General features: G+C 52.3%; 57 protein-coding genes and 1 pseudogene (1 of these 58 running past the window's edge). 23 read left to right on the top strand and 35 right to left on the bottom strand.

What is annotated here, in order from left to right:
* Positions 1–395: 395 nt before the first annotated feature.
* From dnaI to PAECUDRAFT_RS22780, 3 genes are all read right to left on the bottom strand, one after another.
* Complete coding sequence (dnaI, locus tag PAECUDRAFT_RS22790; protein WP_006040527.1) at positions 396–1,352, bottom strand: primosomal protein DnaI; 957 nt, start codon at positions 1,350–1,352, stop codon at positions 396–398.
* Positions 1,353–1,388: 36 nt separating this feature from the next.
* Positions 1,389–2,894: a replication initiation and membrane attachment family protein gene (locus PAECUDRAFT_RS22785; RefSeq protein WP_006040526.1), complete on the bottom strand. Its 1,506-nt coding sequence runs from the start codon at positions 2,892–2,894 to the stop codon at positions 1,389–1,391.
* A gap of 124 nt (positions 2,895–3,018) precedes the next feature.
* Positions 3,019–3,306, bottom strand: coding sequence for a YuiB family protein (locus tag PAECUDRAFT_RS22780; RefSeq protein WP_006040525.1), 288 nt, complete (start codon positions 3,304–3,306; stop codon positions 3,019–3,021).
* 186 nt (positions 3,307–3,492) lie between these two features.
* Here PAECUDRAFT_RS22780 and hemQ point away from each other — a divergent pair, with 186 nt between their 5' ends.
* A complete protein-coding gene (gene hemQ, locus PAECUDRAFT_RS22775) occupies positions 3,493–4,239 on the top strand; it encodes a hydrogen peroxide-dependent heme synthase (RefSeq protein ID WP_006040524.1) in 747 nt (248 codons plus the stop codon).
* Between the two features lie 293 nt (positions 4,240–4,532).
* Here hemQ and PAECUDRAFT_RS22770 read toward each other — a convergent pair whose 3' ends face one another.
* From PAECUDRAFT_RS22770 to PAECUDRAFT_RS22760, 3 genes are all read right to left on the bottom strand, one after another.
* A complete protein-coding gene (locus PAECUDRAFT_RS22770) occupies positions 4,533–6,257 on the bottom strand; it encodes a methyl-accepting chemotaxis protein (protein ID WP_006040523.1) in 1,725 nt (574 codons plus the stop codon).
* A 149-nt stretch (positions 6,258–6,406) separates the two neighbouring features.
* A complete protein-coding gene (locus PAECUDRAFT_RS22765) occupies positions 6,407–6,682 on the bottom strand; it encodes a hypothetical protein (RefSeq protein ID WP_006040522.1) in 276 nt (91 codons plus the stop codon).
* Positions 6,682–7,887 carry an NAD(P)/FAD-dependent oxidoreductase gene (locus PAECUDRAFT_RS22760; protein ID WP_006040521.1) on the bottom strand — a complete coding sequence of 402 codons (1,206 nt, stop codon included), beginning with the start codon at positions 7,885–7,887 and terminating at the stop codon, positions 6,682–6,684. The genes PAECUDRAFT_RS22765 and PAECUDRAFT_RS22760 overlap by 1 nt, the downstream gene beginning before the upstream one ends.
* A 357-nt stretch (positions 7,888–8,244) precedes the next feature.
* On the opposite strand from PAECUDRAFT_RS22760, the gene PAECUDRAFT_RS22755 reads away from it, so the two are divergent.
* Positions 8,245–9,240, top strand: coding sequence for an NAD(P)/FAD-dependent oxidoreductase (locus tag PAECUDRAFT_RS22755; RefSeq protein WP_006040520.1), 996 nt, complete (start codon positions 8,245–8,247; stop codon positions 9,238–9,240).
* Between the two features lie 327 nt (positions 9,241–9,567).
* Here the strand turns inward: PAECUDRAFT_RS22755 and sda are convergent, their stop codons facing one another.
* The 7 genes from sda to erpA all read right to left on the bottom strand — a co-directional run bounded on the left by sda (position 9,568) and on the right by erpA (position 15,354).
* Entirely contained in the window at positions 9,568–9,711 is a 144-nt protein-coding gene (gene sda / locus PAECUDRAFT_RS22745) for a sporulation histidine kinase inhibitor Sda (RefSeq protein ID WP_006040518.1), read from the bottom strand.
* Between the two features lie 292 nt (positions 9,712–10,003).
* Positions 10,004–10,675 carry a YheC/YheD family protein gene (locus PAECUDRAFT_RS22740; protein ID WP_006040517.1) on the bottom strand — a complete coding sequence of 224 codons (672 nt, stop codon included), beginning with the start codon at positions 10,673–10,675 and terminating at the stop codon, positions 10,004–10,006.
* A 214-nt stretch (positions 10,676–10,889) separates the two neighbouring features.
* Positions 10,890–11,978 (bottom strand): FAD-dependent monooxygenase, encoded by a 1,089-nt coding sequence (locus PAECUDRAFT_RS22735; RefSeq protein ID WP_006040516.1) that lies wholly within the window; start codon positions 11,976–11,978, stop codon positions 10,890–10,892.
* Between the two features lie 181 nt (positions 11,979–12,159).
* The gene (locus PAECUDRAFT_RS22730) at positions 12,160–12,687 is read right to left on the bottom strand and encodes a YecA family protein (protein ID WP_006040515.1); all 528 of its coding nucleotides are present in this window, start codon (positions 12,685–12,687) and stop codon (positions 12,160–12,162) included.
* Positions 12,688–13,601: 914 nt separating this feature from the next.
* Positions 13,602–14,162, bottom strand: coding sequence for an NADPH-dependent FMN reductase (locus tag PAECUDRAFT_RS22725; protein WP_006040514.1), 561 nt, complete (start codon positions 14,160–14,162; stop codon positions 13,602–13,604).
* A gap of 75 nt (positions 14,163–14,237) precedes the next feature.
* Positions 14,238–14,675: a nuclear transport factor 2 family protein gene (locus PAECUDRAFT_RS22720; protein WP_006040513.1), complete on the bottom strand. Its 438-nt coding sequence runs from the start codon at positions 14,673–14,675 to the stop codon at positions 14,238–14,240.
* A 319-nt stretch (positions 14,676–14,994) separates the two neighbouring features.
* Positions 14,995–15,354, bottom strand: a complete 360-nt coding sequence (gene erpA, locus PAECUDRAFT_RS22715; RefSeq protein ID WP_006040512.1) for an iron-sulfur cluster insertion protein ErpA — start codon at positions 15,352–15,354, stop codon at positions 14,995–14,997.
* A gap of 407 nt (positions 15,355–15,761) precedes the next feature.
* On the opposite strand from erpA, the gene mqnE reads away from it, so the two are divergent.
* Positions 15,762–16,865: an aminofutalosine synthase MqnE gene (gene mqnE, locus PAECUDRAFT_RS22710; RefSeq protein ID WP_006040511.1), complete on the top strand. Its 1,104-nt coding sequence runs from the start codon at positions 15,762–15,764 to the stop codon at positions 16,863–16,865.
* 98 nt (positions 16,866–16,963) lie between these two features.
* Positions 16,964–18,034 carry an NAD(P)/FAD-dependent oxidoreductase gene (locus PAECUDRAFT_RS22705; RefSeq protein ID WP_040713993.1) on the top strand — a complete coding sequence of 357 codons (1,071 nt, stop codon included), beginning with the start codon at positions 16,964–16,966 and terminating at the stop codon, positions 18,032–18,034.
* A gap of 8 nt (positions 18,035–18,042) precedes the next feature.
* On the opposite strand, the gene PAECUDRAFT_RS22700 is transcribed toward PAECUDRAFT_RS22705, so the two are convergent.
* Positions 18,043–18,312 carry a YuzB family protein gene (locus tag PAECUDRAFT_RS22700; RefSeq protein ID WP_040714043.1) on the bottom strand — a complete coding sequence of 90 codons (270 nt, stop codon included), beginning with the start codon at positions 18,310–18,312 and terminating at the stop codon, positions 18,043–18,045.
* A gap of 121 nt (positions 18,313–18,433) precedes the next feature.
* On the opposite strand from PAECUDRAFT_RS22700, the gene PAECUDRAFT_RS22695 reads away from it, so the two are divergent.
* Complete coding sequence (locus tag PAECUDRAFT_RS22695) at positions 18,434–18,679, top strand: NifU family protein (RefSeq protein ID WP_006040508.1); 246 nt, start codon at positions 18,434–18,436, stop codon at positions 18,677–18,679.
* A 103-nt stretch (positions 18,680–18,782) separates the two neighbouring features.
* Here the strand turns inward: PAECUDRAFT_RS22695 and PAECUDRAFT_RS22690 are convergent, their stop codons facing one another.
* From PAECUDRAFT_RS22690 to PAECUDRAFT_RS22640, 11 genes are all read right to left on the bottom strand, one after another.
* Positions 18,783–19,481 (bottom strand): Cthe_2314 family HEPN domain-containing protein, encoded by a 699-nt coding sequence (locus PAECUDRAFT_RS22690; protein WP_233516809.1) that lies wholly within the window; start codon positions 19,479–19,481, stop codon positions 18,783–18,785.
* A 42-nt stretch (positions 19,482–19,523) separates the two neighbouring features.
* Positions 19,524–20,447 carry a COX15/CtaA family protein gene (locus PAECUDRAFT_RS22685; protein ID WP_050794417.1) on the bottom strand — a complete coding sequence of 308 codons (924 nt, stop codon included), beginning with the start codon at positions 20,445–20,447 and terminating at the stop codon, positions 19,524–19,526.
* 244 nt (positions 20,448–20,691) lie between these two features.
* Entirely contained in the window at positions 20,692–21,042 is a 351-nt protein-coding gene (locus PAECUDRAFT_RS22680) for a thioredoxin family protein (RefSeq protein ID WP_324603695.1), read from the bottom strand.
* 31 nt (positions 21,043–21,073) lie between these two features.
* A complete protein-coding gene (locus PAECUDRAFT_RS22675; RefSeq protein ID WP_006040504.1) occupies positions 21,074–22,660 on the bottom strand; it encodes a copper amine oxidase N-terminal domain-containing protein in 1,587 nt (528 codons plus the stop codon).
* 114 nt (positions 22,661–22,774) lie between these two features.
* On the bottom strand, positions 22,775–24,409 hold the full coding sequence (locus tag PAECUDRAFT_RS22670; RefSeq protein ID WP_006040503.1) for a putative polysaccharide biosynthesis protein: 1,635 nt from the start codon (positions 24,407–24,409) through the stop codon (positions 22,775–22,777).
* 133 nt (positions 24,410–24,542) lie between these two features.
* Positions 24,543–25,268: a ThuA domain-containing protein gene (locus PAECUDRAFT_RS22665; RefSeq protein ID WP_006040502.1), complete on the bottom strand. Its 726-nt coding sequence runs from the start codon at positions 25,266–25,268 to the stop codon at positions 24,543–24,545.
* Between the two features lie 21 nt (positions 25,269–25,289).
* Positions 25,290–25,769, bottom strand: a complete 480-nt coding sequence (locus tag PAECUDRAFT_RS22660) for a DUF456 domain-containing protein (RefSeq protein ID WP_085979488.1) — start codon at positions 25,767–25,769, stop codon at positions 25,290–25,292.
* A 2-nt stretch (positions 25,770–25,771) separates the two neighbouring features.
* Positions 25,772–26,539, bottom strand: a complete 768-nt coding sequence (locus PAECUDRAFT_RS22655; protein ID WP_006040500.1) for a Cof-type HAD-IIB family hydrolase — start codon at positions 26,537–26,539, stop codon at positions 25,772–25,774.
* Positions 26,540–27,102: 563 nt separating this feature from the next.
* Positions 27,103–29,289, bottom strand: a complete 2,187-nt coding sequence (locus tag PAECUDRAFT_RS22650) for a peptidoglycan D,D-transpeptidase FtsI family protein (RefSeq protein WP_006040498.1) — start codon at positions 29,287–29,289, stop codon at positions 27,103–27,105.
* 130 nt (positions 29,290–29,419) lie between these two features.
* Complete coding sequence (locus PAECUDRAFT_RS22645; protein WP_006040497.1) at positions 29,420–30,610, bottom strand: transglutaminase domain-containing protein; 1,191 nt, start codon at positions 30,608–30,610, stop codon at positions 29,420–29,422.
* 41 nt (positions 30,611–30,651) lie between these two features.
* On the bottom strand, positions 30,652–31,089 hold the full coding sequence (locus PAECUDRAFT_RS22640) for a hypothetical protein (RefSeq protein ID WP_006040496.1): 438 nt from the start codon (positions 31,087–31,089) through the stop codon (positions 30,652–30,654).
* A gap of 173 nt (positions 31,090–31,262) precedes the next feature.
* Between PAECUDRAFT_RS22640 and PAECUDRAFT_RS22635 the strand changes: the two genes are divergently transcribed.
* The 3 genes from PAECUDRAFT_RS22635 (at position 31,263) to PAECUDRAFT_RS22630 (ending at position 33,203) form a co-directional block, all read left to right on the top strand.
* Positions 31,263–32,471 (top strand): MFS transporter, encoded by a 1,209-nt coding sequence (locus tag PAECUDRAFT_RS22635; protein ID WP_006040495.1) that lies wholly within the window; start codon positions 31,263–31,265, stop codon positions 32,469–32,471.
* 120 nt (positions 32,472–32,591) lie between these two features.
* On the top strand, positions 32,592–32,720 hold the full coding sequence (locus tag PAECUDRAFT_RS26225; RefSeq protein WP_199558786.1) for a sporulation protein YjcZ: 129 nt from the start codon (positions 32,592–32,594) through the stop codon (positions 32,718–32,720).
* Between the two features lie 111 nt (positions 32,721–32,831).
* Positions 32,832–33,203, top strand: coding sequence for a toprim domain-containing protein (locus PAECUDRAFT_RS22630; RefSeq protein ID WP_040714037.1), 372 nt, complete (start codon positions 32,832–32,834; stop codon positions 33,201–33,203).
* Between the two features lie 26 nt (positions 33,204–33,229).
* Here PAECUDRAFT_RS22630 and PAECUDRAFT_RS22625 read toward each other — a convergent pair whose 3' ends face one another.
* From PAECUDRAFT_RS22625 to cyoE, 3 genes and pseudogenes are all read right to left on the bottom strand, one after another.
* Positions 33,230–34,171 (bottom strand): AEC family transporter, encoded by a 942-nt coding sequence (locus tag PAECUDRAFT_RS22625; RefSeq protein ID WP_006040493.1) that lies wholly within the window; start codon positions 34,169–34,171, stop codon positions 33,230–33,232.
* 9 nt (positions 34,172–34,180) lie between these two features.
* Entirely contained in the window at positions 34,181–34,801 is a 621-nt protein-coding gene (locus tag PAECUDRAFT_RS22620) for an SCO family protein (RefSeq protein ID WP_006040492.1), read from the bottom strand.
* A 27-nt stretch (positions 34,802–34,828) separates the two neighbouring features.
* Positions 34,829–35,692, bottom strand: a pseudogene (cyoE, locus tag PAECUDRAFT_RS22615) (heme o synthase); the annotation flags it as partial.
* A gap of 249 nt (positions 35,693–35,941) precedes the next feature.
* Between cyoE and PAECUDRAFT_RS22610 the strand changes: the two are divergent.
* Together PAECUDRAFT_RS22610 and gerQ are read left to right on the top strand one after the other, a co-directional pair.
* Entirely contained in the window at positions 35,942–36,364 is a 423-nt protein-coding gene (locus PAECUDRAFT_RS22610; RefSeq protein WP_006040490.1) for a cell wall hydrolase, read from the top strand.
* A 52-nt stretch (positions 36,365–36,416) separates the two neighbouring features.
* Positions 36,417–36,980: a spore coat protein GerQ gene (gene gerQ / locus PAECUDRAFT_RS22605; RefSeq protein ID WP_006040489.1), complete on the top strand. Its 564-nt coding sequence runs from the start codon at positions 36,417–36,419 to the stop codon at positions 36,978–36,980.
* Between the two features lie 16 nt (positions 36,981–36,996).
* Here gerQ and PAECUDRAFT_RS22600 read toward each other — a convergent pair whose 3' ends face one another.
* The gene (locus PAECUDRAFT_RS22600) at positions 36,997–37,296 is read right to left on the bottom strand and encodes a hypothetical protein (RefSeq protein WP_006040488.1); all 300 of its coding nucleotides are present in this window, start codon (positions 37,294–37,296) and stop codon (positions 36,997–36,999) included.
* Between the two features lie 111 nt (positions 37,297–37,407).
* On the opposite strand from PAECUDRAFT_RS22600, the gene PAECUDRAFT_RS22595 reads away from it, so the two are divergent.
* Positions 37,408–38,394: a metal-dependent hydrolase gene (locus tag PAECUDRAFT_RS22595; RefSeq protein WP_006040487.1), complete on the top strand. Its 987-nt coding sequence runs from the start codon at positions 37,408–37,410 to the stop codon at positions 38,392–38,394.
* 100 nt (positions 38,395–38,494) lie between these two features.
* Here the strand turns inward: PAECUDRAFT_RS22595 and PAECUDRAFT_RS22590 are convergent, their stop codons facing one another.
* Entirely contained in the window at positions 38,495–38,719 is a 225-nt protein-coding gene (locus PAECUDRAFT_RS22590; protein WP_006040486.1) for an alpha/beta-type small acid-soluble spore protein, read from the bottom strand.
* A 132-nt stretch (positions 38,720–38,851) separates the two neighbouring features.
* Here PAECUDRAFT_RS22590 and PAECUDRAFT_RS22585 point away from each other — a divergent pair, with 132 nt between their 5' ends.
* The gene (locus tag PAECUDRAFT_RS22585) at positions 38,852–39,046 is read left to right on the top strand and encodes a DUF5325 family protein (RefSeq protein WP_006040485.1); all 195 of its coding nucleotides are present in this window, start codon (positions 38,852–38,854) and stop codon (positions 39,044–39,046) included.
* A gap of 408 nt (positions 39,047–39,454) precedes the next feature.
* On the opposite strand, the gene trpS is transcribed toward PAECUDRAFT_RS22585, so the two are convergent.
* Complete coding sequence (gene trpS, locus PAECUDRAFT_RS22580; RefSeq protein WP_006040484.1) at positions 39,455–40,444, bottom strand: tryptophan--tRNA ligase; 990 nt, start codon at positions 40,442–40,444, stop codon at positions 39,455–39,457.
* A gap of 764 nt (positions 40,445–41,208) precedes the next feature.
* Between trpS and PAECUDRAFT_RS22575 the strand changes: the two genes are divergently transcribed.
* The 4 genes from PAECUDRAFT_RS22575 (at position 41,209) to PAECUDRAFT_RS22560 (ending at position 43,798) form a co-directional block, all read left to right on the top strand.
* A complete protein-coding gene (locus PAECUDRAFT_RS22575) occupies positions 41,209–42,330 on the top strand; it encodes a permease (RefSeq protein ID WP_006040483.1) in 1,122 nt (373 codons plus the stop codon).
* A gap of 31 nt (positions 42,331–42,361) precedes the next feature.
* Positions 42,362–43,258, top strand: a complete 897-nt coding sequence (locus PAECUDRAFT_RS22570; protein WP_006040482.1) for a TIGR03943 family putative permease subunit — start codon at positions 42,362–42,364, stop codon at positions 43,256–43,258.
* Between the two features lie 100 nt (positions 43,259–43,358).
* Positions 43,359–43,571 (top strand): hypothetical protein, encoded by a 213-nt coding sequence (locus PAECUDRAFT_RS22565; RefSeq protein ID WP_006040481.1) that lies wholly within the window; start codon positions 43,359–43,361, stop codon positions 43,569–43,571.
* 5 nt (positions 43,572–43,576) lie between these two features.
* The gene (locus tag PAECUDRAFT_RS22560) at positions 43,577–43,798 is read left to right on the top strand and encodes an alpha/beta-type small acid-soluble spore protein (protein WP_006040480.1); all 222 of its coding nucleotides are present in this window, start codon (positions 43,577–43,579) and stop codon (positions 43,796–43,798) included.
* 514 nt (positions 43,799–44,312) lie between these two features.
* On the opposite strand, the gene PAECUDRAFT_RS22555 is transcribed toward PAECUDRAFT_RS22560, so the two are convergent.
* Positions 44,313–44,711: an O-methyltransferase gene (locus PAECUDRAFT_RS22555; RefSeq protein WP_324603694.1), complete on the bottom strand. Its 399-nt coding sequence runs from the start codon at positions 44,709–44,711 to the stop codon at positions 44,313–44,315.
* Between the two features lie 269 nt (positions 44,712–44,980).
* Between PAECUDRAFT_RS22555 and PAECUDRAFT_RS22550 the strand changes: the two genes are divergently transcribed.
* Together PAECUDRAFT_RS22550 and PAECUDRAFT_RS22545 are read left to right on the top strand one after the other, a co-directional pair.
* Positions 44,981–46,237 (top strand): methyl-accepting chemotaxis protein, encoded by a 1,257-nt coding sequence (locus tag PAECUDRAFT_RS22550; protein WP_006040478.1) that lies wholly within the window; start codon positions 44,981–44,983, stop codon positions 46,235–46,237.
* A 226-nt stretch (positions 46,238–46,463) separates the two neighbouring features.
* Complete coding sequence (locus PAECUDRAFT_RS22545) at positions 46,464–47,579, top strand: IS4 family transposase (RefSeq protein ID WP_006040477.1); 1,116 nt, start codon at positions 46,464–46,466, stop codon at positions 47,577–47,579.
* A gap of 302 nt (positions 47,580–47,881) precedes the next feature.
* Here the strand turns inward: PAECUDRAFT_RS22545 and PAECUDRAFT_RS22540 are convergent, their stop codons facing one another.
* Positions 47,882–48,541: an SGNH/GDSL hydrolase family protein gene (locus tag PAECUDRAFT_RS22540; protein WP_006040475.1), complete on the bottom strand. Its 660-nt coding sequence runs from the start codon at positions 48,539–48,541 to the stop codon at positions 47,882–47,884.
* Positions 48,542–48,580: 39 nt separating this feature from the next.
* Positions 48,581–49,330: an IclR family transcriptional regulator gene (locus tag PAECUDRAFT_RS22535; protein WP_006040474.1), complete on the bottom strand. Its 750-nt coding sequence runs from the start codon at positions 49,328–49,330 to the stop codon at positions 48,581–48,583.
* 310 nt (positions 49,331–49,640) lie between these two features.
* Here PAECUDRAFT_RS22535 and PAECUDRAFT_RS22530 point away from each other — a divergent pair, with 310 nt between their 5' ends.
* The 5 genes from PAECUDRAFT_RS22530 to PAECUDRAFT_RS22510 all read left to right on the top strand — a co-directional run bounded on the left by PAECUDRAFT_RS22530 (position 49,641) and on the right by PAECUDRAFT_RS22510 (position 54,745).
* Positions 49,641–50,528, top strand: a complete 888-nt coding sequence (locus PAECUDRAFT_RS22530) for a sugar phosphate isomerase/epimerase family protein (RefSeq protein ID WP_006040473.1) — start codon at positions 49,641–49,643, stop codon at positions 50,526–50,528.
* A complete protein-coding gene (locus tag PAECUDRAFT_RS22525; protein WP_006040472.1) occupies positions 50,529–51,695 on the top strand; it encodes a Gfo/Idh/MocA family protein in 1,167 nt (388 codons plus the stop codon). It abuts the gene before it with no gap.
* Positions 51,696–51,713: 18 nt separating this feature from the next.
* Positions 51,714–52,838: a Gfo/Idh/MocA family protein gene (locus PAECUDRAFT_RS22520; protein ID WP_006040471.1), complete on the top strand. Its 1,125-nt coding sequence runs from the start codon at positions 51,714–51,716 to the stop codon at positions 52,836–52,838.
* Positions 52,831–53,667: an AraC family transcriptional regulator gene (locus PAECUDRAFT_RS22515; RefSeq protein ID WP_006040470.1), complete on the top strand. Its 837-nt coding sequence runs from the start codon at positions 52,831–52,833 to the stop codon at positions 53,665–53,667. Before PAECUDRAFT_RS22520 ends, PAECUDRAFT_RS22515 begins: the two co-directional genes overlap by 8 nt.
* A 145-nt stretch (positions 53,668–53,812) precedes the next feature.
* Positions 53,813–54,745, top strand: a complete 933-nt coding sequence (locus PAECUDRAFT_RS22510; RefSeq protein WP_006040469.1) for a polysaccharide deacetylase family protein — start codon at positions 53,813–53,815, stop codon at positions 54,743–54,745.
* 80 nt (positions 54,746–54,825) lie between these two features.
* Here PAECUDRAFT_RS22510 and PAECUDRAFT_RS22505 read toward each other — a convergent pair whose 3' ends face one another.
* Positions 54,826–54,976 carry the 3' end of a 3D domain-containing protein gene (locus PAECUDRAFT_RS22505; protein WP_006040468.1) on the bottom strand. It continues 512 nt past the right edge of the window, so 151 of the gene's 663 nt are visible here — the last part of the coding sequence; its start codon lies beyond the right edge, outside the window — the gene reads right to left on this strand; its stop codon occupies positions 54,826–54,828.

Genomic DNA, 54,976 nt, shown 5'->3' with positions numbered 1-54,976 from the left:
TGAGCGCTTCTGCGCAGCTGGCTTGCGAATAGGGAAGTTTTTATTCCCTATGAGCGCTTCTGCGCAGCTGGCGNGCGAATAGGGAAGTTTTTTATTCCCTATGAGCGCTTCTGCGCAGCTGGCGTGCGAATAGGGAAGGTTTTTATTCCCTATGAGCGCTTCTGCGCAGCTGGCGTGCGAATAGGGAAGGTTTTTATTCCCTATGAGCGCTTCTGCGCTGCTGGCTTCGCGTCGGCAGCCGTGTTTGTGAGCTAAGCCACAACAAAAAAACAGCCGAATCAGGCCGACAATCAGCATGCGCATCCCGCGCCCGCTGTCTGCCACCTGACCGACTGCTGTCTGCTTACCTTCCACTCTTTTGCATGCCTTTGCCTGCCTGAGCATACTCTTACCTGTCAACGCCTGCGCTTATTCGCGCCTGTCACGTGAATGACGTCGACATAAGAACGGATTCGCTCCATAATCCGCTCACCCTTATGGCGCTCATCGCCATCCTTGCTTGTGAAGCTAAAATGCTGCTCTAATGCATCGAGTTCATAGTTCGACGTATAGAAGGTCGGCTTGCGCTCCATCCGATAGTTCAATATGCCGCCCATCACGTGGTCGCGCACCCATGGGCTCAAATTTTCCGCGCCAATATCGTCGAAAATGAGCAAGTCGGTCTCTTTCATCATATCGACCGTTTCCTTCAGCTTGCCCGGCTCGTGCATCATCGCCTTCAGATCTTCAACAAAGTCCGGCATATAGACAATGACGCCCGAATGGCCGATTTTCGCCAGCTCATGAAGCAAATAACACATCAAAAAGGTCTTGCCCGTGCCGAATCGGCCAGCGAGATAGAGTCCCGTCGTCTGCAGTCCATGCTCCTTGGTCCGATCGATATATTCCATTAACTGGCCAACCGCTTCAATGCGGTTCAGGTCGTTCGTCAAAATCTCATCCGCGGAATACCCGCCGTTGTTCAACGCTTTCTCATCAATATAGAAGCTGCGGATTCGGCTGCGAATCTGCTCTTCATTTTGCCGGGCGATGAACTTCTTGCAGGATACTTTACGGTCATACATCTGTACCCCGCCGCCGTTGGTTTCGCACTGGAGAAGCGTATAATGCCCTTCAAAATCGTTCGGGCACCGGTCGAGCCCCGGACATTGCTCGCAGTTGCGGTATTCCTTCACGAATTGGTAGAACCGGTTCAAATTGATACGGATCGTACCCTCATCAAGCTCCGGATGCTTCGCCCGGAACCGCTGAATAAGCGGGTCGGCGAGCAGTTCGTCCATCAATTGGGCGGAACGGCGTATCGCTTCGCCTCCGATGGGCGTCCGTTTCAATAAATCGCCAAGCGATTCCATGCCGGCTCTCCTCCTGTCTCCGATTGCCTGTCTCTATTATTTGCCGTCCAGCTTGCGCGCCAACCGCCGCAGCTCCTCCAGCTTCTCGGCCGATGGCGCGCCTCCCGCTTGCTCCTGCTCCTGTACGATTGGAATCGCCGGCTTACGCGATGCCGAGCCGCTCGGCCTGCCTCTTCCGCGCCCGCTGCCGGAAACTGCGCCTCCAGCTGTGCCGCGTGCGGATTCGATGACCTGCTGCTCGCGAACGTAGCGCACTGCCTTCTCAAACGTATCCACCTGCTTGAGCAGCATGTTGGATGCGACAGCCTCAATAAACGTTTTGGTAACGCGCTGTGAATCATTCGTACCGATTACATAATGGATAAGAACATTGATTACCGCCGCAGGCAGCTTATAATTCAGATCGATCCGTTCAAAGGTGCGATCGATCATATCCGGCACTGCGCCAGGGAAATAACGCTGCAAGAAACGCGTATGCGGCTCATTGCGCATGAGCATATTGTATTGATGAATGTCGCAGCGCCCTTCCAGACGCTTCGGCACTTCCATATACAGCTCCTCGGGAACGCCGTACTCTTCCTCGTCTTCGGTGTCGCTCGTTTCGCGGGCAGCGGCCTGCGATTTGGCCATGACGCGCTGACGGTCGGACTCCCGTTTCTTATCTTGGCGATACAGCTGGTTTGCGCGCAGCTGCAGCTCCTCTACGAGCAGCTCGCCTTGCGCAGTAAAGACGCCGTCTTCATCCAGCAACCGGCACACATCCGCTGCTCCGATGTTGTATTTATAAGCAACGTAATTAATTTGCGCCATTCCATCGGCATCACTGCGAAGACGTTCCACGTACTTGCGGTTGCCTGCTCCGCGCGGGAAGCGCATCAGCAGCTCGCCCGCTGTCAGGCCCGCCGTCTCTGACGAAAGCGGCTTCTGCGGCGCCGGCTGGCGTGCCGGTGCAACCTCCGTAAGCGCCTGCTCCAGCTCGTCATCGACATTCGATGTATTCAAGCGGAACAGCTCATAGAATGGCACCGAAATGTTTTCCTTATGCCATCTCGCTTCTGCCAGCTCATCTGGCTCCTTCGAGCTAAACGACTCGCGCAAGGCGATAACCGAATATTTGCCAATCTGATCACGAAGCAGCAGCGTAAGATGCTGATTGCGGAAAAACTCATCCGGCGCAAGCGGTGCAGACAGCTCATATTCATATACGACATCATCATTATCCGGCATCGCCAAACGCGAGGTTTGCAGCATGCCTACCGCTTCCAGCCGGGACGTATCGTCCAGCAGCTTCTTCCGTCCCCGTTCGTTCATCTCCAGGCCTAGCGCCAGAAACAGCATCCGATGCGATTCGACAGCCGAATATCCTGTTCTGCCCTCCATCACCTGATGGTACAGCAGCTGATAGAGGCTTATTGCTGAAGTGCCGATCATCGGCTGATAAATTAACGAAAGCATCCGCATATCGAGCGGGCTTAACGAAAAACCGCGAAACGTGTAATACCGGTGGTGTTCGGTAAACTGCAGCACATGTGTAATGCGCATTGCATCTACTCCATCCCGTAACTGACTTTCCTATCATTCTATCATAAAGCAGACTCGCAAGGCAGACGTCGAAAAATAGAAAATTCCCCCGAACCAATCGAGGGAATTTGTCACAACATTGCGATTAAAACATTTTGTAGCCGCCCTTGCGCAGCGCCTGAATCGTCCAACCGCTCACATAAGCGCCGATAAACGCAGTGATGGCCGGCAGTATATCAATAATCGTAAACTCGGTAAAGTTGTCGGCAAACGAAATAGTTTTATCCCATGTGCCCCAGATCATCAACGGCACGAGCACGATAATGAACAGGTACATCGGGAACCACGTCGTCTTCATTAGCATATTCAGAATGAACCCGATGCCGAACATCATTATAAAGAACAGCACCATTGCCACAATTACTTGAATCATCGACCTTATGCCCCTTTTATCTCTGAGATCAATATCCGATAAGATTTGCTATTTTCAGTTTAATGAAAGCCTGTTCGGAAGTCAATTTGCTATAAACAAATGTCACAAGTCCGCCATTTGCTCTTCGATCGTTCGTTACGCTACAATGGTAACAATTGCGAAAATGAACGATACGGAGGAATTACGATGAGTGAAGCAGCACAAACCTTAGAAGGCTGGTACGCCTTGCACGATTTTCGCACGATTGATTGGCAGGCTTGGAAAGCCGCAAGCGAAGAGGAGCGTACGCAAGCGACGGACGAGCTTCATGTTTACTTAAAGCTGTGGGACCATGTGAACGAGATGAAGCAAGGCAGCACGGCCGTCTACACGATTATCGGACAAAAAGCGGATCTGGTGTTCATGCATTTGCGTGAAACACTGGAAGAGCTCAACGCACTCGAAAATGCGTTTAACAAAACGTCATTCGCGAAGTTTACAAAGCCTACGTACTCGTACGTTAGCATCGTCGAACTGAGCAACTACATGGGACAGCCGGGCGTTGACCCGCTCCAAGTGCCTGAGGTTGTCGCTCGCCTGAAGCCTACGCTGCCGAAAGCGAATCATATTTGCTTCTATCCGATGAACAAGCGCCGCGAAGGCAACGACAACTGGTACATGCTCAGCATGGATGACCGCAAAGCAATGATGCGCAGCCACGGCTTGATCGGCCGCCAATACGCAGGCAAAGTAAAGCAGATCATTACCGGCTCCGTTGGATTCGACAACTGGGAGTGGGGCGTTACGCTGTTCGCGGACGACGCGCTTCAATTCAAAAAGCTCGTATATGAAATGCGCTTCGACGAAGTAAGCGCACGCTTCGGCGAGTTCGGCGAGTTCTATGTCGGCAATCTGCTGACGGAAGCAAAGCTGAGCGAGCTGCTGTCGGTTTAATTTCCTAACGGACCTCAGAGCCGCTATTCTCCTCTAAACGTGCCCGTTGCAAATGTAACGGACTCCACAGCCGTTATTTAGCCATTTTTCTGCCCCGTGAGGACGATATTGGCCAAATAGCGGCTATCGAGTCCGTTAAAACACAAATGTGCCGGATTATGACCAGATAAGGGCTGCTCGGTCCGTTATAACAATTCAACCGACACACGGTTGCTTTCTGCTATAAAAATAGAAGAAGGGTGTCCCATGCTTACGCACTGGGACACCCTTCTTTTCGTAACCAGGACTTCGCCTTAAGACTTGAACTTCGCGATCATTTCAGTCAACTGATTCGCCATGCCGCCCAATGACTCGGAGGAAACGAAAATCTGCCGCATCGACGCAGATTGCTCCTCTGCTGCCGACGCAACCTTCGCAAAGCGCTCCGCAGACTGCTGCACGCTGGCCGCCAGCTCCGTGCTGGCTTCATTCGCCGCCTTGGAGCCCGCCGCCATTCGACTCGACACATCGGACAGTTCATCCATCTGGTTCGACACTTTACTGATTTCCTCCATGATGGAAGCGAATGAAGCCTCCGCCTGCCTGACGATCAGCAGCCCTTCCTCTACCTCACGGCTGCCGCCATGAACAGCATCCACGATTCGCTCAATGCGCACGAGCATGTCCATGATGAGCTCCGAAACGATACGCGATGAAGACTCCGATTGAACCGCCAGCTTCCGAACCTGCTCTGCAACAACTGCGAAGCCTCGGCCTTCTTCCCCCGCACGCGCAGCCTCGATTGCTGCATTTAGCGATAATAAATTCGTCTGCGATGCGATGGATCCGATCATCTCCATGATGGAACGGATCTGGTCCGACCGCTCTGACAGTTGCTCCACATCATCCTTCATGGATGCTGTATTGCGATGAATCGCTTCCATCTGGCCCATAGCTTGCTGAACGGAGCGGCCGCCTGCCGCCGCCTCTGACGCCGTCCCGTGCGAAGCCATCGCAACGACCGTCGCAGCACTCGCAATACGCTGAACGGATTGATCCGTCTCCCCGATGGCGGACAGCACATTCTCCGATCGTTTCGACTGGCGAATGCCTTCTTCCTCCGTCGTCTTAATAAGCGTCGTAATTTGCTCCGCATTATACTGCGTATGCTCCGCGCTCGCCGATAGCTCCTGGGATGCCGAGTGAAGCTGTACCGCATTGTCATTAAGCCGAACAATCATCCCGCGCAGATCATCCACCATCGACTGGAACGCGCCTGCTAGCCTGCCCGTCTCGTCTTTGCCCTGAGTCGTCACGCGTACCGTCAAATCGCCCTGCTGAACGCGAGCCATTTCAACAGTAAGCCGTTTAAGCGGCATAACGAGCCTTTTTGCAAATAGCAAAGTAGCCAGCAATGAGATCACCAGAACGCCAATGCCGATCGATAACGCCGTCGTCTTGTTGCGCTTCATAAGCGCGTAAACCTCTGTCGCATCAAAATCTGCGCCGACGACGCCAATCATCTTGCCATCCGAATTGCGAATTGGAACATAAGCCGTTACTGTCGCGCCATAGACGTCATCGCTCGTTAATTCGCCTACCGTCACTTCCTGCTTCTGGAACGAGCGAACGAGTCCGTCATACTGCTCCTCCTCGACTTCACCTAGCGCGGATACATCCTCCGTCTGGTCGAGCGGAGCTCCATCCACGACATAGTAATACTGCGTTTGTCCTTCTGCCTCTTTACTGCTCATCGTATACAAATATTTGAGACCATAAGCAGCTTTCATCTCATTAAGCTGCGTCCGAAGCGCCTTGTAATAAGCATCCGAGTCCGACGCCCCCGCTGCAGCAAGCTTGGCAAACTCGCCGCTGTCAATCGCTTGCGCCGCATGGGCAGCAATCGATTCTGCTTGCGTGCCCATCGAGCGAACGACGAGCCGCTGCGCATCATTAACGATCGTAAAGCCAAGCACCGCAGCAGAAATCGTAATAATAATAGAGAATACAAGCACGATACGCGTTTGCAAACTATTCATCTTGAGGGAACCCCTTCCAATTGTCGCGAATAGAAAAAGCCTCCGACAGCAACATAACGTTGTCATGCTGCAGTCGGAGGCTCGTGGTGATAGGTAGTTGTTGTAGTCATGTAGGTTCGTATCTTCTATGATTCAAACGTTTGCGTTCGTTAATCTTCGTCTTCGTCTTCCTCGTCCTCAAGCTCCATTGCGAGACGACGCTTCTCATCCAAATATTCAGCTGTGGCGCGGTCTCTTTCACGCCCTTTATCCTTCAACCGCTCAATTGCTGGCATAATGAGAATATCGATTTCCTTCTGCACCGTATAAGCAAGATCATACCTGCCCTGCGACTCAAGGAACGAGCCGACTTCCATTAAGGCATTGTATCGGTCGAGCTCCTCTCTCGTCAACAGACCGCGTACTTGTACGCTGCAATGACGCATTACAGGAACTTGCCTTTACGGAACACGAGCGGCAAGCCGCCGATAATGAACAGGTAACGAATATCGATTACTTTTTTCAGCCATGCTGCAACGCGGCCTTTATATTTCTTGCCGAATGCAATGCCGACAGCTTCGCCTTTGCCGAGCGATGCAACGGTGCCTTTGTTGCTGAACACAAACTTCTTCAGCGGCTGGTTGCGAATCGAAGCGACCAGATTATGCGCGCATACAACGCCCTGCTGCATAGCGATCTGAGCAGTTGGCGGGTATGGACGGCCATCTTCGTTGAACATCAGCGAGTTGTCGCCCACGATGTAAACATGGTCGCTGCCTGGCGCACGCAGATTGTCGTCGATTTTCACGCGGCCGCGCATCGTCTCGAAGCCCGCTTCCTCGATCAGTCGGTTGCCGCGAACGCCGCCAGACCAGATGACGGTCTGCGAACGGATTTCCTCCGCTGGCTCTTCGCCTTTTTGAACAACAACGCCGTCTTGGGAGCACGATTTGATCGCTGTGCCGATCTTGAACGTAACGCCCTTCTTGGTCAATACATTCATCGCGTATTCGACAAGCTCTGGATCGAAGCCCGGGAGTGCCGAAGGCCCCGCTTCTACGTTGTAGATTTTGACCATGTTAGGATCAACGTCGAACTCTCTGCACAGCTCTGGGATACGGTCCGCCAGCTCGCCGATGAACTCAATGCCCGTGAAGCCCGCGCCTCCGACAACAAATGTCAGGTAGTCCGTACGATGCGGCTCGCGTTTGAACCGGGCGAATTGATATTCGATGTGCTCGCGGATGAGGCGAACCGAGTTGATGCTGCGAATGTTCATTGCATTCTCCAACAAGCCTGGGATTCCGAATGTCTCTGGCTCGCCGCCAAGACCGATAACCAGGTAGTCGTAAGAAAGCGTTCCGTCCTCAAGAATAACCTTCTTGTCTTGCGGGCGAATTTGAACAACCGTCGATTTTACGAAATCGATTTTGAACTCGTCAATAAGTTTGGAAATGCTCACGCGGGCATTCTCTGGATTATCCGTACCTGCCGCAGGCATATGAAGATGAGTCGTTATATAGTGGTAGTCATGCTTGTTCACGAGCGTCACGTCGGCTTCGTTGTAATTCAACTGCTTTTGCAGACGAAGCGCCGTCAGTACGCCGCCGTAGCCAGCGCCCAAGATGACGATTTTCGGTATGTTACTCATGGTAGAATCCCTTCCTATCCGTTTGTTTTTATATGTCTGTAAGATTTATAATTAGACCGAATACACTTTGTGAAAAATTACACAAACCAAGCCTAAAAAATAAGGATCAATCTCCCGTTTGTCCGGTCAAAGTGCCTCTCCGAGGCTTGTCGACACGGCTTGTCGAACAAAACATTCATGAAGAATGATACATAGTTTTCACCAAAAGTTCAATAGTTATTTATACGAAAATGTTCGTCAGAAGTTCCAATTGGGCCGTTCCCCAACGCCCTAAAAACCGTCTATAATGAAAGAGGATCACGCACTTTGACGATGTAAGCGTAAGACAAAGTTCAGCTCCCGAAGGAGGTTCTCAATTTGTCTGATCTCGAGCTTCAACCTGTTGACATTGCAGTTATCGGCGGCGGGCCTGCGGGCATGTTCGCAGCATTCTATTGCGGCATGCGCCAAGCCTCAGTGACCATTATTGAAAGCATGCCTCAGCTTGGCGGCCAGTTGGCAGCCTTGTACCCAGAGAAGCACATCTATGATGTAGCAGGCTTCCCTTCCATTACGGCAGGCGAGCTTGTGAATCAGCTGCACAAGCAAATGGCCCATTTTGCTCCTAACATCCGCCTTGAGGAGAAGGTTGTCCAGGTCATTAAGCGCGATGAGCGATTATTCGAAATTCAGACGGACAAAACCGTCCACTATGCGAGAGCCGTTATCATAACCGCAGGCGTCGGCGCCTTCGAGCCGCGCAGGCTGGAGCTTCCCGAAGCTGCGCAATATGAGAAGCGTAATTTGCACTACTTCATTAATGATCTTCAGCAGTTTAAAGACAAACACGTTGTCATTAGCGGCGGCGGCGATTCCGCGGTCGATTGGGCGCTTATGCTGGAGCCGATCGCAAGCAGCGTTACGCTGGTTCATCGCCGCGACAAGTTCAGGGCGCATGAGCATAGCGTCGAGAACCTGTATCGATCTCAGGTACAGATTTCAACCCCCTATGAGATCGCTGCCCTGCAAGGGAGCGGCTCCATCGATCGCGTGGTGCTAGAGCATGTGAAGACGAAGGAACGAACCGAATTGGCGGCTGATGCCGTGATCGTGAACTTCGGGTTCATTTCCTCTCTTGGCCCGATTTCGGATTGGGGGATCGAGATTGAAGGCGGTTCGATCGTGGTCGACTCGCGGATGGAAACGAGCATTCCCGGCATTTTTGCAGCGGGGGATATTACGACTTATCCAGGCAAGCTGAAGCTGATTGCAGTCGGGTTCGGGGAAGCCCCAACTGCTGTGAACAACGCGAAGGTTTATTTGGATCCAAGCGCCAAGCTCTCTCCCGGGCACAGCAGTAATATGAAGCTATAAATGATGGAATAGAAAATAGGGTATCCTACCTTAGGAAAGGCGATATGAGCCGCCAAGGAGGATACCCTTATGCATGTGTGCGCAGTTTGCAACGGTCTACGTTTACTTGATGCACGCTGTCTGACATGTTCCGCCATAGCGGAGGATAACGGCAAAGCAAGTGACTGGATGGGACCTTATGCGCCTTATGAACCGATAGAAGTCGAGTATGCCGCTAATCAACAAGAAGCTGTGGCGTCATGCCGTCATGTCGCCTATTGTCCGTATTGCGTCAATACCTTCGAGGTAGCTGTTACGGAAGAAATGGATTAGAGGCCAGGTCATTCGTTACGCTCCTAAACGGTAGCTCTCTGGGTTGATCTGTCTGCGCATGATCTCTTCGCTGATCAGGCGAATAAATTCCTGGTCAAGATGCAATTGGATAGCCGCAAAATAGGTGTCCACAAGCAAGTCATCAGACAGCAACTCCATCTCCCACACTCCCTTCACGCGAGTTTCCTTTATTTCCTAACTCATATTAGCATGGGGCTAGGAACGGAACAAGCGTTCCGATTATCCACAACATGGTGTGTACAGCATGTGTACAGTGTGTGGGTATATGGAGAATCGCAAGGCATTGCAATGGGGAACATGTGGATAGTCTTATACACAGCCTATGGATAGCTTTTTTCCATAAAAAACTTTAATCGATCCGATTGGTTATAATTAGCATCTTATATCATAAAATGAGTAGTTTCGAGTAAAAACGGAGCAGGAATCCAGTTTATTGTGGTCGAGTATTGACTTCGAATATCCAGATTTTCCCGTTCCTGTCGATCCCATAATCGAAGCCCAGCTGTCCGATCCCCGGGAACTTTGATTCCAGCACTTGCGTTGCCGCAACAGTCAGCTGCCGCATCTCGCGCTTCTTGGAAGCTACGTGCCCGGAAGAAAGCGAGCGGCTGATGCCTTGCGCAGCCGTCATCAATGTTCCCCCACGGCATAAATTCGTTACGAACAGGCCTGGCTTAGCCAGCCTGCCCACCATTGAGCGATAGACCCAGCCCGTCTCTGTCTTCACATATTTCACGCGATAGTCGATCGGACGCCCTCCGATGGTTGCCAATCGAATGCCTTTCTGAATCAAATAGGGGCGCTTCTTCTTCACAGACGCCAGCGAAGCGAACAGTCCCTCAAAGCTGGAAAAACGGCTCGTTCTGGAATAGTAGCTGTGCGAGTAGCCGCTTCCATCCTTCTGTACCTTAATCACGCCGTGCCCGCCCGCTCCGCGCACCGGCTTGATGACCACCATGTCGTGGGCGTTAAGCATTGCACGCAAGTTGTCCGCCGAGTACATCCTGGTTGGCGGGATATGTGCAGCCAGCATGGAATGACCCAGCAGCGCGGCAGTTTTGGCCCATTTGCTGGCCAGCTGCCTTCCCTGCGATTCAACCATATCTATCGACTCCTTCTCCTATTCGTCATACGATAACATATGACCGAAAGACAGGTATCTCTTGGATGAATGACAGAAGGGGAATCGCCTGTTTTGGTAGCTGATAGAGTCGATTGCAAGACAAAGACATAGCGAACCCACTGCAAGGAGCGGCACGCAAATCAAAAGATCCCCTCGGCTGCGAGCAGCAAGGGGATCTAAACGCGCTGAATGCCTATATGCTAAAATTGCCTGCAAACGTTCGCTCCATCTCCATTTGGCGGTCCTGAAGCGCTTCAGTTGGCACGCGATTCGAGCGCTCGAAGGCGCTTAAGCGCTTCGCGCTCGTATCGCCTTCGGCTATTGCCTCAATAAGGACGCCTGCCAGCGTATCCGCATCGTTCAATGCGCAGTTCAAGCCGAAAGCGCCCGTTGGGCTCATCGTATGCGCCGCATCGCCCATTATGACGAGACCGTCCTTCACCCACGAATCCGCACGACTGCTGTGCACCTTCAACAGCACCATGTCGCGCCAGGATTGCAGATGAGCTCTAGCCGATGGCTCGAGATCCGGATAAGCTTTCACTAGCGTATCGACCAATCCGTCGATTGGCCCCGATTTCATGGCGGAGTAGGCGCCTTCCGGAATGCTCCAGCCAATTTGGACAAAGCCGCCTTGCTGCGTGAACAACGCCAGCTGAGCGCCTTCCGCAAGCGTCATCCGAATAACAGGCTCCCATCCAGCAGGAACTGGGATGCGTGCCCACAACAGATCATAGCCATGGCTCAGCACATCGGTCGGGATATTCGCCAGTTTGCGCACGGTCGAGTATCGTCCATCCGCGCCAACGACTACGCGGCTGCGCACGCTGAACGCGTCATCCCCCTTTTTGCCGCTTACGCCGCTAACAGCGCCTTGCTCGTCATACAAAAGCTGGTTAACGACTGCTCCTGTAAGCAGCTGTGCTTTGGGGTAGGCTTCTAGACGATCAAACAGCGCCTGCAGCAAATGCTTCTGCGGAACATGGATGCCCACATGCGCATGGCCCTCCTCTGGCGTAATGCTGCGGATAAGCTGGCCATGCTCCATATATTCGATGCGCTTCATAAGCAGAAGCCCTAATTTGGACACTGCCTCATATACGCCATGTTTACGTAAAATCCGTTCGCCATCCTCGTTCAGATGCTCGCCGCGAAATTCCTTGAATACGCTGGCGTGCCGTTCAAGCAGCGTCACCGAAAGACCCGCCTCCGCCAGCAAAATGGCTAACAGCGCCCCGCCTGGACCTGCCCCAACAATACATACATCCGATTGTAGTTCCATCTGTTATCGCCACCCGTTTTCATGATGTCCAAGGTCTTGCTTGTCCATTCGACCCTTAGTTACTAATAGTAAGTATAGGGTTGTACAAATCCATCGTCAATCGGCGGGTGGCTCGAAAGGAAAACAAACAGGCGGCTGCACGTATGCAATCCGCCTGTCCATTTGACCAATCTGAACGCCATTATGCCATTACCGGCACTCGCTCATCGTTCGGCTGTACGCCATTAGCAGCGCGCTCGCTGAAAAATTCGGTCAGTTCCTTATTGCGCTTCGACAGCGTCGTCGGTGATACGCCGTATTTGGCAGCAACCGCTTTTTGCGTTACTGGCACGTCATGCGCTTCGCTCATTAAGTATTCAACAGCTGCGCAATACGACTCCGGTTTGATCGCCGCTGAAATGTTGGTCTCGTCTGCGTAGCAATGCCATACCCACACCGCTCGTACGATGACATTCGGTTCGTATTCGCCATCCATTCGAGTAACCAGCAGCTCTGCCGCTTCCTGATCCTCTGGGCGTTTCCAGGAAAGCTCCGAGATCCATTTGTTCATGCCTTCAACCGTTACTGGAACAGCTGCAGCTGCTTTGGCCGCTTGATTCGCCTTCGCCGCTTGCTCCCTCGCTTGCGTTTGATCCTTCTCCATACAACAGCGTTTATATTTCAGGTTGCTTCCACATGGACAAGGCTCGTTTCTTCCTAACTTGTTCAAAACCAATCAACTCCTGAATATCGTTCATTACAAAATTCTATTATAGCGCAAAACTTCGGATCGCGCTTCCCAATTGGTAAAAATAGACGTTTTCTAAGTTTTTGTAAATGCCATGCATATCTCGAAGCGCACCTGAGCATCATACTAAGGACGGCGCGAAGAGAGGTGTAGCTCCATTGGACCATTTGGTGCAAGGACTGCAGGAGACTGAAGAAAAGTCACGAAGCTAAGGAAGCGAGGGGTTGTGTCGCAGAGTATCTCTGATTCACATGCGCTTGAAAAAGCGGTGCCCAAGTTAAGCTAACAAACGCGATGTGTTCCATTCGAAGACTCAAACAATCAACCGCCGTCAAAAGGAAGCCCTTAAAAAAGGCTTCCTTTTTCATACGCCGTTACTCTCTAACGGACCTCAGAGCCGCTATCCCCCTCCAAAAGTGCCTGTTGCAAATGTAACGGACTCCACAGCCATTATTTCGCCATTTTACTGCCACATAGTGACGATACTGGGCAAATAGCGTCAGTTCGGTCCGTTAAAACACAAATCGTTCTGGTTTAGGCCAAATAAGGGCTGCTCAGTCCGTTAAAGCTCCCAAGAATCAAGCTTCAAAATAAAATTTCGAGAACGATGTATAAAGGTATTGTAAACGGAGCATCATACTAAGGACGGTGCGAATGAGAGGTGTGGCTCCATTGGACTCACTTAAGGGTACAGGGAACACGGGAAGCATTTAATTGTCACGAAGCCAAGGAAGCGAGGGGTTGTGTCGCAGAGTATTCCTCTAGTCACACACGCTAACGCGTGCCCAAGAAAGCTAACAACGCAAAGTGTTTAATTTGATGAAACCAGTCAATCAAACCACCGTCAAGGAGGCCCGCGAGGGCCTCTTTATTTGTGTGCTTGTTTACTTGCTTGTTTACTTGCTTCCTTCCTCGCCGCCGCTGCCCGCATGCAGAAGTGCATCCAATACAGCATCGATCTGCTGCTGCAGCTCTTCGCTGACGATCTCTCCCTGCTGATTCAGCTTAAGCGAGATCTGCGGAATCATGATGGAGGCCTCCTCCACGATAATCGCATTAATCATGCGAAGCGTCAGCAGCAGCGAGGCATGCGCCTTATCTCCGCCCATGGGCGTTGGCGAGGCTGTGATCACCGCCGTTGGCTTGTTGACAAACTCCCCGGAAGATACGATCCAGTCGAGCGCATTTTTCAACGATCCAGGTACGCCATTCCCATACTCGGGCGAGCAAATGAGCACCGCATCCGTTTGCTTCAGCTGTGACCGTAAATCCTGAACAGACACAGGCCCCTCATCAAGGTCAATGTCCGGATTAAAATGCGGCAAATCCCCTACGCCACGGTAGACGCTAAACGTCATATTTTCCGGAGCTCTCTCCATAATGGCTTGCATAAGCGCTGAATTCGATGACTTCTGCCGAAGGCTTCCCGAAATCGCTAACACTTGAATGGGTTTCATGTTGCCACACCTCCACTTTTCTGTAACTAAAATGATAACAGATCAGAGGTGTCGCAGCAAGTAAATGGAAATTCGTTAACCCTTCAATCGTTCAGGAACCGGCTTCAGATCGTCTCCCCATACATTCCAGAAAAATTGATCCGCCACATGCTGGTCTGCTGCGAAGTTCTGCGCTGACTTAATCCGGCCATTCTCAATCGTGTAGACAAGCACCCAGTTCATATCCACTTTGTATTCGCCGTACTCGCCCCAGCCGCGATGCACATCCACGACATTATGCTCGCTCGCAGACAGCGATATAACCTCGGCCTTGAAGTTCGCCTTGGCAATCGTCGCAAAATATTGGATGATTTCGTCCGCACCCTTCTTCACACCAGCTAAAGGATGATGGCCAGGGATGATCCAAGTGACATCTTCAGCCAAAATATCTCGTTTCATCGTTTCCAAATCTCCGCTTCCATAACATTCGAAAAATCTGCTGATCAGCTCTAGATTCTTGTTTGCCTCTCCCATAAACACTCGTCCTCTCTGCGCTTCCTCTTATTTTTCTGCTCACATAAAAAAACTCCTAAGCTTGTGATGAGATTTCGTCACATTCTTAGGAGTGATTAGATCGTAATCTAAACCGCATTTTGAAGCAAGACCTACTTCTACGCATCAGTAAAATGATGCATACTAGGAAAATCCGTTTGATTTGCATACTTTGAAAATGCGTCTAACATAAATACCATATTCTCTCAATAGGACCGTCTTTTTGCAGCAAAAAAGCCCCTGGCAGTATGACGTCATCGTCATGCCTCCAGAGGCTTTACAAATACTTATCTCAATTCACTTAGCAAGGCTCTGCCGCAGGATTCCCCGCTTCTGTCGCCGTACGGAAGCTTGAACCGCAGCCGCATGTAGCAGTCGCGTTAGGATTGTGGATGGTGAAGCCGCCGCCCATCGCTGCGTCCTTCCAGTCGATCTCCAGACCGTTGAGGTACTTCACGCTGTCGCCGTCAACGACGACTTTCAAACCGTTCGCACTCAGCTCCTGATCGCCTTCATGCTGCTCATCGTCGAAGCCCATACCGTAGGAGAAGCCGCTGCAGCCGCCTTCCTTCACGCCTACGCGCAGGAACATGTTTGGCGTTTCCTCTGCTGCGAGCATTTCTTTGATTTTATCGACAGCCGTATCGCTAACTTTAATCACGGCAAACCCTCCTTCAAGTTCAAACATGTGTTTCATTTGCCCTTAGTATACTCCCTTTATTCCGTCCCCTCAAGGGGTCGATTGCCCATAACCGGACAAGAATGCCGTGTCCAGCAATCCCTTGGCTGCCATCTTGCACCTTGCTTACTTTTGTGGTTGCCGCTCCTTCCCGACAGGTTTATAATGAATAGAGTTGTTTTTTTGGGATGACCAAGTTCTTTTTTTCACAAACTTTGGCCAAGCCTGACTTGCTGCGGCGTCGCCAACATACAATAAGGCATACGGCACAGCATCGGCAGGCATTCCGTTGGAATGCCTTTATCGCGTGGTTTTCTTTTCTCGCTGCTGGTCAGCCGGGTCGCCTGCCGAACATAGACTTTAAGCAAGGGAAAGCGAGGGAAACGGTAATGAACATTGCGCTGCCAAACGATTTGAAGCGGATGCAAGAAATCACGGAAAAAGTACGCAACGGAGAGCGTCTGACGCTCGAGGATGGCGTTTTTTTGTACAATTCCGATGATCTGCTGACAATTGGCCAACTTGCAAACGAAGTCAATATGCGCAAGAATGGCCGCAAAGTGTACTTCATCGAGAACATGAGCCTTTACTTTACGAATGTATGCGAGGCGCACTGCGCTTTCTGCAACTTCCGCAAGGACGAGGGACAAGAAGGCTCCTACACGCTGTCCGGTCAGCAAATGATTGATTATGTGGATCAGCATTTCCACCCAGGCGTACGCGAGTTCCATATTGTTGGCGGACATAATCCGAATGTGCCGTTCCAATATTATGTCGATTCGCTTAAAGCGCTGAAGGAACGTTATCCGGAGGTTACATTAAAAGCTTATACAGCGGCGGAGATCGATTTCTTCTCGCGGATTAGCGGACTCACTTACACCGAGGTGCTGCAAGAGCTCATCAAGGCTGGCCTCGCTTCGCTTACGGGCGGCGGCGCCGAGATTTTGTCCGACCAGTACCGAAAGAAAATGAAGGTTACGAAAGCAGATGTCAGCCAGTACCTTCAAGTGCACCGCGCCGCTCACGAGCTTGGCCTCAAAACGCACACGACGATGCTGTACGGCTCAGTCGAGAGCAAGGAAGATCGCATCAACCATATGATCCAAATTCGCGAGCTGCAGGACGAGACGAACGGGTTCCTCGTATTCATCCCGCTGTCGATGCAGCCGATCAGCCCGAAAGCGAGCATTAAGCGCCGCAATTCGGCATTCGAGGATCTGAAGACGATTGCGATCAGCCGTCTGATGTTGGATAACTTCCAGCATATTAAAGCTTATTTCATTAACATCGGCCTCCAGTTGACGCAAGTAGCGCTCGCGATGGGCGCGAACGACGTGCATGGCACGATGGTGAAGGAGCGCATTAGCCATGCCGCCGGCGCCTTAACGCCGGAAGGCATCACGCGCGACGAGCTCGTCTGGCTCGTGAAGGGCGCAGGGCGCATTGCGATCGAGCGCGATACGCTGTATAACGAAATCCGCGTATACGACTAATCGCCGTACCGCGTTTTCTATTATTTTGGATTCATGAGCAAGGATACAGCAGGACAGACTAAAGGGTACAACACGGGATATGGGAATGGGTGCATATTATGAAACGAGTTGTGATTTTGGGTGGCGGCTATGGTGGTCAGGCCGTTGCGAATCAGTTAATTGAACACGGAGTTCCGAGCGATACCATTATTACGCTGATCGACCGGATGCCGTTTCAAGGTTTAAAAACAGAGTATTACGCGCTAGCGGCGGGAACGGTCAGCGACCTTGAGGTTCGTGTAGCGTTTCCTCGCGATCCGCGGCTTCTGCTCACTTATGGCGAAGTGCTCGACGTTGATCTGCAGCGTCAAGTCGTCATTATGGATGGCGACGGTGGAGAGATTGCGTACGATAACCTGGTCATCGCATTAGGCTGTACCGATAAGTTCCATGGCATTGTAGGCGCTGAGGAGTACGCATGCAGCATTCAAACGTTCTCTGCTACGCGGAAAACATACCAATTGCTGAATGACGTAAAGCCTAACGGTCAAGTGACGATTGTCGGGGGCGGTCTTAGCGGAGTAGAGGTTGCGGCGGAGCTGCGCGAGAGCCGGGGAGATTTGAACATCCGCATTTTGGACCGCGGGCCGAGCATTCTGTCTGCGTTCCCAGCTAAGCTGCAAGGCTATGTATCAGACTGGTTCCGCGAGCATGATGTTGAAATGCGCGGCAATGTCTCGCTAACACGCGTAGAGCCGGGCATGCTGTATGACGGCAATTGCACAGATCCGATCTACACGGACGAGACGGTTTGGACAGCAGGCATTCAGCCTGTCGAGCTCGTACAGCGAATGGATTTGCCTAAAGACCCGTCGGGAAGATTGATCATCAATGAATACCACCAGCTGCCGCAGCATACGAATGTGTACATCGTAGGCGACTGCGCTTCGCTCCCTTATGCCCCAAGCGGTCAAGCCGCAGGCGCACAAGGCAAGCAGGTTGCAGATGTTATCCATGCAATCTGGGAAGGCAAAACGCCAAAGCTTGGCAAGATCAAGCTAAAAGGCATGCTCGGATCGCTTGGCAAAAAAGCCGGCTTTGGCCTTATGGGTAAAACCGCGCTTATGGGCCGCGTGCCGCGCATGCTCAAAACAGGCGTGTTGTGGAAGTCCAAGCATCATATTGGCTAATGCACTTATTATAAATCATCGATGAGCTTGTCCAGCGCCTCGCGATGAGCGCGCTGCTCGCCCGTCATTCGTACGATCTCATCATAGAGTCGGTCCGCCGATTCAGCGGCTACAATCTCCCCGTCTACGAGCGCGAACGGAAACAGGTAGCATTCGCCACAGTTGCCAAGACAGCCGTACTCGATCACCTCGTAATCGGGATCTGCCTCTAGCCGCTTCATGATCCGATCGGTGCCGTGATGCATGTTGCTCGCACAAAATTCAATGATCGGTTTCAGCATTGCGGTACACCTCCATGTTTACTAAAAAAAATAAAGTGAATTTGGCCTTGCGAACGTTCAGGTCCATTTTCATTTGAATCGCTTTGTACTATAATAGGGGAGAAAGGAGTTGATTGCAATGAGCGAAACCAACCAATCGACGATGTACGACGAAGTATTGGACGTACTCGATAAACTGCGCCCGTTCCTTCAGCGCGATGGCGGCGACGTTGAACTGGTAGACGTAGAGGAAGGCATCGTAAAGCTCCGCCTGGTAGGCGCTTGCGGTAGCTGCCCAAGCTCGACTATCACGTTGAAAGCCGGTATTGAACGCGCACTGCTCGAAGAAGTAGAAGGCGTACAAGAGGTTGTACAGGTATTCTAATCGTCCTTCGCAGCATTAGATACGCACAATGCAAAGAGTCTTGTCCCCAGTCGGCTTAGCCGCTGATGTGACAAGACTCTTTTTTAAAAGCAATTTAATTGTTCTATTCGCAGCCCCATTGCTCACAGCAATACCGGTAGGATAGCTGGAGCGCCTCCAGCACAAGCTCCAGACCTAGCCTCAAATCGTCTGTCTGCAGTCTTATATTTTCTAACCTATGCGTTTCCTTGCCTTGATTATAGCTTTGAATCAAATCATCCTGCAGCTCGGAATTCATGTAATGAATCTCAACGTTACGGCGTTTGCGAAGCCGGTTCATCGGGTCTTTATACCGTTCCTTAATCTCATCGAGCGCCGCGCCTAATGCAGGATGCTTCTTATTTAGCCGCATATTCCGGAGTACGGTGAAGTAGGAGAACTGCGCCTTCATCCGTTCCGTCTCCAGCCCAAGCACATTGTTAAGCAGCGTCCCCAATTTGTCGAGCAAGGCGAACATGCGAATAAAGCCATTTTTATCAAAGAAGACGTAACGATGATAATCCAACTGCTCCTCTTCGGTCATCTCATGAACGGGCGCCCCCGTCAGCCTCTCTGCGAATCGGTTAGCTGCATAACAGCTCTGCTCCATCTCATCGATGGAACCGATTAAGCCGCGCGTCCATATTTCATACTTCCGAAGCTTATGCTCCGGATCGCCATCGGATTGAATATGGCGCTGCATGAGCTCAGCAAACGACCACATCTGATCAATCGCATCAGCCAACTGGCCTTCCGGTATGCGAGGCGGTTCCCCAAACATCATACGCAGCACACATTCATCCCCCTGTCGTCTAGCTCGCTTCGGTTAAAATTGCCTTCTGGCGCTCCAGCTGCGAATCACCATATCCAATATCATCGTAAATAAGCCCGAAATAATCAAATTGTGCAGCAAGCTCGTGAACACGAACCAATCCTCGTTCGTTAGCGTAAGCGTCAGCCAAGCGCCGCTGGCGATTTGCGCGACTACGAGTCCGAGCGTCCAAGCGCTCGATACGCGAAGCGCTTGCCCGCCTGCGCCGATTCGACGAATCGTAACGTATAGGTACAAGATTATAATAAACAAAATAACAGCAGCGATACGGTGCAAGAAGACCGGCAGCGTGGCGCCTTCGAGCTTCGGAACGAGTTGATCGTTGCATAACGGCCAGCCAATACAGCCGCCCGATGAATCGGTATGGCGGATATAAGCGCCCAGATAGACGACGCAGTAGCTGTAAATCGCCGTAAACAGCAGCAGCCCATGCAGCCGCTTCGGAACAGCGGAGGCGGATCCGAGCATCTCCCTGCCCTTGTTGAACCGATGAATCCATACGACCAGCAGCAGTGTAGCAGCGAAGGCCAGCAGCGATATGCCGAAGTGAATTGCCATTACGGCATCGGATTGCGGCCACATGACTGCAGCAGCCCCCATCAGCGCTTGTACGACTGTAAGAGCTAGTGCAGCGCTAGCATAAAACAAAGGTTCTTTATACTGTTTATGAATCAAAGCGTATAAGAACGTGACCAACGTCAGTATGCCGGCCAATCCGCTAATCAAGCGGTGTGAATACTCAATCAGCGATTCCAGCGTGTAGGCTGGAACGAATTGGCCATTGCAGAGCGGCCAATCATCTCCGCACCCTCGGCCGGAATTCGTATTCGTAACGAGTGCACCAGCGAGCAGGACGAGCAGCATGACAATACAGGAAGCGGTAGCTACCGCACGATAACGACTCGATATCACAATCATCACCCAGTTTCTAAATAGTTGTAAGCCATCATGACTTGAAATAATTACATTCATTATAGCCCTACGATTAATTGAAAGCTATGTCGAAAATGGGACACTTCCGCTCGCTCGTATCCGATAGCATGCGCGTTTCCTGCTCTTTTCATCGCCAACTACGAACGCATTAACACAATAAAGAAGCCCAGGCAACGGATCGGATTGCTCCGATGCCCGCCTAGGCTTCTTAAATCATGCTATACGCCGCTTATTCCTGCGGTAACGCCGCTGCGACTTCCACTGCGCGATCGAGGAATTGCTCGATCTCCTCGCGCGTTTTGCGCAGCTTATTCACGTACCGAATGACTTCTTTGCCGTCCTTGAATGCAATGAAGCTTGGAATGCCAAGAATGTTCAGCTCGCTGCACAGATCCGGCAGATCATCCCGATCGACCTCTACAAACTTGATGCGATCTGCGTAGAATTGCTCCACATCCGGCATGAACGGGTCGATGTAGTGGCAATCTGCGCACCAGGTTGTTTTGAATACCGCGATCGTTAGCCCTTCAGCGATGGTCTCGCGAAAAGCTTCATCCGTCATAATCTTAATCATGCGTATCCTCCTCCTGTAGTGCGGTGCGGCAATCTTCTTAAGAAACTTCGCGTTCCATTACGAAGATGTATTTGGTGCCGCCGCTTCCAATCCATTCGATTTTGGTGCCCAGCGCTTTGCCCAAGTCACGCGCAGCCGCGTAAGTCGTTCCGCCGATCGTCGTAACCGGGAAGGACCACGTTTGATTCTTGCCGTTAACCAGCACCTGTTTGTTGCCTTTGCGCATCACGATGCTTGTATTCTTAGCTGGATCAAAGAACGTCAGCTTGCCGTTGCTAAGCGAAAGCTTCGCGCCTAATTGATTCGCTACTTCGCGAATCGGCACTAGCGTAACGCCTGCAGGTGTAATGATTGGCGGATTGATCTCATCCCATACATAGAGCTCAACCGTTTGTTTGCCGATATGGAAATCGTTGCGCAAAAGGCCATAGATCGTGGACTTCGTATCGAACATGCGAAGCACTTCGTAGCCTTGCTTCTCTGCCAGCGCTTCAAGCGGCTGTGCCGAATTTTTCGTTGCGGTATCCACTTTGTCAGATACGACCGTGCCGTTCACGTTCCACATCTCTTGATCGACATTCAGAACGAAGCCTTCGAATGGAACGCCTGATTCCTCAAGGATCGACGCGTCCGGCTTGAACTTCGCTTCGAACGCCGTTTTACGAATATCGAACTTCGTATCGACATACAAATCTGCCTTGAGGTAGCTGTCTTTGTTAATTAGCTTCTTGTAGTCTTGTTCTTTCTCCGTATCGTTCATCACCGTGATGATGGAGCCGATTCCGGCCAGAATGTCATCTACCACTCCATTAATTTCTTCATCCGTCGGCTTCGTAACTGGCTCTTCGCTGTCTTCGCCTGCAATTGCTTGCAGCAGAGCCGGATCTTCCATCAACAGGTCAACTACGCCTACGATGAGCGTACGCAAGCCTTCACGGTCGCCTTGCAGCTGCCTCAGGTAAGTTTTAGCCCAAGACCATACTTGCGTTGCATCCATCTTCACGTTTACGTGCGCCAGCGTAAGCGTCTCGCCGTTCACGCTTGCTTGCGCCGGAGTGACGCTCAGGCCTTCCGGGTTAGGCATCGTGCCTACCAAGTATCCGCCCACTTGATCGATCAGCTTCTTGCCAAGCGCCGTTAATGACTCGTCCGAAACCGGTGCGGCATCACTCACTGGAGAAGTCAGCCCCAGCGCTTCGAATGCCGTCGTACCCGTCATATCGAGCAAGAACGGTTTCTTCGCGCCGTCCAATGTAATAACCGCCGAATCGCCATCTACGACCAAGCCGTATCCGACCGAGCGATTGCCGAGGGACAGGGCGCCTTTGGCCGACATGTGCTTCGCGTCTTGTACCTTCGCTTCATTCACTTGCAGTTTAATGTTGGAGAGAAGCGAAAGCAGCTTAGCTTCCTCTTCCGGAAGGTCCATATCATCAATTGCTTCTTCATTCGTTAGCAGTTGGAAGGAGACCGTAGATTTGCTCTCTACCGAATCCACCTTCAAGGCGTTTAGAATCACTTTGTTAAAATCGACGCCTGCAACCGCTTGGCAACCTGCTACTACAACAACTAGCGATGCTAACAAGAGCAGCGTCGCACGCTTCATACGTTTGGTCCACTTCAAAACCGGAAAACCCCTTTCACATGAAAGAATAATGAATAAATGGTTAATTACCACTCTCATTCTACCATGTGGAGATAGATTCCGGTGCGAAAATTATAAAATGGTTCGCGCGTCCTAACCTCTTGCCGAGGATGGAGCCAAACGCATCAACGGACGAAATATTTTGCGCAGCGGACCTGGGAACGAGCCTAGGTCTGACGGTTGAACAACGCGCAGCATAACGAGCAATACGACATATACAATGCCAGCGGCAATACCCGCAACACCGCAGCTGAACAGGTATGCCAGCTTATGCGGCAAGGTGTCGAATAGCATCGTCCGAATGCCATAATCGATGCCGTATCCGACAGCGCCCGTCGCAATGACTGCTGCGATGTACCCTGCCCATTTGCCACCCAGCGTCTGTATCGGCACAACTTGACGAATCGCGCGAAGGTTCAGCATCGTGACGACAATATAGCAAAGCGTTGAGCCGATAATCATGCCGTACATGCCGAGGACGGGCGCCAGCGCTACACTGGCAACGAGCTTCACGGCAATCCCGATTAACGTGTTGTACATCGGAATTCTAGGCTTGCCGAACCCGTATAGAATCGAATTGCTGGTCATCATCGAAATTTGGAAGATGGTCCCTGCCGTTAAGGCGGCGACGATCCCGCTCCCGAAAGCATTTTCGTAAATGAGCCCTGTTATCGATTGTGCCGCAACGGTCATGAGGAGCGCTGCCGGAACGCCCGTAAACACAACGATACGCATGACAAGCGAGGATTGGCGCTGCACCTCGTTCATGTTACGCGTCGTGAAGGCGGAGGAAATAATCGGAATGATCGAAGAGCTGAGCGCAATCGCCAGAATCGGCGGAATGCCAGCCAGCGAAACCGCTTTAAGGCTGAACGCGTCCAGTACCTTCTCGGCCTGTAATTCAGAGTAGAAATGACCGCTTAGCTGCACCAAAAACGAATTGTCGAACATATAGAGCAGATTGACCGTCATTGCGGTAACAACAATCGGCATCGACATCGTAAATATTTCTTTGTAAATGGAACGGAAAGGCAAGCTGGACTTCTCGAATCGCATGCGTCCCGCACGTACTTCCTCCGCATCCATCCTGCCCAGCTTTCGTCCATACCAGATCATGACGCCCAGTGCGGCAATGCCGCCGAACACGCTGCCTACCGATGCTGCGGCAGCAATCCAGCGGTCGCCCCAGCCCCAAGATACAACGACTAAGGCGAGTCCTACCCCAAGCAGAACGCGAACGATCTGTTCGACGATTTGTGAGATTCCGCCTGCAGCCATCATCTGCCGCCCTTGGAAGTAACCGCGCATCATCGCGATCGTCGGAAAGAGCAGCAGCGCTGGAGCAATCGCCTGAATCGATCTATCCGCCAGCGGAATATGGGAAACATGCGTGCTGTACCATGGCGCGATAAAGAATAGAATGGCTGCCATAACGACGCCTGCAATCGCGCCGAACAGCAGCGCCGCTTTATAGATGCGCTGGGCCTCCCCGGGCTTGCCGAGCGCATGACGCTCGGACACCATCTTGCTGATTGCGCTCGGAATGCCGCCCGTCGCGATAATTAGCAGCCACAAATACATCGTATTCGATAAGCCGAGCGCGGCGCCTCCCCCCGAGCCCATCATGTAGTCGAGCGGCACACGCTGGAAAATGCCCAGCACACGTGCTGCAAGAGCAGCAACAGCAAGAATAATCGTACCTTTAATTAATGAGTCCTTCTTGATCATAAAGGGTGCTTCGTCCTCTCCATCATTGCTTTCGCACAAAAAAGCAGCACATTCGCCCGTTCCTCCGGCAACAAAAGACCGGAAGACCAGGGGATTGTGCCGCCTGCTTCTGCATAGTAACCGTTATTTTATTTTACGCCTTGGCGCCGATTGGTTCAAGCGGCTGATGGTTGCCGCGAACCGGCGTTGCTGCGCCCGATGGAGCTGCCCATTGCACAGCGTTTTTGATCACTTGCAGCACCTCTGGGTTGTAATACGTCGGATATGTCTCGTGGCCTGGACGGAAGTAGAAGATTTTGCCTTGGCCGCGATAGAACGTGCAGCCGCTGCGGAATACTTCGCCGCCTTCGAACCAGCTGACGAATACGAGCTCGTCCGGTGCTGGAATGTCGAAGTGTTCGCCGTACATTTCTTCGTTTTCCAGCGTAATGTACTCTGGCAAGCCTGCTGCGATTGGATGCGCCGGGTTAACAACCCAAATGCGTTCTTTCTCGCCAGCTTCACGCCATTTCAGGTCGCAACCTGTGCCCATCAGTTTTTTGAAAATTTTGGAGAAGTGGCCGGAGTGAAGCACGATCAAGCCCATGCCGTCCATGACGCGTTGGTGAACACGGTCAACGATCGCATCCTCTACGCGGTCGTGGCCCATATGGCCCCACCAGATCAATACGTCGGTGTTCGCCAATACTTCTTCCGTCAGGCCATGCTCAGGCTGTACGAGCGTTGCCGTTTGAACTTGAACGGATTCGCTGCCGATGCCTTTTGCCAATGCTTGATGGATCCCGTCAGGATACACTGCGCGTACCTTTTCATTTTCAACCTCGTGCAAAAATTCATTCCAAATCGTAACTTTTACCATATCGATTATCGCTCCTCTAGATTAAATAAGCCAAATGACAAACAAAACGATCATGGTAAGCTGAAGCGCAAATTTCACGACTGTGCTGGTAAACAAGCCGACAACGGAGCCGAAGCCTACCTTCAGCGACTTGTTCCAATCCGAGCCTACATAAAGTTCGCCCAGCACAGCGCCAATTAGCGGACCGAGAATAAGGCCGAACGCCGGGATCACGAAAGGTCCGATCAGCACGCCTATCGTGCTTCCGATGACGGATGCCCGAGAGCCGCCGAACTTTTTGACCCCCCATGCATTAACGGCATAATCCGCGACGAACAAAACAATAACGATGATCGACTGGATCGCCCAGAACCAGAAGCCGAACGGACTGAAGCTGATACATAGCCCATAAACGAAAAATGCCGCATAAATCGCCAACGCTCCTGGCAATATCGGATAAATAGCTCCTGCCATGCCGATGACGAACAACGCAACTACAACAATCCAGCCGATGATCTCCAGCATTACAACGGTCCCTCATCGTTCAGAACGTACCGGCGAAGCAATTCGGCTACGCCATGCTCTTCGTTCGTGAACGTAACGACATCAGCCGCCGCTTTCACTTCGTCCTGCGCATTGCCCATCGCGACGCCGAGGCCGGCTTCACGGATTGCCGCAATATCGTTCAGGCTGTCTCCGGCCGCAACTGTCTGCGACATATCAATACCCAGCAGCTTGCACAGCTCGCGGAGCGCGGACGCTTTGTTAATGCCCAGCGGGTTCATCTCTAAGTTCCATGGCGAGGAATTCGTGATCTCAAGCGTTCCCCACGACGATACTTCCGAGAGAATCGCTTGGCGTGCAACGTCGTCCTCGGTATAGTAACCGAATTTCAGCCAATGATGTGCCGCATAGTAGTCCGCTGGCTCGATCCATTTTTCCTTGTTGTAAACATCGTTCGTTGAGTAAGCCCAGTACCAGACCTCTGGATGCCGAAGCGCAAGCTGATGCAGGCGCCGAATCGTTCCCGGATCGACGAGCGTCCGTTGATGCAGCACATGCGGCTTACGCCAAATCTCGCCTCCGTTGACCGTAATCATCGGGATGTCCATCAAGCCAAGCTGCTCTGCATAGGGCAGCGCGCTGCGGAACCCGCGGCCTGTCGAGAAGCATACGATTACGCCAGCGTCCATCGCCTTGCGAATCCACCGTTGGTTCGTCTCGCTAATTTCTTGCGTTTCATTCAACACCGTGCCGTCCATGTCAAGCGCTACTAATTTGTATGTACCCATTCCAGTATGCCTCCCATATCGGCGGAATTTCGCGGCTGCTCTCCTGCTGTGCCGCCCCGCTCTTTGCTTCCGATATTGTAGCATATTTCCTGAAGCGCACACATGGGCTATCGATGGGCTTTCGCCCTCGACTTTCGTCCACCCCTCAAGGCAAACGTTTGCGCAAATCTGTAAAGCAACACGTAAACGAAACGACTTCGCAAATGCGTACAAGCCTAATCCCCTTATGCTTACGCGCCTTACGGCTTACATTCATTATAGTTTGTTACGGACAATTGCGCTTCCCCGTGCATTGGTACGTTTTTATTGCATTTTGGTATAGAGGCCGAGTTATCGCCAAAAGTCGCCGTAGCATATAAGCGTTACGCTAAGAAACATCAACGTCATAATCCACCGTTTGATTGCGCCATTCCATCTTCCTCGCGTCTTCATCGCTTAGCGCCTCCTGCCCGAATTCCCTTTCTAGTTTATACATATGCAACAAACTTGCAGCAGTGCAACTTTTATATTCAAAAAAAGGCGCCGCCCTCTCTCATTGAAAAGGCGGCACCTCTCATTGCTGCTTACTGATGCGTCGTGCCAGCAGTGTTCGTTTTATTTGCATTCGCGTTAGCGTTCGTGCCCGTATTCGCAGCCCCGTTCGCTCCTGCAGCTCCGGTATTACTGCTGCCTGTATTAACAGGCGTTTTGACCGACGGGTTGCGAGGCGTGCCTGTCAGGCCGACCTCATCGTCGTACGCGTCGAAAATTTTCCGTGCAATCGGAGCAGCGCCCTTCGCGCCGAAGCCGCCCTCAGGGACGACGACTGCGACGGCGAGCACTGGGTTATTCGCTGGCGCATACGCGATAAACACCGCGTTATCGACCGTTTTGCCGCCGACGGATTGCTGGGATGTACCCGTTTTACTCGCATACGTGTAATTAACGCCTTCGAATGCGGCACTTACGTTAACGAGCCGCATGCCGTACTCAACCTCTTCCCAATACTTCTCCGGCATATCAACCGTATTGAGTATTTCCGGCTTGAAGCCTTGTACGATCTTGCCATCCGAATCCGTAATCTTATCGACGAACTGCGGCTTCATCCGCTTGCCTCGATTCGCAAGCATAGCTGTATACTGTGCCAACTGAAGCACCGTATATCTCGCCTGCTGGCCGAACGATGCACGAATGAGCGCGGATTGCGTACTTGCCGTTTCCGCTTCATGGTAGTACTCAATAATGCCTTCGTTCTCGAACGGCAGGTCGCTGCCGGTCTTCACGCCAAGGCCGAATTGCTTCATGTATTTATCCCATACATTAACGCCTTCGATACTCCCTTTGGCACTGTTCTTGTACTTATCGAACATCCTATTGCCGACCATCGCCGCCATGAACGGGTTGGAGGACTTGCCGATCGCGTGCGCGGGATCCAGCGTGCCGTAGGCATGGCCCAAGGCGTTACCGATTCTCACTTCGCTTCCTTTACGGCCGAAGTAGAATGACCCCGAATCCTGATAAGTCGTCGTAGTCGTGAACAGCTTTTCATTTAAACCGACCAGAATCGATAACGGCTTCTGGGTCGAGCCGAGCATGACCATCGACGGCGCATGCTTTCCAGCTTCCTTCTCATCCTCATAAGGAGCAAGAACGTCACGAATGGTGCCATTTTTGAGCATATAGAGACTGTTGTCATAATCCTCTGGACTAATCTTGCCGCCTGACCAAATGTTCGGATCGTAGTCCGGCATACTCGCCATGGCGACGACTTTACCCGTATTGACCTCCATCGCAACAGCGTAGCCGGTCTTCGGCTTCTGATTGATTTTAGTAATATCAGGGCTCGTCTTCAAATAAGCAAGATGATTAGTGATCGCATCTTCGGTCCGAATCTGGACTGCCTTATTGATCGTCAAATACAGGTCATTGCCCTTCTGCGGATTGGTGATTGTCGGCGGCCCGATAATTTTGCTTAGCGCATTCACCGGGAACACCTTCAGGCCGTTTTTGCCCCGCAGCTCGTCTTGATACATCAGCTCGATGCCATCCATGCCGACATCCTCTTGATCGAGGTACACGAGCTTCGGATCGGTCGTTTCTTCCTTCTTCTTCGCATAGAAGTCGAGCGAATTAACGGCGGAGTTGAATTTCTTCAGATAACCGACCAATTGGACGGAGATCGACCCTTTATCGTAATGGCGGACGCTCTCTTCTACAATATCAATGCCTGTGAACTGGTCGCGATTTTCCATAAAATAAGCAATTTCTTTGTTCGTCAGGTCAGACTTCACCCGGCGCGGCGTCGAAATATTATTTTTCTTGAAGCCGAGGTCGAGCTGACGCAGCACGTCGTCAGGCCCCATCTGTTTCGTCGGATCGCCGTACTGAGCGAAAATCGCTGACAGCTTCTCTGCGAACGGCCGCAAGCGCTCCTCGATTTCCTTCTGCTGCTCCTTCGGTGTGCTGTCCTTCTTCAGCTTGCGCCGAATGTCCGGATCAAGCTTGTAATAGAGGGACTGCGTTGACGTGGAATACGCGATCGGATACCCGGTCGAATCCAAAATGTTGCCCCGGATCGGCGGCAGCTTGATCGGAACAGTGCCGATCTTGTTCTCCTCCGCCTTCAGTGTCGGACCCTCCACAAACTGAAGAATCGAAAGCCGTACGATTAGGACGCTAAACAATAAGAAAATGATAAAAAAGAATGCGTTCAGCCGAAATGAAAAATGCCTCCGACTCGCGGCTTCACGTTTTTGCTGATCGTTGTGCATGATCTGCCTTTCTCCTCCTATTCCCCGTTAACGGATGTAATGTAGTCCATTCTCTCTCTTAGTCGTCTCTATGACGAGGGAGGGTCCCATAAAGTTTCTTTTTATTGCCTGCCCCTCCAAATAAAATGCGCTAAATATCCGGGATATGCGTCTGCGCAAAAGCTGGAGGATTAAACCAATCGCCCGAGATCGCCCATGTCGCATCCAGCGGCACCCATACAGGCTTCCCGTCCGTCCCTGCGATGCGCACTTCGTTCCATGCATGCGGTCCAGAGGTGCCGTCCCCCGTAATGCCTTCGCCGGTCACGACACGCACCTCCAACCCAACCGATCTCGCCATTACGGCATACAGCCGAGCCACATCGATACACACGCCGAGCCTAGTCTTGAACGTCTCGGCCGGCGTCTGTTCCTTCCACTGGCCCCGTTCTTCGTAATTGCGAGCCTTGTCCCAATCATAAGCGATTCGTGTGCCGATCCAACCGTAAAGCGCGCGTGCTTTCGTCTCGTCCGTGCTCGCGTCCTTGGTGACCGTCCGTGCTGCATCCGCTATGTTGTCCGGAATGGCATAATCAGCAATCTCATATTTGCGCTGAATAATCCGCTGCAGCTCGTCGCCGACCGCCTCTGTGAGGACCGGCCCGCGATCAGCCAGAAGCTGGCCCGCTACAGGCTCAAGTAAGCCAGACGAGGCTTCGCTGTATACATCCGAAGAGCGCACGACCTCCGTGAAAGGACCGTTCGGCGCCAGCGTGATGTACACGAATAACGCAGCGATCAGCAGCAGCGAGCGAACAGCGCCATGAACGGCTCCGATAGCCGCGCCAATAACACGACTGGCTGCCTTGCCTCCTGGCCAAGCTCGTTTCCCGTCATCCGAGAAATCCAGCACGGAACGCTTCTCCTTGGGCCGCGAGCCGAAACCAACGACAAACCGTTCGACCGGCGACACGAGAAAGCTTGCCAGCCAACGGAACAAGCCGTACAGAAGCAGCAGCAGCACCCCATATCGAAATAGCGCAAAATCTCGAAGGCTCGTCACAAAGGTATACCACATTTGCGCGAGCGTCCCCACTTCACGATCCGGCGGATGTACGCCCTCCAGCCAATGCGCTGCTCTGGCCGAGAGCATTGCTGCCGCCTTAGCCGCCAGCGCAAGGCAACCGAGCATGAGCAAGCCGTCCCATACAAAAAAGAAAAGACGCTTCGCGGAGCCCGATGCGCCTTTGACAAGCCCTTGCACGAGCGAACCGAGCAGCAGCGCCAGCACCGCTAACGCCACCGGTTCGAACGTCGTTATTCCCTCTATCCAATCTGCCATCCTAATCGCTCCTCTCGCCAGCGACGGACGGGCAGGCTGCTTTATCCGTTATTCTTCGCTGTATCGATCAACGTCCGAATCGTCTCGTCGATTTTCCATGTGCCGATCTTCGCGCCGCGGAATTTCACTTCCACTTCGTTGTCGTTCGGCTTGCCTGTCAATTCCAAGTTATTCGTCTTTACCGTGAACGTACCGTCGCCGTTGCTCGTATACGTTGCTGCACTCGCCTCGCCAGCCATCGCTTGAATCGCTTCCTGCTTCACGCTGTCCGTCACTTTCGTGCCGATGGACTTCACGTCCTCCAGCGTATAACCGCTGTACGCAATGACGCCAATGACGATCGCAGCGACCAGCGCCCATTTCACAATCGTCCGAACGATGCCAATCACGACAAACAATGCAACTAGCGCAAGTACAAGCACGAGCCAATTATCTTGGAAAAACGTCGTCCACGTTTGCTCGTCATAAATAAAATCCATGATCCGCGCATCCCCCTTATTATACCTTGCCACTGTCAACATATCAAAACTCTATTCCCATTATAGCCGAGGATATGCACGGGGTAAACGTTCACGCAGCGGACAGGCGGCATAACCCGTCCGAATCAAGCGTACAAGTTAATATACAGCTACTTAACCGAAGGAGGGCTACCGTGAAAACAGCCGTATGGCTTTATTTGTTTCTGTTTATCGCTTTCTTTGATCTGCACGCGCAATATCCGATTCTCACGCCGTTCGCCGTCTCGCTCGGCGCTGCCCCTTCCTTCATCGGACTCATGATGGGCATCTACTCCATTACGCATTTGCCCGGCAATCTGATTGCCGGGTTCGGCGTAGACCGGTTCGGCAGCCGCCTGTTCATTATCGTCAGTCTCATGTGCGCCGGCGTTATCCTGCTGCTGCAAGCGCATATCGCCAACCCTTGGCAGTTGCTCGCGCTGCGATCGGTCAGTGGCTTCGTGCTCGCCTTTCTGTCTCCTGCCTGCATGTCGCTGCTCGCGCGGATTGCTACAGACCGCATTCAACAAGGCAAGTTGATGGCCGGCAACGGCCTCATCCATACGTTCGCCTCTGTGTTCTCGCCAGCCGCAGGAGCGCTTCTCGTCGCTCAGATTGGCTTTACAAGGGCATTCGAATGCCTCGGCTGGCTGCTCATCACGACAGCGACCTGCGCGATCTTTTTCATCCATGATGTCAAAAACAAACCGCGTGCGATGGATTCGCTGGACGAGGCCCTTCCCCATTCCGGTGCTCATCACGGCCGCCATGCAAGTCCAAGGTCTGACTCATCTGCAGCAAAGCCTGCGGCACTGCCGCTCCCTTGGTCGGTTTATGTACTGCCGATTGCGACTAGCTGCGCCCAAGGCATTCTCTCGTTCGAGCTCCCGTTAATGGCAGGCGTGCATGGCGGCCATTCCATCATGGAAACGGGCATTTTATTCTCCATCGTCAGCTTCGGGGCACTCGTGACGCTGAGCATGTTTTTCTTAAACAAGCTGTCGCCATACCTGCGCACCTTATGGGGAGCCGTCATGCTCGCCTTCCTGTACTTTGCCATCGCTGTCGGCGTACCGCTGCCGATGGCGACAATGCTCTTCATGCTCGGCATGGCCAAAGGGATCATTCTCCCGGCGCTGCCTTCCCTGCTTATCGACCTTAGCGGCGGAGAACGCTACGGACGCACGTTCTCGCTGCTCTCTATTGCTTATTCCATCGGCGCATTCATCGGACCGATGGCGGCCGGCATGCTGCGTGACGTCGTCTCGCCTTATTATTTGGCCTTCCTGGTTCTTATGGTCGCCGCAGCGATTTTACCGTTCCATGGCTCGCGAACCATCACCGCTCGCACCCATTTTTCTTGAATCTGGGTGAATGCACAGGGCACGCCCCCTCCGCTTACATACTATACATTGTGTCACGGGATGACAGCCATCACGGCAGTGCTCGTGACCCTCATGAACGGAAAAGGGGTGACAATATAAATGAACTATGTTGATCCAGCAAGCAAAGGCTGCGGACACGGCCACGTTGGCGGTCTGTGGACATCCACTGGCGTGATTCTCGTACTGTTCATCCTCCTCGTAATCGTGTTCTCCGGCTGCTTCTGCTAATAAAATAATTGCCCCTTCAACCAGCCCGCTGCCGATGCAGCGGGCTGGTTTTGGCTTTGCGTATCCGCAGCCGCATCAATCGGTTACAATACAAGAGAGGTGATGCTAATGATGGATATCACAATAATCGTCGAAGGCAAGAATGACCGCAGCCGATTGCGCCGCGTGCTTCAAAGCGATGTTCCTGTCCTATGTACATACGGAACGCCCGGCACAAGCCAACTGGAAACTTTGCGCAAACAGGTCGGCGACCGGCAGGTTTATGTATTTACGGATAACGACTCCTCCGGCAAACGAATCCGCGGCTTGCTCCGCGACATGTTCCCGGATGCCGAGCATATGTACACGCGCCGCGGCTATCCTGGCGTCGAAAGCACGCCTGAAGCTTACCTGATCGAGCAGTTAGAGAAGGCCGGGCTGGAAGCCTATATTATATATCCAGAAGATAGCGCCGTGCCATTCGCCAAAGAGGACTTCTCCTGATTTCATAAAAAGACCCTCGCGTCCCATTAGACGCCGAGGGTCCAGATTACTAGAGCTACGCTGAACATGCTTAGTACCGTTGAAGTAAATACTGCCTGCGAGGCAAATTCCCGCTCATTATCGAACTCTACGGCGAGCAGCACGCTGCTAAGCGATGTCGGCACGGCCGAGGAAACGATTAGCGCCTTTGCCGTCAAGCTATCGAGCTCCGTTCCTAACATGCCTAATCCCCAAACAACCAAGCCTGCAAGCAGCGGCCCTCCTGCTAACCGCAGCACATTGGACAACGCGACATCCCCGAACATTCGCTTATCCAGCTTCCATTCCATCGAACCTAATTGAACGCCAAGCGTAACAAGCGCCGTACCGATGAAAGCATCCGCCAAATGGTCGATCGGCGTCATAATCGGCCCTGGAATCGGAACGCGATAAGCATGCATTAGGAAAGCAGCCGGTATGACGTATATGACAGGCTGCGCGACGATTACTTTGGCAATCGACCGCCAATTGCTCTTGTGCGCATTAACGCTGTAGATGCCATAGGTATTCGGCAGCAGCGACTGCATCGTCATAATAATCACTTGAACAGCTAGCGTGGCGGGGTTGGCATGAAAAGCGAGCTGATTCAGCGGTATGCCGTAGTTGGCGCTATTATAGAACAGCACGCTGTTGCGCATAGCGCCGCGCCGTTCTTCCGATAAGCCTCGGAAGCGAATCGCACATTCGATCAGGCCGTATTGCAGCCCCATGAACAGAACGAAAAACAAGAGCACATGACCGAACATTTCCCCGGCAATATCTGTCGTATAAAGCAGCTTAAACATGACGGCTGGAGCGAATAAGTAAAAGTTCAATTTGGATAACGTACGTATATCAAGAGAGAAAACCCGCTGCAGTATGATGCCAATGGCGATCATAACCGACAGCGGGACGACGTTATTCCATAATATCGTTATAAAAATTGCCATACTCTGCGACTATAAAACAGCTTTAACATATTTCATAATCTGATCTGCCGTCATTGTTTCATTATGGCTGCCATCAATATATTTGCGAACGTTGCCGTCGCGGTCGACCAGAATAAGGCTGTCATAGTGCGTAAACTCGCCTGTCTTCGGATCCTTGATGACCGTCAATCCAAAATCTTTGATCAGCTTTGCGGTCGGCTCCTCTTCTCCCCGAAGGAACTTCCACCCGCTAAAATCTGCGTAAAACTTGCCTGCATATTTCTTAATCGCCTCTGGCGTATCGCGCACCGGATCGAATGTGACCGAAAAAAGTTCCACATCTGTTCCGAATTTGCCATCTGCCTTGAGCTGGTCCTGTACCTGCGACATCAACTGCGTAGTCGGCGGGCATACGTCAGGGCAATTCGCCCAGTAGAAGTAAATGAGCCGCACTTTATCGCTCGCATCCGAGAATTTCACCTGATCGCCGCTAATGGCATCCGTCATCGTGAAATCGGGCGCTGCCTGCTGAACCGGCAGCTTAGGCGTATCGCTTGAGCTTCCCCCGTACGTCAAATACAAATAAATGCCCATCAGTACAACAAGCGCTCCGACAGCAAACTTGAAAGAATGCTTCAATAAAAACTGCATGATCCGCTCTCCCCTATTTCCCCTGAACTATCCCACGTGTACCGTATCGGCCATCATGACGATAAAGATGATCATCAAGTAGTTGACCGAGATTAAGAAATTCGTTTTTGCCCATTTGTCCACATCCGGCGCTCGCAGCCCCATAAGCGTCTGAACGAGCCACGCTACGCTAAGCAGCGTAGACAGGATAAGGAATACAACACCGACATAATCATACGCGTACAACAAAATGCCTGTCGCAACGAGCAATGTAATGTAAGGAATCATCTGCAGCTTCGTGCGTTGAATGCCTTTCACAACCGGCAGAAGCGGATAGCCAGCCGCACGATATTCCTCTACGCGGCGAATGGCCAGCGACCAGAAGTGCGCCGGCTGCCACAAGAACAGCCACGCGAACAAAATCCATGCCCCAGCATCAATCGTATGCGTAACTGCGCAATAGCCGATCACTGGCGGCATTGCACCGGATATGCCCCCGATCGAGGTGCTCCACGTCGACGTTCTTTTCAGCCACATCGTATAGACTACAATATAGGCGAATAACCCGACAAGACCCAAATACCCGCAAATCGGATCGACTAAGAAGAAGAGGGTCGCAAGTCCTACAATCCCAAGGATAATGCCGTAAGCGAGCACTGCGCCTGGCTTTACCCGTCCATTAGGCAATGCGCGATCCTTCGTGCGCGCCATTTTCTTATCCAACTCGCGATCCCAATAATTATTAATGACCGTGGCACAGGCCATGACAAGTGTTGTGCCGATCAACATGTACAGCATGTTCCACCAATCGAAGCTCCACTTGGAAGCAACCCAGAATCCGCCGAAGGCAGCGAATACATTAAGCCGCAGCAGCCTCGGTTTTGTTAATTCAATCCAATCCTTCAACACGAAGAAAGCCTCCCGTTCCGTTGCAGCAAGCGGCCGTTAAAGACGGCTTAGCTTATCGAATCGTTCTAATCATACAGAAAAATGCTAGCATTGACAACGTTCGCCCCAGCTGTTCATCAATTTGACATCTTCCCATGGCGATTTGTCGAACGCTCGCTTTTTTCGTTTGAACCAAGGCAGGAACCCAATTGGAAACACCGGCATACGATGGGTGTGTAGTTGAAAGCCCAGAAGGAGTGAGCGAGCAGCAGCATGGCAGTCATCAAAGCAAACAGCGAACATATCAAAATGCTTGCCCGGCTCATGCGCGCTGAAGCAGAGGGCGAAGGCGACTTAGGCATGATGATGGTAGGCAATGTTGGCGTTAATCGTGTGCGCGGAAACTGTCTTGATTTCAAAAACATTCGCTCCATCCCTCAGATGGTTTATCAGAAACCGGGGGGCTTTGAGGCGACGACGAAAAGCTACTTTTATCAAGGCGCGCGCGACAGCGAAATCGCCCTTGCTAGACGGATGATCAACGGCGAGCGGCAGCATCCCGCATCCAATGCGCTCTGGTTTTTCCGCCCGGCGGGCAATTGCCCGAGCACGTGGTACGACCAGCGCAATACGGGAAGGTTCAAGAAGCACTGCTTCTTCGCGCCTACGAGCGCCGACTGTCCTAGCGTGTACTAGTAAGCAGGTATGCGCAGGAACTATTACTTAATGAAAAGCGAGGAATCACACAATGTCTAACGGTTATGGCCACAAAACAGCGGTAAGTCCAGCGGCGGTAAGCCCGGTTTCCCAAGGAGGATATGGCTATTCGTACGGCTTCGCGACGCCGTTTCCTGGAGCAGGCGCTCCAATCCCGACGCCGTTCACGGGAGCAGCAGCTGGCATGATGCCGTCCATGATGCCAATGCCAATGCCTCCGATGCCTCCAATGGTTCCCAATGGCTCTTTCGTAACGCCTCAAGGCACGACTGTCGTAACGGCAGCTCCCCAGATGGAGGAGTCGTATGTCGAGAACATCCTCCGTTTGAACCGCGGCAAGCTTGGAACGTTCTATATGACGTACGAGAATAACCGTGAATGGAATGCCAAAATTTTCCGCGGAATCATTGAAGCTGCTGGCCGCGATCATATTATTATTAGCGATCCAACGACTGGAATGCGTTACCTGCTTCTGATGCTTAATCTGGACTATGTAACGTTCGATGGCCCGATCAATTACGAATATCCATTCGCCGGCGGAACAATTACGAACCAAACACCAGTAACGCCAGTAACGCCTGCAACTCCGCGCTAAGCCTAAGCCTGATCAGCTATTCGGGAATGGCGCTCGAAATGGGGCGGAACGTCCATACATGGACTTTCGCCTCTCCCCCTTCCACCCATTCCTTGATTCGATGCCACGGCGACTGCTCGCTGAGGCGCTCCTGCTTGATCACCTCTGCCTCAGCCTCCGTAGGGGCTGTCCACAGCTCAACGAACACATTAGGCTGATCTGTTCCTTCATATATTGTCGGGGCTGATTCACCTTGGCGAGCCACCTGTGCCGAATACGCGAGATAAGCTTGCCGATGCTCGGGAGTAATGCAATATTCCGCAAAACAAATATACATATACACCTCTCCATTTCGACTTCATCTTCCGGGTATGATAATGCGCCGTGCGACCGACACTAATGCCATGCCATCGGATAGTATATCACGCTTACGAAAGGAGAATCCCGATTGGACTCCGGAACGCATTTGGTCATCGGCTTGGGCCTTGCTGGACTAGCCTCGGTAGACCCGGTTATTGCAGGAGACACGACGCTGCACACCGCTGTCCTGATTGGCACTGTCGTAGGCTCCCAAGCGCCCGATTTCGATACGCTGCTTCGATTCAAGGGCAATGCCTCCTACATTCGCCATCATCGCGGCGCCTCGCATTCCATCCCGGCCATTATTGGATGGACCGCGCTTATTACGATCGTGCTTCAGCTCTTTTATCGAGGCACGCTGCCTTGGCTGCACATAATCGGGTGGGTGCTTCTAGCCGTATGCGTGCATGTCATGACCGACTTGTTTAACGCTTATGGGACGCAAGCCATTAGACCATTCTCCAGCAAGTGGATATCGTGGAACATCATCCATATCTTCGATCCGGTTATCTTCACGAGCCATGTGATCGCCATATCGTTATGGGCGTTCGGACTAGCGAATCCGGCCGTGCTGTTCCCTTTGCTTTACAGCCTGCTGGCGATTTATTATGTGTGGCGAACGACCGTTCATTTTCGAAAGAGGGCATTGGTCGAGAGGATCGACAAAGAGCATGGCGATGGCGACCGTTATTGGCTCATTCCAACGATTTCCCTTCATGACTGGAATGTTGTAAAACGCAAGCATGACGGCAGCTTCGTCATCGGCGATCTGAAGAACAGCCGCCTGCGCTGGCTTGATCATGCCACCTGCTCCAGCCATCCGGCGGTCGATCGATCCAAGAACGATCCCTCTATTCAATCGTTCCTGTATTTAACCTCATTCGCCTGCGCCGAGGTAACCGAGCATGATTGGGGTTATGAGGTGCGCTGGAGCGATGTACGCTACAGGCATCGAAAGCAATATCCGTTCGTCGCGGTACTCATGATGGATAAAGACTTTAAAACCGTCGGCTCCTACGTGGGCTGGCTAAGCGATGAAAGGTTAGCCAAACGGCTCCGCATGAATACGTACTAACGTATTGACGCGGGGCTTTTTTTTCTGCACAATGAAAGCAGATCGACGAAAAAAGCTCAAGGTTTCCCTTGAGCTTTCTCGTCTGTGTATAGTTAAATCGTTAGCGATATTGGCCGCCGGACAATTGTTGCTCGGCGATTTGAACCAGCTTCTTCGTGATGTAACCGCCAAGCGAACCAGCGTCGCGAGTGGAGACATTGCCATAATAGCCATCAGCAGGAATTTGCACGCCCAGCTGTTGAGCAGCCTCCATTTTCAGTTGATTGATAGCTTGGCTTGCTTGAGGTACCACCAGTTGATTGCTGCTGCGGGATTGGCTTGACATAGTAATTCTCCTTTGCACGATGTGATGGGTTGCAAGCTTGCAAACATATTATGTCTCGGCCATTCGAGAACTATGCTACTTCAATACGTAACTTTCAAATTTTCTTTTTTTCCTGTCAGGAGAGTGTTCACCGTGTCCAAAATGTTATCGTTATGGTTCGCCGTATCCTCGATCGTGCTCATGAGCATGACCGCTATTCTGATTAGCTACAATGGCTGGCTAGCCATACTTGGAGCGATCGTGACAACCTGCAACGTAGGCTTCGGCTTCATCGTAAAAGCGCGTCTGCGCAGACGCGCGGAAGCGGCAGCCCAGCTCGTGAAATAGAGATAGCAAAAACGGCCGCCAGCGGAAGTCATTCCGCTGGCGGCCGTTTGCTGTTTGAAAGGAGCTGACTGACCCAGCCCTCGATAACGTACTCGTGATGCGTTCATTGTGAGACCAGGCATTTCCTCGTCTCTCATCATTGCCACGCCGTTGCACTATGTGCAACGAAAAAAGCAGCAGCACCCTGCCCCGAAGGTGCTCATTGTAATTCATGCAACGAGATAAAGCCTCGAAGTAGCACAATGTGTCAAAATCTAAGAAATCCGCCTCTCCCGTTGCGCAATTTGCAATGGCATCTCCCCACTGTCGTGCTTGCGTTAATTCTATTGTACGAACTGCAATGGGCAGGCCGCCGGACTTCAAATCCGGCGTATGCGTCGCCGCAGCTCGCACTTAAACCTTCAGTGATTAGCGCTTAGGCGCTAGGAAGCCCATAAGCTCCTTCGTCTTGGCGAGCGTTTCGTCTGCAACGACAGATGCGCGCTCCGCGCCTTGCTTCAAGATGTCGTGAATCGCGCCCGAGCTGCGAATCTCGTTGTAGCGTGCTTGCAGCGGCTCGATTACGGATACGACAGCCTCGGCCAGATCTTTTTTGAATGCGCCATAGCCTTGTCCGTCATACTGCGCTTCAATCGCATCCAGCGACAGCCCTGCACAGTGGGAATAGATCGTCATCAGATTGCTGACTTCCGGCTTGTTGGCAGGATCGTACTTGACCTCGCGGCCAGAATCCGTCGTTGCGCGGCTCAGCTTCTTGCGGATAACATCCGGCGAATCGAGCAAGGCGATGAAGGAACCCGGGTTCGGATTGCTTTTGCTCATCTTCTTGCTGGCATCGTCCAAGGACATGATGCGCGCGCCTACTTTTGGAATATAAGGCTCAGGCACTTTGAAGAAATCGCCGAATCGGCTGTTGAAGCGATGTGCCAAGTCCCGCGTCAGCTCCAAATGCTGCTTTTGATCGTCCCCTACAGGCACCAAATCCGCGTTATACAACAGGATGTCTGCCGCCATCAGCGTCGGATATACGAACAAGCCTGCGCCTACCGAATCTTTGCCCGTCGACTTATCCTTAAACTGCGTCATGCGCTCCAGCTCGCCCATATAAGCAAGCGTCGTAAACAACCAGCCCAGCTCGGAATGAGCGCGCACATGCGATTGTACGAACGTGCTCGATTTGGCTGGATCAATGCCAGCGGCAATGAAGAGGGCCGTAACCGACTCCGTCTGCTCCCGCAGCGCTGCCGGCTCTTGCGGCACGGTTATCGCATGCAGGTCGACGACCATGAAGAAGCATTCTTCCGTCTCCTGCAGTTTTACGAAGTTCTGCATTGCGCCGATGTAGTTGCCAAGGGTCAGCTGTCCGCTCGGCTGAATGCCTGATAATACGCGTTTCATAACGATCACTCCTTAGATATGGATACCGCTTATTTCGTTCAAAAAGAACGCAAAAAGGCCCTCGTCGCAAGGGACGAGGGACCGTGGTGCCACCCTTATTCGCAAAAGCTGAAGCGTGCCGACACCGAAAACTAATCGGGGCATGCCATAATCAACTCTTGCCTTAAGTTCCATAACGGGGAACAGCCGAGCCAGCATTAACGAGCTTCATACGGCATCTACAAGATGACGATCTCTGCTCGTGTTCCGCTGCCCGCTCCAGGATCCATTCGCCGCACGCCTTGCACCGATTCGCACCAACCACCGGCTCTCTGATCGCAAATACGTACGATTACTTGTTCCGTTCATCGCGTTTACAACGATTATACTCGTCGCCAACAGATTGTCAAGAAGGGTAAAGTTGTCCTATTCCCTGCTTTTTCCGCATAGAGTATACTAAGCGAGAATAATCGTAATTGTTACTATTAAGCGATGCGGCGTTTATGAAAAACGTAAAACTTATGCTTTCGATGCTGCGTTTGGCTGTACGATCCAATGGATCGCTAATCGCCAAACGCTGAGTTTATGCTTACGATGCTGCGTTTGGCTGTACGATCCGATGGATCGCTAATCGCCAAACGCTGAGTTTATGCTTACGATGCTGCGTTTGGCTGTACGATCCAATGGATCGCTATCGCCAAACGCTGAGTTTATGCTTACGATGCTGCGTTTGGCTGTACGATCCAATGGATCGCTAGTCGCCAAACGCTTTAGGAGGACAAATCATGCGTTTTTTGCTTCGCTGGTCGCCCCCTTTGCTCACTTTGGGCTGCGCAGCCATGATCGCGCTTATCGCCGTTAATCGGAGCGAATCGCTCCCTGCAATCGGCCGCGCTGAGCTTAATTCCTTCACGATGCTGTTCCTTGGCGTCATTCTGGAAGCCTTGCCCTTCATGCTTCTCGGCGTCCTTGTATCGGCGATTTTGCAGGTGTTCGTCTCCGAAAACCTGATACGCGCCATCGCGCCTAAGCATGCCGTGCTCGGCTCCATATTCGGCGGGCTGCTCGGCATTCTGTTCCCGCTTTGCGAATGCGGCATGATTCCCGTCGTCCGTCGCCTCATTCGCAAAGGCATGCCGCCTTATGTCGGCATCGTGTATATCCTTGCCGGACCGATCGTTAATCCCGTCGTCTTCGCCTCTACATACACCGCATTTCGCGGGCAGCCAGACATCGTATATGCTCGTATGATTCTTGGATTCCTAGTCGCCTTTGTAATCGGCCTCATCCTTTATCGATTTATGAAATCCAATCCGCTCAAAGACGCTGCTGCGAACAAAACCGACCATGGGCATCATCACACCGGCCATAGCCATCATGAGAACCACGGCAACGGCCATGATCATAACCACGATCACGTTCACCGCCACGACGAACACAGTCACCTACACAAACACGTTCACAGCCATACGCATGAACATGAGCTCCCCAAAGGCTTTGGAGGCCGATTAGCCTCGACACTCGGACATGCGTCTGAAGAATTTTTCGACATGGGCAAATACTTGCTGTTCGGCGCGCTGCTTACTGCAGTCATTCAAACGGGGCTAGATCGCGAATCGATCGCATCGCTTGCCTCGATCCCCGGCTTGTCCCATGTGTTTATGATGCTGTTCGCCTATATCCTATCGCTCTGCTCCACCTCTGACGCCTTTATCGCCGCATCGTTCAGCGGCTTGTTCACGTCAGGACCGCTGCTTGCTTTTCTCGTATTCGGCCCAATGATCGATCTCAAAAATACGCTCATGCTGCTATCCGTATTCCGCATACGTGTCGTCATTGCCATTATTTCGTTAACAGCCATTCTTGTGCTGACAATGACTTGGCTGACAGAGCTTCTTCTCCGCTAGGCCGTACATGATTTAGGAAAGGAGTCTAACCATGTCGACAACTCATTCCAATCGATCCTTCATCGCTCATTATTTATTCCGCGCGGCCTTGCTGGGCGGGTATGCTTTTCTCATCGTATTTTTGAACAGCAATGGCGACCTGTCCTTATTCGTCGCTCCGCGAACGGAGCAGGCCGTCAAGCTATCGGCGCTCGGGCTGTACGCCGCTGCCGCCTACCAAGCCTACTCTGCATTCCGCATGTGGCGTGACAGCCATCAAGAGCAATGCGGCTGCGACCATGACCACGGCCCTTCCCGTTCGCTGCTTCGCAATACGCTGATCTATGCGCTTTTTCTATTGCCGCTGCTCCTTGGCTTCCTTATGCCTCATGAACCGCTTAACAGTACGCTGGCAGCCAAGAAGGGCATGAGCTTTTCCGGACTTCAATCCGCTGCCTCATCCGACTCGCTTTCTGCCGGGACACAGGAAGGGAAATTGTCCTTGGACCAGCTATTCGCAACAGATGAGTATACGAGCTCGTATGCCAATTTCGGCAAAAAGCTTTATCAACAACCCCGGATAGTCGTAGATGATGCCTTATTCATCGAAACGTTAACGACGCTGGACCTGTTCCAGTCTAACTTTGTCGGCAAAACCGTTTCGCTTACAGGGTTCGTATACCGTGACCGAGAGATGAATGACGAACAGTTTGCCGTTAGCCGATTCGTCATGAGCTGCTGCTCCGCCGATGCAATGCCATATGGACTAATGGTGCATTCAAAGCAGGCTGCGGTTTACAAAAACGATGCATGGGTAACGCTCACCGGCGTGGCGACAACTGCAACCTTCCAGAACAACAAGATTCTTATGCTTGAGGCGACCTCAATCACGCCTGTTCCCGCGCCCGCCGACACCTACGCTTACCCGAATTACGACTTTGATTTATGACTTCCGAACCATCATCATATTTTCCAATAATTACTTCCCGATATCGTTTGGCTTAACCGAATAAACTAAACCTTATCAACCATAATAAGGGAGTATACGAATGCATTCAAAAGCGGCTTTTGCTGCATTCCGATCCAGTCGGATCGAAAGCATTCGCAAAACCAAAGCGTATGCTTCCGAGGCGGCTTTTGCTGCATTCCGATCCGGTCGGATCGAAAGCATTCGCAAAACCAAAGCGTATGCTTCCGAGGCGGCTTTTGCTGCATTCCGATCCAGTCGGATCGAAAGCATTCGCAAAACCTTAAGGAGATGAGCAGCATGGCACAATCCCGCAGCAGCAATACGCTCGTGGTACCCCAAGCAAGAATGGCGCTCGAACAATTGAAATTCGAGATCGCGCAAGAGCTCGGCATCCAACTTCCGCAAGATGGCTATTACGGCAACATGACGACGTTTGAAGTCGGCTCCATCGGCGGCAACATTACACGCCGACTCGTCCAAATCGCCGAACAACAGCTTTCCGGGCAGCCTGCTCGTTAATTGACTTTTCGCTACACGCGAAGGGGTGTCCCTCACGCCACCACGGCCGAAGGACACCCCTGATTTGTGCTTTGTACTATGGTTGACCATTCGATGTTTGAGTGCGGACCGCGGCGTACTTCGCATTGAAGATGACGTTGGTGCGTTTAACAGACTGCTCATTGCAATTCGTGCAACCGAACTAACTCGTGCGCGGGACGTGCGGAGGTCTCATTGCATTTTGCGCAACGAGAAAAGCGACTTTCTATGTTCAGAGCACATCATGCCTCCCCTTGCTCGTATCTCGTTGCATGAACTGCAATGAGAATGAACAGAGCGGCGAATTCCTCCTTTCTCGTTGTACAATGTGCAACGACGCGCTCAGTTGTACAAAAGTGCAGCCGCGCGTTCAGAATAACCTTCGCATTACGCAGTTACGCAGCTGCCACTAACGCAATTCCAATCCATCAGGAACAAATAAAAAAGCTGTCCCAAAAGTCAGTTGGTCATGACTTTGGGACAGCCCCTCTTGCTATTAACGTTCTTCTTGACTGCGATAATTGGGCTGCTTCGCCGTGTAATGGAACAAGGCGCCTGTATGGTTGGACATATTATAATTCGATTCGTACATTACGCTGGCTGCCCAGCCGCCAGTGCCAGGGCGAACGGAGAAATCATACGAGATTTCGCCATGCGTCCAGTCTCGCTTGAGCTTCAACGCTTCAATTGCCATCTTGCGGAAAGACTGCACCTGCTGCTCCGAAAGCCCGTCCTCTGCCTTCTTCAGCTCGCCGTTGCGGCTTTCAATCGGATGATGCTTCATGCCAAACTTGCCAACTGCATTATTGCGCACATGAATATGTACGGTCCCTGCCGCCGCGTTCTTTAATTCTCCCTCCAGTTGCCTAAAAACATAATCTACCTGCCGCGCCAAAGGTAATCCATCCTGCTTGAACAATCGTCTCCCCCCAATTTAACTTTTTCAAATTAAGGACCAAATTACCAGTACTGGTCCTTGGTGCCTATTATATGACACGTCACAATATCAAACAACAATTATTTTGAAATTATTAATCAAAATTGTCGAATAATGCTAAAGTATTTAAATATAATCAAAAGCCTCGTTACAATCTTCTGCACCCATAGACCTAAATCGACACCAGTGCTATAATATGTCTATTCTATTAAAAGGAGCGCTTACATATGCAGTGGTTCTCTGCTTTATCGGTCCGCAACAAGCTGTTCGTCGGCTGTTATTCCATTGTTCTCCTTTTTTCTATCGCTTTAATTGGAATGACGTCCGTTGCCGGCGGATCCGTAATTATCGCAATTGTAGTCGCCATTGTGCTAGCACTTATTGCTCTTCCTATTATTAACTTCACTGAGAAAGCGCTCTCCGAAGCGACCTATGAACTAAGAATGGCAGCATCCAGCCTGGCAAAAGGGGACTTTTCGCAAAAGGTCGACACCTCCTCCGCCGCACTTGGAGAGCTCGGCCACTCCTTTAACAGCATGATCGACAAACTGCGTGACATCATTACTGAAACCTCCAAAATCTCGCGTCATGTAACCGAAGCAAGCCGCGGCATCTATGATAAAAACCAAGCGATGAAAATCGCCATGGAGCAAGTCGCTGCCTCTTCCAATGAGCTCGCGATCGGGGCGAACGAGATTTCTTCCGAGGTTTCGGATATGACCGACTCCATCAAAGACATCGAAGATAAGGTCGGCTCGTATGCAAGCTCCGTGAAGGGCATGAACGAACGCTCCACGCATACCCTTCAGCTCGTACAGCAAGGCGTGCAAGCCGTCGGCAACCAAAAAACGAGCATGCGCAGCAACTCGGATGCCACGTCCAAAGTATCGGAAACCGTCCGGGAGCTGGCACGCGACGCGGCAGGCATTACGAAAATTACGCACACGATTTCCGAGCTCGCCGAACAAACGAACCTGCTATCGCTCAACGCCTCGATTGAAGCCGCTCGCGCAGGCGAGCATGGCAAAGGCTTCGCAGTCGTTGCCCAAGAAGTGCGCAAGCTCGCTGAAGAGTCGTCCACTTCGACGAAAGAAGTGTTCACCCTCGTACGCGGCATCGAGCGCGGCATTAAACAAGCGATCGAAAACATCATTATTAATGAACAAGCCGTAAGCGTACAGGCTGAGACGATCGAAGCCTCCGAACGCATCTTCGGCGAAATGGCATCGAGCATCGAGTTCATTGCCGAACAAATCGCCCGTTTCTCGGAGGAGAGCGACGTTATGCTTGAGAGTGCACAGCGCATTTCCTCCGCGATTCAGAACATCTCGGCGATTACGCAGCAATCGGCAGCGGGCACAGAGCAAATGTCTGCTTCCATGAACGAGCAAATCAGCTCCGTACAAGCCATCGTAGACGAAGCGGACCGGATGATGAACAGCGTTATGCAGCTGCAAAAAACGGTTCAAGTGTTCAAAATGTAATCAAACAGGGGTGTCTCAAAAGCCAATTGGCCGAGGGACACCCCATTTTTGCACTCCAGTGATTGGATTGTGGTGCGGCATACATCTTTGTTGAGATTTTATTGATGAGGCTGCGGTCCGCTCATTGCAATTCATGCAGGCCTGTTGATTAACCTGGAAATGGTAAAAAGACCGCACTCTCGGGTAATGGGTAGTACCACCCACTCCACCCCCAAGAGGCGATCTTATGAATAAGTCTACTACGTTCAGCCAGCTAGTTCAAACTGCACTACCGAAAGAAATTGTGGATTCTTTTTCAAATTCGGTTGGTTATCGAGAAGTAGGGCGTAAATTCACTGTTTATGACTTATTTTTGTTTTTTGCTCAAGCGGCATCGGACCAGTGGAAAAGCTATCGCGAAGGGGCTTTGCGAGCCCCTGCCTGTCACTTGGTGAAAACCTGTTACTCTACCGTGTCCAAAAAAGCTGGAGATGTCCCCTTCGGGATTTTCAAGCAATTACTGCACTACTTGCTTGGTCATTGCAATCGGCAAGCTAAGCGCAAGTTATCTTTGCCAAAGGAACTATTGATCTTGGATTCAACTAAAATTACAGTGGGAGCCGGCCGCCTGCCCTGGGCACCGCTGAAAGGCGAACGTGCGGGGGTCAAGTTGCATGTTGCGTACAAACCAACACAAGGGCAACCTCACCGCATCGAAGAAACCACAGGCAATCGGCCGGATTTGCTTAGTAGCGATGCCTTGCGGGATACGGATTACATCATCGTTGCGGATCGTGCTTATGCCAAATTCATTCGATTTGATACCTATGTCCAGGAGCGGCAATCGTTTGTTATTCGCATTAGAGACAACGCTACATTCCATCAGCCTCGCCCCCGTAAGGGGAAGAAACCCGTGGGTTCTCCCATTTTGGAAGATTTCACATGCCAAATTGGAAGGGATGCGAAACGTTCGAAGCAGCGCCACCGAATTATCAAATTGCAGGATCCGAAAGGGAACCCTGTTATTTTGGCAACCAATTTAACACGTTCGGCCGAACAAATCGCCGAGCTCTACCGCGCTCGTTGGCAAATTGAGACTTTCTTTCGATGGGTGAAGCAGCATGTCAATGTACCCGTCCTTTTTGGCACGAGCCCTAATGCAGTCTACAGCCAGTTATATATTGCCATGACCGTTTATGTTTTGCTTAAAATGCTCTTTGATCATGTCGCTCCCCATGTACACGTATCTGCCTCATTATCCTTAACCCTATTCGTTCGTGCACTTCGACATCATCATTTGGCTCCCGAATGGAGAGTGGCACTCACTACTTTTCCATTCACTTTCCCATTCCCAGTTTCTTGATAATCAACAGGCCTGCAATTCATGCAATCGCATCAACTCAAGTTCGGAAGTGAAGAGGCGTCATTGCATATTGTGCAACCGGAAAGTCGGCTTTCCCTGTTTTGAGCCTATAACTCCCCTTCAAATCTTATCTCGTTGTATGATCTGCAATAGGAACCCTCGGGGAAGGCCAAAGCTGCCTTTCTCGTTGTACAAAATGCAGTGGCATGGCAACAGTGTCCATTTGGAACAAAAGAAAAGCTGTCCTAAAAGTCTGTTAGCCATGACTTTTGGGACAGCTCCTTCATTTTATACCCTAATCGCTATGCTCGTTTCGCGTAATCAAACCCTACGGCATCCAGCAGCGCCCGCGCAAGAACGAGATGACCCGCTTTATTCGGATGAACCCGGTCCCATGTAAGCTGGGCCGAATATGCCTTCTCCAGCACGCCATCGAACGCGGCTTGCGTATCTACGAATAATGTCCCTTGGCGCTCTGCGATCGCCCGTACAACTGCTCCATATTGATCCATAGCAGCCCGCATTTGGTCATCACGGCATGCCTCGACGAAAAACGGCGTCATCAGCACAATCCCTTTGACAAGCGGCTTCGTCCGAATGACCAGCTCTTCGAGCGTCCGCTCGTACTCGTCGATATAGACATGCCATTCCGGAATGGCCGGACGGTCGAATTGGCGCCATACATCGTTCGTCCCGATCATGATCGTCAGCCAATTCGGCTTTTGTTCGATCACATCCGTTTCCCATCGCTTCTTCAAATCACGCACCGTATTGCCGCTTATCCCCACGTTAACCAAGCGCAGCTTCAATTCAGGGTAGGCGGATTGCAGGAAAGCGTCCACCAGCTCGACATAACCGTTGCCTGCGTCGCCATTGCCCGCTTCGCCAATCGGCAATGCCCGGCCACAATCTGTAATCGAATCGCCTATCAGTACGATTTTGTCCTTAGCTTCGAATAACATCGCCATTCTCCTCCATGTGGCATTACGCCTTCATCTTATTTATGATCCTGATATTCGAGCCGCCGCCTGGGCAACAGCCTGACGAATCTCTTCGCGGCGATCCGCCCACTCAAACACGCTCATTGAGCAACTGATTGCAGCCACCACTCGCCCATTCCGCCCCCGCACGGGAGCTGCAGCACAGCAAATGCCAAGCACCGCTTCCTGCGATTCCTCTGCTATGCCCACTGTGTGTACAACTTCCAGCTGCTCCAGCAACAACTCGCGAGACGTTAATGTGTAGGGCGTCAACGGCGCTCCAAGCTGCTCCTCTGTGAAAAGCAGCGCTAGCGCATGCTCATCAAGCGAAGCAAGCAACGCTTTGCCAAGCGCAGTAGCATGCGCAGGCAGCCGAATACCCGGAGAAGAAGCGAGCCGAATCGGCGTCAATGCTTCTTCAATCGCAAGATAAATGACTTCGCGCCCTTCTAACCGGGCTAGCTGAAACGTCGCGCCTAAGCCCGCCGCTGCCGCACGCGCCTCGCGGTGGAATGCTGAAATATAATCATATTGCCGGAAGAAAGCGCCTCCAAGCGCTCCCACGGCAGAGCCTAATGCATACCGGTCATCGCTGTTTTTCTCAACAAGCCTCAGCGACTCCAGCGTATGCAGCAGGGCAAACATGGAGCTCTTGTTCACGTCCAGCCGCTTGGCAACATCGATCAGCCGATGGCGTGAAGGCTCAGCTGCAAGCAGATCAAGCACATCATACGCTCGCCGAACAGCCGGGACTTGATAATTGTCTGTCACAGCGCTGTCTTGCCCCTTCCAAATCGAACGAAAATAGTTTTGTATATAAAACCACAGTTTTATTTCTCAAACATAGTTTAACACACCTTTTTCAGCAGCTACAAGCAATTAACTGGCATTAAGCGTAAACGATTAATCGAGAGCAAGGAATCGCTCCTCTCACTTAACTGTGATTAAGGTCATTATGTAACCGTATCCAACGACACATGCCTATATGATACAATCAAACCATCGTAATTCTAATATACCGTCTCATTCCCAAGATATACTTTTACCATAATCGGAGTTAAATGGAGAGGAAGAAAACTACATGATGTTATCCGTATTCACAGTTGCTACACCGGATTTGTCGCCTGAGCAGCTGCTCGGCGTTGCCCGCGAAGCTGGCATCCATGCTATCGAATGGCGCTGCACGCATGTATCAGAGGCAGTGAAGAGCGAAGCGCCTTCGTTCTGGGGCAATAATCGCTGCACGCTTGAGCCTACGGCTTCAATGGAAGAGCTTCGCCAGTTGCGAGCAGCAACGGAAGCGCACGGCCTGCAATCGCTAGCTGTCGTCCCTTATTTGAAATGCGGCGATCTGGCGGAAACCGAACGGATGCTGTCAATCGCAGCCGAGCTTGGCGCAGCAACGATCCGTATCGGCGTTCCGGGGTATGATGGCACGCGCCCGTTCGGCGAACTCATGCAAGAAGCGCGCGCTTACGTCAAGGAAGCGGAGAAGCTTGCCAAGCAATATGGCGTCAAAGAGCTTGTCGAAACGCATCATAAAACGATCACGCCGAGCGCATCGCTAGCCCGCCAGCTTGTGGATGGCTGCGATCCTGATGCGATCGGCGTTCTGTATGATCCAGGCAATCTCGTTCACGAAGGCTTCGAGAGTCACAAAATGGGACTGGAAATTCTCGGGCCTTATCTTGCGCATGTTCATGTCAAAAATGCAGCATGGGTGCTGCGGCATTCAGAAGTAGAAGAAGCGAATCGCCAGCTTGCAGCAGGACTTGCAACCGCTAGCTGGTCCTGTGAATGGAAAGCGATCTCCGAAGGCATCGTGCCTTGGAAGCAGGTGCTGACCGACTTGAAGGCAGTCGGCTATACAGGCGCGTTCGGCGTAGAAGATTTCAGCAAAACGTATGACAGCAGCACGATGCTGCGTTTATTTGTAGAGCAAATGAAAACATGGTGGGAGGAAGCGTAAATGAGCAGCGTTCGAATCGGCGTCATTGGCGTTGGCAATATGGGGGCTTCGCATGCAAAGGAGCTGTTGGCTGGACACATTCAAGGGGCAACGTTGGGCGCGGTATGCGACGGGATGACAAGCAAGCGCGAATGGGCGCGCGAAGCGCTGCCTACTGTTCCGGTCTTCGAAACCTCGGAAGCGATGCTGCAATCCGGGCTAGTGGATGCCGTAATCGTGGCGACGCCGCATTACGACCATCCCGAGCAGGCGCTGCGTGCGCTTGAAGCCGGCAAGCATGTGCTCGTCGAGAAGCCAGCCGGCGTCTTCACCGCTAAAGTGCGCGAGGTGAATGAAGCCGCCGCTCAATCCAATCTCGTATTCAGCATGATGTACAACCAGCGAACAAATCCGGTGTATCTCAAGCTTCGCGACATGATCGCAGCAGGCGAGCTTGGCGAGATTCGCCGAACGAACTGGATCATTACGGACTGGTACCGCTCACAGGCTTATTATGATTCCGCCTCATGGCGCGCGACTTGGGCCGGCGAAGGCGGCGGCGTGCTCATTAACCAATGCCCGCATCAATTGGATTTATGGCAATGGACGATCGGCATGATGCCCGTGCGCATGCGTGCTTTCTGCGGATTCGGCAGCCGCCGGAACATCGAGACCGAGGATCAAGTAACCGCATACGTCGAATATCCGAACGGAGGCACGGGCGTGTTCATTACGACGACGGGCGAAGCGGCGGGCACGAACCGATTTGAAGTTTCCGGCGATAAAGGCAAGGTCGTCATCGAGAACGATACCCTCACCTTCTGGCGTCTGGAGGAATCGGAGTCGGCCTTCAACCTGCGCAACGCCGAGCCGTTCGGCCAACCGGCTTACACGAAGCTTGAGGTGCCAATCGAGGGCAAGAACCCGCAGCATGTCGGCATCATTCAAAATTTTGCAGATGCGATTAACCACGGTACGCCGCTGGTTGCGCCAGGTGATGAAGGCATTAACGGACTGTTGATTTCCAATGCGATGCACCTTTCTACTTGGCTGAACGATTGGGTCGAGCTTCCGTTCGACGAGTCCCAATACGAAGCCGAATTGCGCAAGCGCGCAGCAAGCTCCTCGTTCAAACCGGGCGAGCCCGAGCAAGCATCGGCCCCTGTCGATTTGAAGGGCACACACTAAGAGGAGGCGCAAACGAAGATGGCGAACGAACAACACGCAACATTCGGCAATAAAGACGGCATGAACTATGCGCCCAAATCGGCGAAGCCGAGCCTTGTATGCGCCCCCGACGAATTTCAGATCGCGGCGATGGCGCTCGATCACGGCCATATTTATGGGCAATGCAATGGATTAGTCGAAGCCGGCGCGACGCTCAAATGGGTGTACGATCCCGATCCGGCGAAGGTCGAAGCTTTCCTGGCGGTATTCCCGCAAGCGAAAGCCGCTTCGTCACCGGAGCAAATTTTGCTTGACCCCGAGATCCGACTAATCACAGCTGCTGCTGTCCCGTCCGAGCGCGCCGCGCTTGGCATCAAGGCGATGGAGCACGGCAAGCACTATTTTACCGATAAGACGCCGTTCACGACGCTTGAGCAGCTTGCCGCAGCGAAGGAAGCCGCAAGCCGTACGGGACGCAAATATATGGTGTATTACAGCGAACGGCTTCATGTCGAAAGCGCCGTGCATGCCGGACGTCTCATCCAAGACGGCGCGATCGGACGCGTCGTGCAGGTGCTCGGCACGGGACCGCATCGCCATGGCAGCAATCGGCCGGACTGGTTTTATCGCAAAGCGAATTACGGCGGTATTCTTTGCGACATCGGAAGTCACCAAATTGAGCAATTTCTCTACTATGCCGGCTGCCAAGATGCTACCGTCACGGCAAGCAAAGTCGGCAATTTCCGCAATAGCGGCTATCCGGAATTCGAGGACTTCGGCGATGCGACGCTTGTCGGCGACAATGGCTCGACCTGCTACTTCCGCGTGGACTGGCTTACGCCTGACGGTCTGGGCACATGGGGCGACGGTCGAACCGTCATTCTCGGCACCGACGGCTATATCGAGCTGCGCAAATATATAGACGTCGCTCGCGGCGGCGAAGGCGACCATGTCATTCTGGTCAATCATGAGGGCGAGTTCCAATTCGACGTTCGCGGGCAAATCGGCTTCCCGTTCTTCGGCCAGCTCATCCGCGATTGCCTGGATGGAACCGAGCTTGCAATGACGCAGGAGCATGCGTTCAAGGCAGCGGAGCTATGCTTGATCGCACAGCGCGACGCGCTCCAGCTGCAGGTATCAGAGCCGGTCGACCGCTTTGCATAACGGCCTCGACTTCACATTCCGCAACACCGGGCATTACGAAGGCGCGCAATTCCATTCCCACCCGTTTTATGAGCTGTATTACTTCCATGGCGGACAATGCTCGTACATCGTCGGCGACCGTTTGTGGACGCTTGCGCCTGGGGACATTTTGCTGCTGCACGGCATGACGCTCCATTGTCCGAATCCTTCGCCTGACGTGCCTTATGTACGCTCGATCGTTCATTTTGAGCCTGCCATGCTCCAACGGCAGCTGCCCAATGATGCGGCGACGCTGTTCGAGCCCTATGAGCGCTTCGGCAATGCGCGCCTGTCGCTGGACGCCGCAGAGCAAGCGGAAGCGGAGAAGCTGCTTGCGGAGATGGATGCCGTGAAGCAAAGCGGCTCGCTGTTCGCCTCCCAGCGCCTGGCGCTTCGCTTCGCAGATCTGCTCTACGCAGTGAGCGAATGGTTCGATAAGCCGCAACGCCGGCAGCTGGAGCCCTCCTCCGAGCGCGAACGACATGTTCAGCGCGTAATCACCTTCGTCGAAGAGCAATTCACGGCGCCGTTGACGCTGGAGCAAATTGCAGATGCACTCCATCTGACCAAGCCCTATTTGGCTCAACTGTTCAAGGAAGTGACGGGCACGACGATTTTCAAATATGTGTACAACCGCCGGATCAATCAAGCCAAGCTGCTGCTGCAGCTCGAACCTTCCCGCTCGGTCGCTGAGGTCGCGCTATCAGTCGGATTTGTCCATCCTGCCCATTTCAGCCGGATGTTCAAGGAAACGGTCGGCTGTACAGCCGAGGCGTTCCGTGCTCGAATGCGAGGCGTCACGCCAAGCTAAGATTCAACTGCGAGAGCCTGATCGTATGTCAAGCGCATGAACCTTCTCCTTCAAGGGAACACCAAGAGTGATGGAATGCACCCGCACCTCGAACCTCGATTATGGTCCCGTGCACGCGTTCCCATGAAGGGGGAATTCCTACACGATGCGAAAGCTAATCCCTCGAATGACTCGAATGACACTCATAGGGTTAACGATCATGCTTTTGCTGCCAGACATCGGTGCGGCAAGAGCAAAGGCTGTCGCCTATCCGTATAAGCATGTGAATCAGAATGTGAATGCCAGTTCGAGCCAGCTGCGCACGCAGCCGGAAGCCCGGCTCACGCATTGGCCGCTGTTTGCACTTGACGAAGCAGAGTCAGCGCAGGCATCTGCACAAGGGAGGCGTGCGAGAAAACGCCGTGCTCCCGTTATCAGCTGGGTCGCTCTAGAAAGGCGTTATCCCGGCGTCTTCATTACGCATGGCCCTAGAAGCACACGCAAAGCCGCTTTAACCTTTGACGACGTTCCCGATCCCCGCTATACAGGCAAAGTGCTCGATGTGCTGGCCAAATATCGCGTTCAGGGAACGTTTTTCGTCGTCGGCTCTCTCGCTTCGCGCTATCCTGCTCTTGTCAAACGAATGGATCGGGAAGGCCATGCGATCGGCAACCATTCCTACACGCACGCCGTCTTCTCGCAGCTGACGCAGGAGCGGCTGAATCGGCAAATCACGCGAACGGACGATGTGCTTCAAGCGTTGGTTGGATACAGCCCGCGCTACATTCGGCCGCCGTACGGCGAGATTCGTCCCGGACAGCTTCAGTGGGCGAAGCGCAACGGCTACGTGATCGTGAATTGGGATGTCGACTCTGTGGATTGGCGAAGCTTAAGCAGCGCGATGGTTATGGTCAATATCCGGCGGACGCTGCAGCCCGGCTCGATCATTCTGCAGCACGCCGGCGGAGGGCCAACGCAGGATCTATCCGGCACAGTGGAGGCGCTGCCGCGCATCATCAAGCTGCTCCGCTCCAAGGGCTACGAGCTGGTTACCGTACCCGAGCTGCTTGGCACCTCTGTCAGCCGAAAGCGCTATTAAATTGGCCCGTATTAAGAAAAAACCGGATGATCGCCCCTGCATGCCGCGAAGCGGCAGGTAGCGATTCATCCGGTTTTTTTTTACGATTTCAGCACATAGACTTTGACATATTGCATACCGAAGCTTTTCGCTTGCGACGTGTTGCCTGGCACGAATATATCAATTCGGTTGCCCTTGATGCTGCTGCCCATATCCGATGCGCTAGCGAGCATTCCGCCGACCGGCAAGCCA

Source organism: Paenibacillus curdlanolyticus YK9, assembly GCF_000179615.1.
GTDB classification, from domain to species: domain Bacteria; phylum Bacillota; class Bacilli; order Paenibacillales; family Paenibacillaceae; genus Paenibacillus_T; species Paenibacillus_T curdlanolyticus.
The sequence above is the reverse complement of the archived record's forward strand: the minus strand, read 5'-3'. Positions and strand labels throughout refer to the sequence as shown.

Excerpts from the sequence above, each read along its gene's own strand:
- dnaI (WP_006040527.1), bottom strand. The coding sequence starts at position 1,352 with ATGGAATCGCTTGGCGATTTATTGAAACGGACGCCCATCGGAGGCGAA.
- PAECUDRAFT_RS22785 (WP_006040526.1), bottom strand. The coding sequence starts at position 2,894 with ATGCGCATTACACATGTGCTGCAGTTTACCGAACACCACCGGTATTAC.
- PAECUDRAFT_RS22780 (WP_006040525.1), bottom strand. The coding sequence starts at position 3,306 with ATGATTCAAGTAATTGTGGCAATGGTGCTGTTCTTTATAATGATGTTC.
- hemQ (WP_006040524.1), top strand. The coding sequence starts at position 3,493 with ATGAGTGAAGCAGCACAAACCTTAGAAGGCTGGTACGCCTTGCACGAT.
- PAECUDRAFT_RS22770 (WP_006040523.1), bottom strand. The coding sequence starts at position 6,257 with ATGAATAGTTTGCAAACGCGTATCGTGCTTGTATTCTCTATTATTATT.
- PAECUDRAFT_RS22765 (WP_006040522.1), bottom strand. The coding sequence starts at position 6,682 with ATGCGTCATTGCAGCGTACAAGTACGCGGTCTGTTGACGAGAGAGGAG.
- PAECUDRAFT_RS22760 (WP_006040521.1), bottom strand. The coding sequence starts at position 7,887 with ATGAGTAACATACCGAAAATCGTCATCTTGGGCGCTGGCTACGGCGGC.
- sda (WP_006040518.1), bottom strand. The coding sequence starts at position 9,711 with ATGGAGTTGCTGTCTGATGACTTGCTTGTGGACACCTATTTTGCGGCT.
- PAECUDRAFT_RS22740 (WP_006040517.1), bottom strand. The coding sequence starts at position 10,675 with ATGGTTGAATCGCAGGGAAGGCAGCTGGCCAGCAAATGGGCCAAAACT.
- PAECUDRAFT_RS22735 (WP_006040516.1), bottom strand. The coding sequence starts at position 11,978 with ATGGAACTACAATCGGATGTATGTATTGTTGGGGCAGGTCCAGGCGGG.
- PAECUDRAFT_RS22725 (WP_006040514.1), bottom strand. The coding sequence starts at position 14,162 with ATGAAACCCATTCAAGTGTTAGCGATTTCGGGAAGCCTTCGGCAGAAG.
- PAECUDRAFT_RS22720 (WP_006040513.1), bottom strand. The coding sequence starts at position 14,675 with ATGGGAGAGGCAAACAAGAATCTAGAGCTGATCAGCAGATTTTTCGAA.
- mqnE (WP_006040511.1), top strand. The coding sequence starts at position 15,762 with ATGAACATTGCGCTGCCAAACGATTTGAAGCGGATGCAAGAAATCACG.
- PAECUDRAFT_RS22705 (WP_040713993.1), top strand. The coding sequence starts at position 16,964 with ATGAAACGAGTTGTGATTTTGGGTGGCGGCTATGGTGGTCAGGCCGTT.
- PAECUDRAFT_RS22695 (WP_006040508.1), top strand. The coding sequence starts at position 18,434 with ATGAGCGAAACCAACCAATCGACGATGTACGACGAAGTATTGGACGTA.
- PAECUDRAFT_RS22690 (WP_233516809.1), bottom strand. The coding sequence starts at position 19,481 with ATGATGTTTGGGGAACCGCCTCGCATACCGGAAGGCCAGTTGGCTGAT.
- PAECUDRAFT_RS22685 (WP_050794417.1), bottom strand. The coding sequence starts at position 20,447 with ATGATTGTGATATCGAGTCGTTATCGTGCGGTAGCTACCGCTTCCTGT.
- PAECUDRAFT_RS22670 (WP_006040503.1), bottom strand. The coding sequence starts at position 24,409 with ATGATCAAGAAGGACTCATTAATTAAAGGTACGATTATTCTTGCTGTT.
- PAECUDRAFT_RS22665 (WP_006040502.1), bottom strand. The coding sequence starts at position 25,268 with ATGGTAAAAGTTACGATTTGGAATGAATTTTTGCACGAGGTTGAAAAT.
- PAECUDRAFT_RS22655 (WP_006040500.1), bottom strand. The coding sequence starts at position 26,539 with ATGGGTACATACAAATTAGTAGCGCTTGACATGGACGGCACGGTGTTG.
- PAECUDRAFT_RS22650 (WP_006040498.1), bottom strand. The coding sequence starts at position 29,289 with ATGCACAACGATCAGCAAAAACGTGAAGCCGCGAGTCGGAGGCATTTT.
- PAECUDRAFT_RS22645 (WP_006040497.1), bottom strand. The coding sequence starts at position 30,610 with ATGGCAGATTGGATAGAGGGAATAACGACGTTCGAACCGGTGGCGTTA.
- PAECUDRAFT_RS22640 (WP_006040496.1), bottom strand. The coding sequence starts at position 31,089 with ATGGATTTTATTTATGACGAGCAAACGTGGACGACGTTTTTCCAAGAT.
- PAECUDRAFT_RS26225 (WP_199558786.1), top strand. The coding sequence starts at position 32,592 with ATGAACTATGTTGATCCAGCAAGCAAAGGCTGCGGACACGGCCACGTT.
- PAECUDRAFT_RS22630 (WP_040714037.1), top strand. The coding sequence starts at position 32,832 with ATGGATATCACAATAATCGTCGAAGGCAAGAATGACCGCAGCCGATTG.
- PAECUDRAFT_RS22625 (WP_006040493.1), bottom strand. The coding sequence starts at position 34,171 with ATGGCAATTTTTATAACGATATTATGGAATAACGTCGTCCCGCTGTCG.
- PAECUDRAFT_RS22620 (WP_006040492.1), bottom strand. The coding sequence starts at position 34,801 with ATGCAGTTTTTATTGAAGCATTCTTTCAAGTTTGCTGTCGGAGCGCTT.
- PAECUDRAFT_RS22610 (WP_006040490.1), top strand. The coding sequence starts at position 35,942 with ATGGCAGTCATCAAAGCAAACAGCGAACATATCAAAATGCTTGCCCGG.
- gerQ (WP_006040489.1), top strand. The coding sequence starts at position 36,417 with ATGTCTAACGGTTATGGCCACAAAACAGCGGTAAGTCCAGCGGCGGTA.
- PAECUDRAFT_RS22600 (WP_006040488.1), bottom strand. The coding sequence starts at position 37,296 with ATGTATATTTGTTTTGCGGAATATTGCATTACTCCCGAGCATCGGCAA.
- PAECUDRAFT_RS22590 (WP_006040486.1), bottom strand. The coding sequence starts at position 38,719 with ATGTCAAGCCAATCCCGCAGCAGCAATCAACTGGTGGTACCTCAAGCA.
- trpS (WP_006040484.1), bottom strand. The coding sequence starts at position 40,444 with ATGAAACGCGTATTATCAGGCATTCAGCCGAGCGGACAGCTGACCCTT.
- PAECUDRAFT_RS22575 (WP_006040483.1), top strand. The coding sequence starts at position 41,209 with ATGCGTTTTTTGCTTCGCTGGTCGCCCCCTTTGCTCACTTTGGGCTGC.
- PAECUDRAFT_RS22570 (WP_006040482.1), top strand. The coding sequence starts at position 42,362 with ATGTCGACAACTCATTCCAATCGATCCTTCATCGCTCATTATTTATTC.
- PAECUDRAFT_RS22565 (WP_006040481.1), top strand. The coding sequence starts at position 43,359 with ATGCATTCAAAAGCGGCTTTTGCTGCATTCCGATCCAGTCGGATCGAA.
- PAECUDRAFT_RS22560 (WP_006040480.1), top strand. The coding sequence starts at position 43,577 with ATGGCACAATCCCGCAGCAGCAATACGCTCGTGGTACCCCAAGCAAGA.
- PAECUDRAFT_RS22550 (WP_006040478.1), top strand. The coding sequence starts at position 44,981 with ATGCAGTGGTTCTCTGCTTTATCGGTCCGCAACAAGCTGTTCGTCGGC.
- PAECUDRAFT_RS22545 (WP_006040477.1), top strand. The coding sequence starts at position 46,464 with ATGAATAAGTCTACTACGTTCAGCCAGCTAGTTCAAACTGCACTACCG.
- PAECUDRAFT_RS22540 (WP_006040475.1), bottom strand. The coding sequence starts at position 48,541 with ATGTTATTCGAAGCTAAGGACAAAATCGTACTGATAGGCGATTCGATT.
- PAECUDRAFT_RS22530 (WP_006040473.1), top strand. The coding sequence starts at position 49,641 with ATGATGTTATCCGTATTCACAGTTGCTACACCGGATTTGTCGCCTGAG.
- PAECUDRAFT_RS22525 (WP_006040472.1), top strand. The coding sequence starts at position 50,529 with ATGAGCAGCGTTCGAATCGGCGTCATTGGCGTTGGCAATATGGGGGCT.
- PAECUDRAFT_RS22520 (WP_006040471.1), top strand. The coding sequence starts at position 51,714 with ATGGCGAACGAACAACACGCAACATTCGGCAATAAAGACGGCATGAAC.
- PAECUDRAFT_RS22510 (WP_006040469.1), top strand. The coding sequence starts at position 53,813 with ATGCGAAAGCTAATCCCTCGAATGACTCGAATGACACTCATAGGGTTA.